The sequence below is a fragment of the Pseudomonas sp. UBA4194 genome, from assembly GCF_002379585.1.
Lineage (GTDB): Bacteria > Pseudomonadota > Gammaproteobacteria > Pseudomonadales > Pseudomonadaceae > Aquipseudomonas.
Map to the genome: position 1 here is coordinate 56,318 of NZ_DFUE01000019.1, position 57,411 is coordinate 113,728.

General features: G+C 58.1%; 51 protein-coding genes and 1 other RNA gene (1 of these 52 running past the window's edge). 32 read left to right on the top strand and 20 right to left on the bottom strand.

Annotation, left to right across the window (positions count from 1 at the left end):
* Nucleotides 1–251: 251 nt before the first annotated feature.
* The 4 genes from B3397_RS05045 to B3397_RS05060 all read right to left on the bottom strand — a co-directional run bounded on the left by B3397_RS05045 (nt 252) and on the right by B3397_RS05060 (nt 4,836).
* Nucleotides 252–2,066 (bottom strand): putative bifunctional diguanylate cyclase/phosphodiesterase, encoded by a 1,815-nt coding sequence (locus B3397_RS05045; RefSeq protein ID WP_296247835.1) that lies wholly within the window; start codon nt 2,064–2,066, stop codon nt 252–254.
* A gap of 57 nt (nt 2,067–2,123) precedes the next feature.
* A complete protein-coding gene (locus tag B3397_RS05050; protein WP_296247837.1) occupies nt 2,124–3,416 on the bottom strand; it encodes a GGDEF domain-containing protein in 1,293 nt (430 codons plus the stop codon).
* Between the two features lie 374 nt (nt 3,417–3,790).
* Nucleotides 3,791–4,360 carry an isochorismatase family protein gene (locus B3397_RS05055; protein WP_296247997.1) on the bottom strand — a complete coding sequence of 190 codons (570 nt, stop codon included), beginning with the start codon at nt 4,358–4,360 and terminating at the stop codon, nt 3,791–3,793.
* A gap of 248 nt (nt 4,361–4,608) precedes the next feature.
* Entirely contained in the window at nt 4,609–4,836 is a 228-nt protein-coding gene (locus B3397_RS05060; protein WP_296247839.1) for a helix-turn-helix domain-containing protein, read from the bottom strand.
* A gap of 692 nt (nt 4,837–5,528) precedes the next feature.
* Between B3397_RS05060 and B3397_RS05065 the strand changes: the two genes are divergently transcribed.
* Nucleotides 5,529–5,753 carry a response regulator gene (locus B3397_RS05065; RefSeq protein WP_296247841.1) on the top strand — a complete coding sequence of 75 codons (225 nt, stop codon included), beginning with the start codon at nt 5,529–5,531 and terminating at the stop codon, nt 5,751–5,753.
* A 14-nt stretch (nt 5,754–5,767) separates the two neighbouring features.
* Here the strand turns inward: B3397_RS05065 and B3397_RS05070 are convergent, their stop codons facing one another.
* A complete protein-coding gene (locus B3397_RS05070; protein ID WP_296247843.1) occupies nt 5,768–6,004 on the bottom strand; it encodes a hypothetical protein in 237 nt (78 codons plus the stop codon).
* A 211-nt stretch (nt 6,005–6,215) separates the two neighbouring features.
* On the opposite strand from B3397_RS05070, the gene B3397_RS05075 reads away from it, so the two are divergent.
* Nucleotides 6,216–6,440, top strand: coding sequence for a helix-turn-helix domain-containing protein (locus B3397_RS05075; RefSeq protein ID WP_296247845.1), 225 nt, complete (start codon nt 6,216–6,218; stop codon nt 6,438–6,440).
* A gap of 75 nt (nt 6,441–6,515) precedes the next feature.
* Here B3397_RS05075 and B3397_RS05080 read toward each other — a convergent pair whose 3' ends face one another.
* Together B3397_RS05080 and B3397_RS05085 are read right to left on the bottom strand one after the other, a co-directional pair.
* Complete coding sequence (locus B3397_RS05080) at nt 6,516–6,719, bottom strand: hypothetical protein (protein WP_296247847.1); 204 nt, start codon at nt 6,717–6,719, stop codon at nt 6,516–6,518.
* Between the two features lie 391 nt (nt 6,720–7,110).
* Nucleotides 7,111–7,962, bottom strand: coding sequence for a hypothetical protein (locus B3397_RS05085; RefSeq protein ID WP_296247849.1), 852 nt, complete (start codon nt 7,960–7,962; stop codon nt 7,111–7,113).
* Nucleotides 7,963–8,500: 538 nt separating this feature from the next.
* On the opposite strand from B3397_RS05085, the gene B3397_RS05090 reads away from it, so the two are divergent.
* The 9 genes from B3397_RS05090 (at nt 8,501) to B3397_RS05130 (ending at nt 22,790) form a co-directional block, all read left to right on the top strand.
* Complete coding sequence (locus B3397_RS05090; protein ID WP_296247851.1) at nt 8,501–8,731, top strand: helix-turn-helix transcriptional regulator; 231 nt, start codon at nt 8,501–8,503, stop codon at nt 8,729–8,731.
* Between the two features lie 480 nt (nt 8,732–9,211).
* Complete coding sequence (locus B3397_RS05095) at nt 9,212–9,910, top strand: inovirus Gp2 family protein (RefSeq protein WP_296247853.1); 699 nt, start codon at nt 9,212–9,214, stop codon at nt 9,908–9,910.
* Nucleotides 9,911–10,009: 99 nt separating this feature from the next.
* Entirely contained in the window at nt 10,010–12,160 is a 2,151-nt protein-coding gene (locus B3397_RS05100) for an NERD domain-containing protein (RefSeq protein WP_296247855.1), read from the top strand.
* 160 nt (nt 12,161–12,320) lie between these two features.
* Complete coding sequence (locus tag B3397_RS05105; protein ID WP_057401866.1) at nt 12,321–12,524, top strand: helix-turn-helix domain-containing protein; 204 nt, start codon at nt 12,321–12,323, stop codon at nt 12,522–12,524.
* Nucleotides 12,521–15,253: a DEAD/DEAH box helicase family protein gene (locus B3397_RS05110; protein WP_296247860.1), complete on the top strand. Its 2,733-nt coding sequence runs from the start codon at nt 12,521–12,523 to the stop codon at nt 15,251–15,253. The genes B3397_RS05105 and B3397_RS05110 overlap by 4 nt, the downstream gene beginning before the upstream one ends.
* A gap of 20 nt (nt 15,254–15,273) precedes the next feature.
* Nucleotides 15,274–17,778 carry a type I restriction-modification system subunit M gene (locus tag B3397_RS05115; RefSeq protein WP_296247862.1) on the top strand — a complete coding sequence of 835 codons (2,505 nt, stop codon included), beginning with the start codon at nt 15,274–15,276 and terminating at the stop codon, nt 17,776–17,778.
* Nucleotides 17,775–19,697 (top strand): restriction endonuclease subunit S, encoded by a 1,923-nt coding sequence (locus B3397_RS05120; RefSeq protein ID WP_296247864.1) that lies wholly within the window; start codon nt 17,775–17,777, stop codon nt 19,695–19,697. The genes B3397_RS05115 and B3397_RS05120 overlap by 4 nt, the downstream gene beginning before the upstream one ends.
* Nucleotides 19,697–21,703 carry an AAA family ATPase gene (locus B3397_RS05125; protein WP_296247866.1) on the top strand — a complete coding sequence of 669 codons (2,007 nt, stop codon included), beginning with the start codon at nt 19,697–19,699 and terminating at the stop codon, nt 21,701–21,703. The genes B3397_RS05120 and B3397_RS05125 overlap by 1 nt, the downstream gene beginning before the upstream one ends.
* Entirely contained in the window at nt 21,693–22,790 is a 1,098-nt protein-coding gene (locus tag B3397_RS05130) for a hypothetical protein (RefSeq protein WP_296247868.1), read from the top strand. The genes B3397_RS05125 and B3397_RS05130 overlap by 11 nt, the downstream gene beginning before the upstream one ends.
* Before the next feature lie 50 nt (nt 22,791–22,840).
* Here the strand turns inward: B3397_RS05130 and B3397_RS05135 are convergent, their stop codons facing one another.
* From B3397_RS05135 to B3397_RS05155, 5 genes are all read right to left on the bottom strand, one after another.
* Complete coding sequence (locus B3397_RS05135; RefSeq protein WP_296247870.1) at nt 22,841–23,029, bottom strand: hypothetical protein; 189 nt, start codon at nt 23,027–23,029, stop codon at nt 22,841–22,843.
* Between the two features lie 43 nt (nt 23,030–23,072).
* Nucleotides 23,073–23,969 (bottom strand): hydrolase or metal-binding protein, encoded by an 897-nt coding sequence (locus tag B3397_RS05140; RefSeq protein WP_296247999.1) that lies wholly within the window; start codon nt 23,967–23,969, stop codon nt 23,073–23,075.
* A 90-nt stretch (nt 23,970–24,059) separates the two neighbouring features.
* Nucleotides 24,060–25,061 carry a YqaJ viral recombinase family protein gene (locus B3397_RS05145; RefSeq protein ID WP_296247872.1) on the bottom strand — a complete coding sequence of 334 codons (1,002 nt, stop codon included), beginning with the start codon at nt 25,059–25,061 and terminating at the stop codon, nt 24,060–24,062.
* Between the two features lie 39 nt (nt 25,062–25,100).
* A complete protein-coding gene (locus B3397_RS05150) occupies nt 25,101–26,108 on the bottom strand; it encodes a DUF932 domain-containing protein (protein WP_296247874.1) in 1,008 nt (335 codons plus the stop codon).
* Between the two features lie 94 nt (nt 26,109–26,202).
* The gene (locus tag B3397_RS05155; RefSeq protein WP_296247876.1) at nt 26,203–26,475 is read right to left on the bottom strand and encodes a hypothetical protein; all 273 of its coding nucleotides are present in this window, start codon (nt 26,473–26,475) and stop codon (nt 26,203–26,205) included.
* 297 nt (nt 26,476–26,772) lie between these two features.
* Here B3397_RS05155 and B3397_RS05160 point away from each other — a divergent pair, with 297 nt between their 5' ends.
* The 3 genes from B3397_RS05160 to B3397_RS05170 all read left to right on the top strand — a co-directional run bounded on the left by B3397_RS05160 (nt 26,773) and on the right by B3397_RS05170 (nt 30,644).
* Nucleotides 26,773–27,720: a HamA C-terminal domain-containing protein gene (locus B3397_RS05160; RefSeq protein WP_296247878.1), complete on the top strand. Its 948-nt coding sequence runs from the start codon at nt 26,773–26,775 to the stop codon at nt 27,718–27,720.
* Nucleotides 27,720–30,320 (top strand): DEAD/DEAH box helicase, encoded by a 2,601-nt coding sequence (locus B3397_RS05165; RefSeq protein ID WP_296247880.1) that lies wholly within the window; start codon nt 27,720–27,722, stop codon nt 30,318–30,320. The genes B3397_RS05160 and B3397_RS05165 overlap by 1 nt, the downstream gene beginning before the upstream one ends.
* Before the next feature lie 102 nt (nt 30,321–30,422).
* Nucleotides 30,423–30,644 carry a DCL family protein gene (locus tag B3397_RS05170; RefSeq protein WP_296248000.1) on the top strand — a complete coding sequence of 74 codons (222 nt, stop codon included), beginning with the start codon at nt 30,423–30,425 and terminating at the stop codon, nt 30,642–30,644.
* Nucleotides 30,645–30,717: 73 nt separating this feature from the next.
* Here B3397_RS05170 and B3397_RS05175 read toward each other — a convergent pair whose 3' ends face one another.
* From B3397_RS05175 to B3397_RS05185, 3 genes are all read right to left on the bottom strand, one after another.
* Entirely contained in the window at nt 30,718–31,974 is a 1,257-nt protein-coding gene (locus B3397_RS05175) for an integrase domain-containing protein (protein WP_296248001.1), read from the bottom strand.
* Nucleotides 31,975–32,158: 184 nt separating this feature from the next.
* Nucleotides 32,159–32,551, bottom strand: a transfer-messenger RNA (tmRNA) gene (ssrA, locus tag B3397_RS05180).
* An 82-nt stretch (nt 32,552–32,633) separates the two neighbouring features.
* Entirely contained in the window at nt 32,634–32,906 is a 273-nt protein-coding gene (locus B3397_RS05185) for a hypothetical protein (RefSeq protein WP_296247882.1), read from the bottom strand.
* A gap of 410 nt (nt 32,907–33,316) precedes the next feature.
* Between B3397_RS05185 and B3397_RS05190 the strand changes: the two genes are divergently transcribed.
* On the top strand, nt 33,317–34,084 hold the full coding sequence (locus tag B3397_RS05190; RefSeq protein WP_296247884.1) for an FCD domain-containing protein: 768 nt from the start codon (nt 33,317–33,319) through the stop codon (nt 34,082–34,084).
* A 3-nt stretch (nt 34,085–34,087) separates the two neighbouring features.
* On the opposite strand, the gene B3397_RS05195 is transcribed toward B3397_RS05190, so the two are convergent.
* Nucleotides 34,088–35,029, bottom strand: coding sequence for a helix-turn-helix domain-containing protein (locus tag B3397_RS05195; protein ID WP_296247886.1), 942 nt, complete (start codon nt 35,027–35,029; stop codon nt 34,088–34,090).
* A 164-nt stretch (nt 35,030–35,193) separates the two neighbouring features.
* Between B3397_RS05195 and B3397_RS05200 the strand changes: the two genes are divergently transcribed.
* The 3 genes from B3397_RS05200 (at nt 35,194) to B3397_RS05210 (ending at nt 38,200) form a co-directional block, all read left to right on the top strand.
* A complete protein-coding gene (locus B3397_RS05200) occupies nt 35,194–36,213 on the top strand; it encodes a nitrilase (protein ID WP_296247887.1) in 1,020 nt (339 codons plus the stop codon).
* A 1-nt stretch (nt 36,214) separates the two neighbouring features.
* Complete coding sequence (locus B3397_RS05205; RefSeq protein ID WP_296247889.1) at nt 36,215–37,246, top strand: phenylacetaldoxime dehydratase family protein; 1,032 nt, start codon at nt 36,215–36,217, stop codon at nt 37,244–37,246.
* Nucleotides 37,247–37,315: 69 nt separating this feature from the next.
* A complete protein-coding gene (locus B3397_RS05210; RefSeq protein WP_296247891.1) occupies nt 37,316–38,200 on the top strand; it encodes a transporter in 885 nt (294 codons plus the stop codon).
* A gap of 104 nt (nt 38,201–38,304) precedes the next feature.
* Here the strand turns inward: B3397_RS05210 and smpB are convergent, their stop codons facing one another.
* A complete protein-coding gene (smpB, locus tag B3397_RS05215; RefSeq protein WP_296247892.1) occupies nt 38,305–38,787 on the bottom strand; it encodes an SsrA-binding protein SmpB in 483 nt (160 codons plus the stop codon).
* Nucleotides 38,788–39,045: 258 nt separating this feature from the next.
* On the opposite strand from smpB, the gene B3397_RS05220 reads away from it, so the two are divergent.
* The gene (locus B3397_RS05220; protein WP_296247894.1) at nt 39,046–39,480 is read left to right on the top strand and encodes a type II toxin-antitoxin system RatA family toxin; all 435 of its coding nucleotides are present in this window, start codon (nt 39,046–39,048) and stop codon (nt 39,478–39,480) included.
* The gene (locus tag B3397_RS05225; RefSeq protein WP_296247896.1) at nt 39,473–39,784 is read left to right on the top strand and encodes an RnfH family protein; all 312 of its coding nucleotides are present in this window, start codon (nt 39,473–39,475) and stop codon (nt 39,782–39,784) included. Before B3397_RS05220 ends, B3397_RS05225 begins: the two co-directional genes overlap by 8 nt.
* A 70-nt stretch (nt 39,785–39,854) precedes the next feature.
* Here the strand turns inward: B3397_RS05225 and B3397_RS05230 are convergent, their stop codons facing one another.
* Nucleotides 39,855–40,376, bottom strand: a complete 522-nt coding sequence (locus tag B3397_RS05230; protein ID WP_296247897.1) for an outer membrane protein assembly factor BamE — start codon at nt 40,374–40,376, stop codon at nt 39,855–39,857.
* Between the two features lie 98 nt (nt 40,377–40,474).
* Here B3397_RS05230 and fur point away from each other — a divergent pair, with 98 nt between their 5' ends.
* Nucleotides 40,475–40,879, top strand: a complete 405-nt coding sequence (gene fur, locus B3397_RS05235; RefSeq protein ID WP_296247898.1) for a ferric iron uptake transcriptional regulator — start codon at nt 40,475–40,477, stop codon at nt 40,877–40,879.
* 308 nt (nt 40,880–41,187) lie between these two features.
* Here fur and recN read toward each other — a convergent pair whose 3' ends face one another.
* Complete coding sequence (recN, locus tag B3397_RS05240; RefSeq protein WP_296247900.1) at nt 41,188–42,861, bottom strand: DNA repair protein RecN; 1,674 nt, start codon at nt 42,859–42,861, stop codon at nt 41,188–41,190.
* Nucleotides 42,862–43,146: 285 nt separating this feature from the next.
* On the opposite strand from recN, the gene grpE reads away from it, so the two are divergent.
* From grpE to B3397_RS05280, 8 genes are all read left to right on the top strand, one after another.
* Nucleotides 43,147–43,713 carry a nucleotide exchange factor GrpE gene (gene grpE, locus B3397_RS05245; protein WP_296247902.1) on the top strand — a complete coding sequence of 189 codons (567 nt, stop codon included), beginning with the start codon at nt 43,147–43,149 and terminating at the stop codon, nt 43,711–43,713.
* A gap of 115 nt (nt 43,714–43,828) precedes the next feature.
* Entirely contained in the window at nt 43,829–45,748 is a 1,920-nt protein-coding gene (gene dnaK / locus B3397_RS05250; RefSeq protein WP_296247904.1) for a molecular chaperone DnaK, read from the top strand.
* A 190-nt stretch (nt 45,749–45,938) separates the two neighbouring features.
* Nucleotides 45,939–47,063: a molecular chaperone DnaJ gene (dnaJ, locus tag B3397_RS05255; RefSeq protein ID WP_296247906.1), complete on the top strand. Its 1,125-nt coding sequence runs from the start codon at nt 45,939–45,941 to the stop codon at nt 47,061–47,063.
* Between the two features lie 17 nt (nt 47,064–47,080).
* Nucleotides 47,081–47,884: a 4-hydroxy-tetrahydrodipicolinate reductase gene (gene dapB / locus B3397_RS05260; protein WP_296247908.1), complete on the top strand. Its 804-nt coding sequence runs from the start codon at nt 47,081–47,083 to the stop codon at nt 47,882–47,884.
* A 310-nt stretch (nt 47,885–48,194) separates the two neighbouring features.
* Nucleotides 48,195–49,331, top strand: a complete 1,137-nt coding sequence (carA, locus tag B3397_RS05265; protein WP_296247910.1) for a glutamine-hydrolyzing carbamoyl-phosphate synthase small subunit — start codon at nt 48,195–48,197, stop codon at nt 49,329–49,331.
* Nucleotides 49,332–49,456: 125 nt separating this feature from the next.
* Complete coding sequence (carB, locus tag B3397_RS05270) at nt 49,457–52,678, top strand: carbamoyl-phosphate synthase large subunit (RefSeq protein WP_296247913.1); 3,222 nt, start codon at nt 49,457–49,459, stop codon at nt 52,676–52,678.
* Nucleotides 52,675–53,151, top strand: a complete 477-nt coding sequence (gene greA, locus B3397_RS05275) for a transcription elongation factor GreA (RefSeq protein ID WP_296247915.1) — start codon at nt 52,675–52,677, stop codon at nt 53,149–53,151. Before carB ends, greA begins: the two co-directional genes overlap by 4 nt.
* 28 nt (nt 53,152–53,179) lie before the next feature.
* A complete protein-coding gene (locus B3397_RS05280) occupies nt 53,180–53,575 on the top strand; it encodes an MFS transporter (protein WP_296248003.1) in 396 nt (131 codons plus the stop codon).
* Nucleotides 53,576–53,586: 11 nt separating this feature from the next.
* Here the strand turns inward: B3397_RS05280 and yhbY are convergent, their stop codons facing one another.
* The gene (yhbY, locus tag B3397_RS05285; protein ID WP_296247916.1) at nt 53,587–53,895 is read right to left on the bottom strand and encodes a ribosome assembly RNA-binding protein YhbY; all 309 of its coding nucleotides are present in this window, start codon (nt 53,893–53,895) and stop codon (nt 53,587–53,589) included.
* Between the two features lie 100 nt (nt 53,896–53,995).
* Between yhbY and rlmE the strand changes: the two genes are divergently transcribed.
* The 3 genes from rlmE to folP all read left to right on the top strand — a co-directional run.
* Complete coding sequence (gene rlmE, locus B3397_RS05290; protein ID WP_296247917.1) at nt 53,996–54,640, top strand: 23S rRNA (uridine(2552)-2'-O)-methyltransferase RlmE; 645 nt, start codon at nt 53,996–53,998, stop codon at nt 54,638–54,640.
* Nucleotides 54,641–54,837: 197 nt separating this feature from the next.
* Nucleotides 54,838–56,742: an ATP-dependent zinc metalloprotease FtsH gene (gene ftsH, locus B3397_RS05295; protein ID WP_296247919.1), complete on the top strand. Its 1,905-nt coding sequence runs from the start codon at nt 54,838–54,840 to the stop codon at nt 56,740–56,742.
* A gap of 36 nt (nt 56,743–56,778) precedes the next feature.
* Nucleotides 56,779–57,411, top strand: partial view of a dihydropteroate synthase gene (gene folP, locus B3397_RS05300; protein WP_296247921.1) — the 5' portion only. It continues 219 nt past the right edge of the window; the window shows 633 of its 852 coding nt (coding positions 1–633); its start codon is at nt 56,779–56,781; its stop codon lies off the right edge, out of view.

Here is a 57,411-nt window from a genome sequence, read left to right on the forward strand (position 1 = left end):
GGAGACCCATGTGGGAGCAGGATCTGACAGGCACAGGAGACCCATGTGGGAGCAGGATCTGACAGGCAAAGGAGACCCATGTGGGAGCAGGGTCTGACAGGCATAGGAGACCCATGTGGTAGCAGGGTCTGACAGGCACAGGAGACCCATGTGGGAGGGGGGTCTGACAGGCACAGGAGACCCATGTGGGAGCAGGGTCTGACAGGCGCAGGAAATCCATGTGGGAGCGGGTTCTACCCGCGATGGGGCCCTCAGCCGCTATGACCCTCACAACCGGCCATACCCACACTGCAGCCCTGCGCACTGTCCAGCCAGGCAATCAGATCCTCACCCACCATCGGCCGCGCAATATAGAACCCCTGCGCCTCATCACACCCCCACTGCCTCACCAACGCCAGGGTCTGGTCATCCTCGATACCCTCGGCCACCACCCGATACCCCAAGCGCTGCGCCAGATCGATCAGCGTGCTCACCAACCGGCGGTCTTTCTCATCGGTGTAGATATTGCTCACCAACGACCGGTCCAGCTTCACCGTGGTCGCCGGCAATTCGCGCAGGTAGGTCCAGTTGCTGTACCCCGTGCCGAAATCATCGATGGCCACCTCCATGTCCAGTTCCCGCATGCGCTGCAGTTGGCGACGGACCTGCGCCGGGTTCTTGATCAACGCGCTCTCGGTGAATTCGATCTCCAGCATCGACGGGCAAACCCCATGGCGTTGCAAACCGGCAATGAGCTTGTCGGTGAAATCAGGGCTCTCCAGATCCGCCGGGCTGACGTTCATCGCCACCTTGAAGCGGTAGCCCCGATCGCGCCACACCTTCGCCTGGACCAAGGTAGCCTCCAGCACCCATAAACTCAGCGGCCGCATCAGCGCGGTTTTCTCCGCCAGCCGCACGAATTCGTCTGGCGCCACCGCGCCCAGTGTCGGGTGTACCCAACGCAGCAAGGCCTCTACCGACGAGCACTGGCCAGTGCCCAGGTTGATGCGCGGTTGAAACACCAGGCTCAACTGATCCGGCGCAGTCACTGCAAACGACAGGGCACTCAACAGCGTAAACGCCCGCTGCTGGTTGGTATCGAAACAACGCTCATACAACGACCAATCCAGTCCACAGGTGCGGGCATGATCGGCGGCGCTCACCACCAGGCGCACCCACTCGCGCCCTTGCAGGCTGTCGGTAAACAGCCGCAGCGCGCCCATCCCCAACTGAGCCTGAACGGGGATATCGTTGTGATGAACAGGGTTCTGGAAGCACTCCCGAATGCCCGCGAACAGCTCCTCCAGACAACACTCGTTGCCGACGATGAAGGCGAACCGGGTGATGCCGATCTTGTACAGCGCGCACTCGGCGCCGATCAGCTGATGCAGGCGTTGGCCCATGCACCCCACCAGCTCCAGCGAAAACGGATAGCCCAGCGCCTTGACGATGTCGTTGAGAAACAGCGGCGTCAGCATGTCGACCACCACCAGGGTGTTCTCACGGCCATGCACCAGTTGCTGGTGAATATCGTGTTCGAGGCGTACGCGGTTCGGCAGTTGGGTCGCCGGGTCGATGAAGGCGCTGGTGCGCAGCTCGTAAAGCCGGCTCACCACCATGTCGGCCAGCCGCGCGAGTTGGGCGGCCGCACGGGCCGACATGGGCGGACGCGGCACCGTGTCGATGACGCACAGGCTACCCAAGGCAAGGCCGTCCCTGGTCACCAAGGGGGCACCGGCGTAATAGCGAATGCCCGGCTCGCCGAGCACCAGCGAGTTCTCCGCAAAGCGCGCATCGAGCAGCGTATCCGGCACCTCGAGCATGCCTTCCGACAAGATGGTGTGCGCACAGAATGACACGTCGCGGGACGTGTCCGACGCCGCGATTCCCACCTTGGCCTGGAACCACTGCTGATTCTCTTCGAGAATCGAGATGATCGAAATCGGCGTCTCGAACAGGTCAGCCGCCAACCCGACGATATGATCCAGCACCTCGTCCGCCACCGAATCGCGATAGCACAGCGACTTCACCCGCTGCGCGCGCTGCTTCTCGTTATCCGGATAAGGGGCCGGGCAGTTGCTGATCATGATCTTTCACTCGATAAAATGACTTTGCCGCAGGCGCGTGTGGGTCAACCCGGCCTTTCAAACACCCGTCCGGGCAGCAGCGTGTTCCAACGGCAAGTGGTCCACCAACACAGTGCTCGCATTGCCTAGGCTAGCAGCCCCCAGCGGCAACACCGCATGCAACCGCCAGCAGTTTCGCCCCTCGGCCTTGGCCTGGTAAAGCGCCTGATCGGCAGCGCCTAGCAACGCATCGGCGGTCACCGTAGGCGCCAGCGCGCTGGCCACTCCGACGCTTATGGTGACACATTCGCCATCACCGAGCTTGGGGTGCGGTATGCGCAAGTTCCACACGGCATCACGCAAGTGCTCCGCCACCCTGGCGTTCCACTGCATATCGCCGCCCACCTTGAGCACCAGCAACTCCTCACCGCCAAAACGGAAAGACACGGCCCCGGCAGCTTCGGCCACCTGCCGCACGGCATCGCTGATGGATTTCAGGCAGCTGTCGCCCTGCATGTGGCCATAGCTGTCATTGAACATCTTGAAGTGGTCAACGTCGATCAAGATGGCGGTCACCCACAGCGGCTCGGCCTGCGCCTGCTCCCAGACCAGGCTGGTGACCTCACCCTGGTAGCGCCGATTGAACAGCTGGGTCAGCGGATCGATTCGCGCCATATCGAACAACTGCGCCTGCAGCAGCTTGCCCTTGAGCAGGAACAGATAGCTCATGCGCGTGCCGCGCTCCAGAAAGTACGACGCCATGAGCAACAGCAGCACGGTGGAGCTGTACAGCAGCGCATTGGCACGCCAGGTCACCGGATCCATGAACCCGGCCAGATGGGTGGTGATCAACAAGATGGCCAGCATCAACAACATCGACACCGTGGCGTGTACGAAAGGCAACTGCTGAATCATGGTGCAATACACCATCAGCAATAGCATCCCCAACTGATAGTGCAGCTGATAGGGGCTGTCGCTGTACATCATCACCACCAGTGGCATCAGCGACGCCATGATGGTGCCCGTGGCGGACAGTATCTCGATATGGCAGCGCGAGCTCAGCCGCCGGGCCAGCAGCAGAAAGCCGATGATCATCGGCGTGATCAAGCACAGCCGCCCCATCGCCACGTAGCCGAAAACGTCATGCAGGGACAGCCAATCGCTGAGGATGAACAGGTTGTACACCACCGCGCCGCTGATGCCGATGGACGTCAGAAACTGCAACCGACGCTGGCGCGTATCAGCCTGGTAGCGCGCCTCCAGCGCACCCTTGAAACGCAACCTGCGCACCCCGGAGGCGACTTCGTGCTCGATGTCGGCAAGGGTAGTGGCATCGGCGACAGTGCTGAGGTTGGCGGAGGTGAAGAGCATGTGACACCACGGATGAAGGAGGCAGTAATCCGACTCAGACAGTCGTGCTGATGACTAAGTGCCATCATCTGCCGGGAATTGCGGGAAAGATAGTGTTGGTCGTCGGAATGCCCGCGCGCACGCCCGCGACGACCCTTTGTGGAGGGCCCACCAGAGCCCCCTGTTGAAGGCCTACCCCAAGGCCCTATGTGGGAGCGGGTTCTACCCGCGATGAGGCCATCCGCAACACCCCACACTCCAAATTCAGCCCAGCCCCCCTGTGGGAGCGGGTTCTACCCGCGATGACGCCAGCCGCAACACCCCCCACTCCAAACTCGCCCCAACCCCCCTGTGGGAGCGGGTTCTACCCGCGATAGCGCCAGCCGCAACACCCCTCACCCCAACCCAAGCGCCTCGACCACATCCCTCGCCAGCACCACCTCAGCATACTCACTCCCCAATATCGCCAACGTCAGATCATGAACCGTCTCGGCATCCCACACAGTCCCATCCGCTGCCGTCACCGGCACCGCCGTCGTCGCATCCGAGGGAAGGATTATGTTGTACCCCAGCGCCTTACCCACCCGAACCGTGGCATCCATGCTGTTATGAATAACCACACCCGTCAGCACAAAGCGCGTCACCTGCATCTGCTTGAGCACGTCATCCAGCTCGGTACCGATGAACGCACAATTCTGCTGCTTGGTAACCACCGGCTCACCGTCCAAAGGCTCGACTTCCTGCTTGATGCCATTCCACGGACCATGGGTGTGATAGGTCGACGTGGGCGTAGGCTCATCGTGCTTTACATGAACCACCGGCCAGTCATTCGAGCGCCACAGTTGCAAAAGCCGCTGGATGGTTTCCAGGTAGCCGGGGTTGCTTTTGCCATTCCAGTTGGGTTGGTCGATAGCGTCCTGGACGTCGAGGATGATGAGGGGAATGGGGTTGGGGTGGTTGCTCATGGCGTGCCGCTTTGTTTGGAAAAGAATAGGTGCAGTGTGCTGGAAGTGAAGCTTTAACAGCAATGGATCACCCGGATAGGTGTCTTTTCCATCGATCTCGTCGACCACTCAGAATTGTTCACCAAGTCAGGGCAAGTCATATCGCCTGAGTCGTCGCAGGGGGACAGGAGGGGTAGCAGGAGCAGGAGGGCCCGGGAGCGTCCTTTCATGGTGTGACGTCCTTGTAAAAACGGCCAAGCCGAACAGGCTCAACCGCGCAACATCTCCCACGGCTCAACCCCCAAGGCCATCGCCAGACGTTCGACGTTGTAGAGCGTTACATTCTTCTCGCATCGTTCGAGCATGCCGATATACGTGCGATGCAGCCCAGCACGCTCCGCCAACGCTTCTTGGGATAGATCCCGCTCAAGGCGCAAACGCCGGAGATTCCCGGCAAATACGGATACGAGGGCGCAGTGTTGGGGCTTGATAGTCATGCTTGCCAATCTGCCGCTCTGCATACTATCGTTCGACATACTATGATTAGCATTCCGGTAGAGAGTGCTACGGGATGTCAGGTATTGCGTGCAGGGAGTAAGGTCATGACAAGGCGTCGTTTGACACACAGTGGAAGGCTGAAAGGGCGAGTCGAATTCAGACGGTCGAAGTCGCGGCGCGATGCCGCGGCGTGGGCAGCCGAGTGTGCCGAGTCCAGGGATCGAATGGTGGAGGGGATGCAGCGGTATCTAATGCAGGTATGGGACCGGCTGCCGACCGATCAGCTTCAGGCGCTGGGGTTCAGCGCTACGGATGAGGGATTGCGTGGTGAAGAGGGGCTGAGTTTTTTGGCTTATATGCTGATGGATTGTGCGAATTTGATGGCGGTGAGTGCTACGCAGCTTCGGCAGAGGCGGTTGTGGGAGGAGCTTGTTTAGGCTTGGATTGGGGTGACGGGGAGCCAGTCACATCAACCTGAATTGCACTGAGCATTGCCAATTCCATTTCGCTATTACCCAACCAAGGGCTGATACACGGGCATGGCATAGGCGTATTGGTCGTTGAAGACAACGCCCAGGTGGGCGCTTTTGCGATGCACTCACTGACGGACCTGGGCTATCGGCCGGTGCTCGCCGTCAATGGTCAGGAAGCGCTCGCGGAACTGGCTCGAGATGCCAGCTGATTCAAAGTAATGTTTTCGGATGTGGTGATGCCGGGGATGACCGGGATCGAACTGGCCCATGAAATCCGGCGGCGGTATGAAGGGTTGCCCGTGGTGCTGACGTCCGGATACAGCCACGTGCTGGCGGAGAAGGGGACCGATGGGTTTGAGCTGCTGCACAAGCCGTATTCGGTGGAGCAGTTGTCGCGGTTGTTGTGTGGGGCGGTGGGGGGGGGCGGAAGGGGCGATGTTTGAGATTTCCAACACAGTCAGTCATCCGCAGCATCTAGCTTGGCGTTCCGAGATTGCACCGCGCGTCTCGTCGCAATGCTGGCGGCTTCCATAAGCAACCAACTGATGGATTGAAGCTCCCGCTCACGGACAGACTCTGCGGTGGTTGTGTCCAGACCCAAGGCGTTCTGGTTGTCCAGTGAGAGATGGCGCCAACGGGCTAAGGCATGGCGACACATCCCTTCAAGTATCTCGGCTTTGGAGATGACATTCATGGTCGCATCCCGGCGCCCGGGAACACTGGAATCTACAAGTATGAGCGAGCGCCTAGATTTCGAAGTCGGCGAGTGGTGGTCCATTACCTTTCCTCTTCTTGGTTGAAGCCAGACTAAGCGGCTTGATCCGAGGATAGCACTTATATCCCGTTTTGGGATAATCCTGAATTGGGTTTACTTAGGGAGCCGAACCGTCAGGCGGCAAGCTCTCATGAAATCCATCCATACCGAACGATATGCCACATTGCTCGCAGCGCTCATCGAGTGCCGGAAAGCCCAAGGGTTGAATCAGACCGAGCTCGCGGAACGGGTCGGGCGGCCCCAGTCGTATATCTCCAAGATCGAGAATGCCGAGAGGCGACTGGATGTGATTGAGTTTGTGGAGTTGTGTGAGGCGATTGGGGTGGAGGCTTCGGAGCTTTTGCGCAAGTTGTGAGGGGGCTCCGGCTTTACAGGGGCTGGGTATGTCCGGATCGGTGACTGGAAGCCCCGCCGAAGCGGGGACTTCTTGCTAGCGTTGCGATTCCATATCTCGCAGTGAGTCTTCCACGAGAGACCGGCTGGTGTCGGTGAGCAGTGCCACGGCTTGGTTTAGGGCGCGGCAGACTTTCTGGTTGGCGTCGCCTGTTTCTGCGGCGAGCACGGCGGCGGTGTCCAGGAGTTGGCTGGCGCGTTGGAGGGCTTGGTAGGTGGTGATGCTGGTTGGGTGGTTCATGGTTGGGGGGTGTCCTTATATGAATAGTGGCAGCGGTTGGACGGGGGGCATGGGCGCCCAGGCCAGGTGCTGGATGACACGTTCGTATGTAGGACAGGCCGTCAAACCTGGTCACCAATGTGGCGTGACGTGGGGAGGATAGGAAGGGAAGACGAGGTGTGTCAAATGGGGAAATGTGTGGCTATGTTTGGTTTCCGCTGAGCTGTGGTGGATAGCTATTACGAGCCGGGGTAGTCTGAAAGGATTAGCTATCTTGTTGAAATATATGTGAAAAGTTCGGTTTGATATTTTATTGGAATACATTTTGGAATACCGAGTGACTGGATTTGAGCTCAGGGGGCCGTGGCGCTCCTTGTGGCTGATCTCGTGGTCTCTGCCGGTGGAGCGGTATTCAAACATCGGCGAGGTATAAGCCAGACTCAGCCTCCATCCTCACCAGGCTCTCAATGATTTGAGCGCGTTTCACGCCACGCGTCTCAGCTAGCGCATCAAGCTGAGCGATCACTGCTTTCGAGAGCATGACGTTGACCTGCTTCTTGTCTGCGGCGCGTTCGTCGAATTGCTTACGGCTCCATCGCTTCTTGATCTCTCGAATCATCGCCGCCCGTTCGTAACGGCCTACATCGGCCTGGTCGAAGAACATCAGCAGCTCTTGGTGGTTGCTGATTGGCGCTTGCCTGGATAGCGGGGACAGATGCTTCTTCTCAAGCCATTCCCAGGCGCAAACACAGCGCCTTTCGCTCTCCTTTTTATCGGCAAACCACTCGAACTCGATGTCCTTCGACTTGTGCCTACGCCAGTCCCGGTGAAGGTCATCGATCTGGGATGCCTTCTCAGCAATATCGACATCCCAAAGGTCGACCATGGCGATGAGGCGATCCCTGCCAGTGAGGTGGACTAGGTCGCGATGCAGGCGCAGGTTAGTCATCTGTTCGATCTCGCGGATCAGCCACCGGTGCTGCCGTTCATCCTCTTCGATCCAGTCCAGCTTTTCGTTTGGAAGTAGGAATCGGTCCTTCTGTCTAGGGATGCGGGACTGGAAGAACCTCTGGCTCCTCAGGGCCCTGGCTATCTCGTCACGCATGGTGAGGCCGTTGCAGGTACTGAGATCAAGCCTGGCTTCTTTGTAGTAGTAGAGGAACAGCCACAACCAGATGTCGTGGCGATGGTTTTGATGAGGCTCTTGGAGTAGCTCGCTCAGCCTGTCCGCATCCTTATTGCGTGTGCGATTGTTGATTTCCATGTCATCTCATCCGGTCTAGGCGGCTATAGGGGCAGAATCTAGGTGATTCTACATTGATTCTATGGATGTTCTAGATCGATTCTAGCTTATTTCTATGAGTATTCTACAGCGATTCTAGAATCATATTTTTTGGTTATCACCAAGTTTCATTGGGGTTTTATTGAGGTTATTGCTGACTACAGAGTCTTTTTTAGCTTCCCCTTGTGCAATAGGAGAGCTCAGGATAGGACGCGGCTACTGGAAGCATGGCTTTGCTATCCATGCTCAGGCGGGCGGAAGTGCATCTGGGGGAAACGGATCTGATGTACAAACTCAAGCCGGATGTTCTCCTGGGCGTGGCGTGAGTCCGGGCGGTTTCTGAGTGAGGTCGGGTAGTCACAAGGTGGGCTAGGGTCTGAGTCAGCGCTCGGGAGCAGAGCGCTGTACGTATGTACGTACACAGCTTGAAGGTGCACCGTAGGAGCGCCTGCGGATCAGTTCTTCAGTGTTTTTTTACCGGCTCTGCCAATCCTCTGAACGAATACGAGGAGCCCCGTTCATGAGGATCATCCGTCTGAAAGAAGTCATCGACTCGACCGGCCTTGCCCGATCGACCATCTACAAATACATCGCGGAAGGAACCTTCCCGAAACCGGTCTCGCTGGGCGACCGTTGCGTCGGCTGGGTCGATAGCGAGGTGCATGACTGGATCCTGGCCAGGATCGAGGAGCGTGACCAGGCTGAGGGAGGCGCTGCGCGCCCAATCGGCCATCTGAGTATGGCCAGCTAGCACTGCCATCTTCGCCATGACCGGCATTGGCCGGTCATGGCGCTTATGCCGCCGTTCAGTCCCTGACTGTTCGGCTCCGCATGGAAAGTCGTGGCAGTGTTGCTCCCGCCGCCCCGATAGCCTCAGTTCCGATATCTGGCTCAGGCCTCTTCGGCTTGATTTATTTCCGAAATCCGAACTCGGAAAAAATTGCCGCCATGGCGGGATGATTGAGGTGGCTTTGCCCAAGCTGGTCGGAGAAGTAAATTGCGGTGCGGGTATTATGCTTTTACTAGTTATTACCACCCGAAGGGTTCACGCCTAACGGAGTAGCAACCTTCACTGACCTACACAGGGAGTTGGGGGCTGAACCACTACCTGAAGGGCTAGCACTACAACGAATGCAGATAGATCAACCAACTGATCAGGCAAGCAAGGTAACGGTTAAAAAGTACACAGCAGGCACCGGTTATGAAACTCAACCAATGAGAGGTCATAACCATGCTCAACGATACCAATACCATCCAACGCTACCCACTCCGTCATCCTGCCAATACAAACCTCCATCTGCACTACGGGGAGACCTTTGAGGGCTTCCGCTTGATGGGCGACAAAGGGCCTTTCATTCGTGAGTACCTGTCTGATCTCAAGCACACTATCGGGCTGGCATTGGCTGAGTATCCGAGGGTCTTGGCCTTTAGAGTGGATCTCCGTTTGCCACTGGGCGTTGAGCTACCCGACTACACCTTTACGAATCAGGTCATCAGCCGGTTCTTCGAATCGTTTACGAAGAAGATCCAGTACCGCCAGGAGCGAGTGGCTGAGCGTGGCTACTCGCGTGGCTGCAAAGTACGGTATGTCTGGTCGAGAGAGATCGGTCAGGGAGGTCGGCAGCATTATCACCTGCTGATCCTGTTGAACCGCGATGCCTACTACACCATTGGGCGGCTGGGTTCAGACCGGGTGAACATGATCAGTCGTATAGAGGAGTCCTGGGCAGGTGCGCTGAGGTTACCGGTCGATCAGGTGAAAGGGCTGGTGCACATCCCGAAGGATGCTGAGTATCGAGTCGATCGTGAGATCCGCCGAGATGGGGTCGATGAGCTGCCCAAGCTGTTCTACCGAGCCAGCTACCTGTGTAAGAAAGCGACCAAGTCCTACGGGGATCGTCAGCGAGGATTCGGCACCAGCCGAGGGTAGTGGCTACCTACTGCGCAATAGCACCATGCCCATGGAATCCTGGCCTGCCAATGGTTTAGGCTACGGCCAGGAATCTAAGGCTGACATGAGCGCTGCGGGATGACGGAAAATGGAGAGCGCTGCCGACGGCATTATCAGTCGGTTGACGAACGCAATCACCCAGCGATCAGCAAGGGCTGCGCTCTTGATGAAAGTCTGCATCATTTCCTCGACCAGCGCCCGGCGGGCAAGAACCAGTCAGCACTTGAGCGTGCGCAAGGCCTGGCAGCGGCATTGTTTTGGTTTGATGCGGATGCGGTTGCTCAATCCGAACTCGCCAGCCTCGCACTCAGCAGGGTGCTGCATTTCGATCATGCAGTCAGCATCGATCTGCTGTTGCACCTCGCTAGCCATAATCCGGAAACCCTTCAGTGGGCGATTCGCTACTCGAAGCTATTTGAGCGAACAGAATCACCGCTCTGGCTTGCGCTGCGTGCGGCGCTCGCCGGGGATGAGTGGCAAGTTTTCTTCGGTGTCTGTGATCGCCTGCTTGATCGGCTCAGGCCTTTTGATGAGCTGATAGCCCTAGCTGAAAAACAGCTTAAGCACTTATCGCTGCTGGAGCTGTTTTCCTACCTCAGTGTTCTGGCCTATGAGGCCTTTGCGGAAGATGTGCCTGCTGATCGCTCCGGTCAGCAGTGGAAGGTTTACAACCGCATTATCTTGAACAAGCTCCGTGATTGCTCGGAAGAGGATTTTCGCCTGAGCGAGTCACTGCTCGGACAATCGCTGAAACGGCATCTGTCACCGATTATCTTTCCCGGATCCAGCAATTCTGACGTGGTGAGATGTCGTCAAAATCTCGAATCTTTAGCCCTTTTGATCGGGGCCACCCAAGAGCGGATCGACTACGAAGATTCCATCGACTGGTTCTGCTTCGATCCGGAATGCCGTTACCAGCTAAAACCGGGTGAGTCGGTGATCTACAGCCAGTCTGAGGCGGAAACAAAACGATGGCAGCGCACCGGGCGTAAGAGCGATCTGCTTTGGCACTACTGGGTGAATCGTGCCGTACAGGCATTCGTCGATTCCGACATGGCTGAACAAAGTATCGGTTCGCCTGAGAATCATGAGCTGAACCAGCTGGCCTATATCAAGGCGGTTCGCAGCAAGCTGCAGTTACAGCAGATCTACGGCTTGGGTGATCGAGTTTCGCTCGGTGATGGCTCGCAGGTTCAGCTACACCACTTGCTGCTGGCTAGCGAGCTGACCTCGGTTTTCTTTCAGAAAGAGTTTATCCAGCCATTCCAGAGTCACTTGCGCGAATCGGGCGTGCTTGCCCAGGCACTAGGGCGATTAGCCATGAATGGCATGCTTTCCGGTGAAAACCGGTTCCCGATGACTTGGTCAGAAGAGCAAGAAAAGATTCGCAGAATCACTGGCTGGACTGTCTGCGAAGAACACCCGAAAGGCAGCGCCGGTTCGGCCAAGGCAATTCTGACGTTCTGGACCAGCGACCTCAAGGCGCTATCACAGCAATTGAAGCAGCAGCCTCGCACGCCTGCGCCGCGCCTGTACGAGCAGCCTTTCTACAAAATCGGCCGTTACAGCTTTCAGTTTCCCTTGGTTGGTGCGAAGCAGAACAACCTGACGGCGGCCATCAATAAACTTCGGCGCGTGAATACCTGTCGGGCCGATATGCAGACAGAAACCCAGCGCGTAGAACTCGCGCTGGCCGAGAGCCTTAGGCAGCGAGGTTTTTCTGTTGAGGTGGGTTATCGGCCACTGGCTACCGAAGTGGACGATGCCGGTGAGGTGGATCTGATCTGCCACCAGGATGGCGTACTACTGCTCTTTGAGCTCAAGTCCGGGTATATCCGCTCGACAACCCATGAGGTTTGGCTGCATCGCACCAACACGTTACGCAAGGCTGCTTGGCAGTTAAGGCGTAAGCAGGTTGCGGTGCTCAGTGCGCTGATGGCTGATCAAGATCTGCGCGCCAGATTGGGCTATCACGGTCTGGAGCCTGAAACAGATATGCATGCCTGGATCGTCGACACGTCCATTGAGCTCGATGGCCAGTCAGTCGATGGCTTCAGGGTGGTGTGCCGTGAAGCGCTTGAGGTCATTTTGCGCGATGAGCAGCATCTGCTCAGGCCGTTAGACCCGCTTGATGAAGATGATCCACGCACATTGTTCCCTGGTGGGTTTACTGCTGACCGATTCGTTGACCTAGCCGAGTCAGGGGAACTGTGGCAAGACATTTGTTAGCGGCAGAGTCCGCCCTGGATTCAATGCCCTGTGGGTCCCGATATTCGTCTTGTAGCACCTGGTAAATTCTCTACTTCTATAACTGCACGTTATCCCTCGTGCTGATAGACTTCAGCCGACTTTAAACGACTATGGCTGCTTAAGCTTGAGCGTAACCATAATGAGCACTGAACCTTGGGTCACTGCCGAACAGGTTTCCCTTCACTTGGGGGTGGCCAAAGACACAGTGTATCGCTGGCGCGAGCGTAAGGCTTTGCCGGCGCACAAAGTTGGTCGTCTATGGAAATTTCAGCTATCTGAGGTCGATGAGTGGGTGCGTGCGGGTGGCGCAGACGAGCACCAAAACTCAGGGAATGAGCAATGACTACTCCGAGCTACAATGAAGCGCACACAAGAGCTCAGGTCATCGACTCTCAGCTTGCTCATGCTGGCTGGTCTCAAAGTCGGCGGACTCTTGTCGAAGAATTTTTACTCAAAACAGCCGAGCCCGCCGGCAACTATGGCAACGAGCAATTTGCTGACTACGTTCTTCTCGGTTCAGATGGCAATCCGATTGCTGTAGTCGAGGCCAAGCGGTCATCGCGTGATGAGCTTGCTGGAAAGCGTCAGGCCGCTGACTACGCAGACGCAATCAAGGCCAAATTCGGTAACGACCCCTTCATTTTTCTCACCAACGGCAAAGAGATTCAATTCTGGGATCGTGAGCGCTATGCGCCCCGAAAAATCTCGGGGTTCTACACGCGAGACGACTTAGAGCGACTGCGCCATCAGCGGCAGTTTGCTCAGCCGCTGGGCGGTGTCACCATCAGCGCTGCGATCGCAGGTCGCGACTATCAGAACGAAGCTATTCGGCGTGTCACTGAGGGGGTAGATGCGGCCAAGCGCAAATTCTTGCTGGTGATGGCTACAGGCACAGGTAAGACTCGGACGACCATCGCCCTTGTTGATACTTTGCTGCGATCAAAGCGCGTGCAACGAGTTCTATTCCTGGCCGATCGCAGGGAATTAGTGCGCCAAGCTATGTCGGAGTTCAAGTCCCACTTACCCAACGAGAGTTTGGCTCGCATCGAGTCCGGCGAAACCTCCGGTGCACGCATTCAGTTCTCGACTTACCCCAGCATGATGCAGGTTTATTCGCGCCTGTCGGTGGGTTATTACGATCTGATCGTGGCCGATGAAAGTCACCGTTCTATCTACCAACGATATAAGGCGGTCTTCGATCACTTCGACGCAATCCAGCTCGGGCTGACAGCGACCCCCACTGACTACATCGATCACAACACCTTCGAGCTGTTTGATTGTGGTGACGGCGCGCCCAGCTACTACTACAGCTACGAGCAAGCGATTGCCGACCAGAACCTGGTGAACTACCGCGTGCTGGATGCACAAACCAACTTTCAACTTCAGGGCATCCAGGGCGACGCACTACCCGAGCCCTTGAAGCAGATGGCCCGCGATCAGGGCGTAGATATCGATGAGCTCAACTTCGATGGCAGTGACATCGAAAAGGGAATCATCAACCAGGGCACCAACGATGCCATGGTGCGAGAATTTATGGATAAGAGCCGCAAAGATGTGCGCGGTCTACCACACAAGTCCATCATCTTCGCCGTCAGCCACGCCCATGCAAAACGGCTCTACGAGGGATTTAACCGTCTGTATCCTGAGCTGCAGCGCCAAGGCATGGCTGAAATTATCGATAGCCATATGGAGCGCGCTGACGCGACGCTGGATGATTTCAAGTACCGCACCATGCCGCGTGTGGCTATTTCGGTTGACATGCTCGACACCGGCGTAGACGTCCCCGCTATCCAAAACTTGGTCTTCGCGAAGCCTGTGTTTAGCAAGGTTAAGTTCTGGCAGATGATCGGGCGCGGCACGCGGCTGCATACCGACAAGGCCACCGGTGAGACCAAGAAAGATTTCTTGATCATCGATCACTGGAAAAACTTCGCGTACTTCAAGCTTAAACCCGACGGCGAGGTCGACCATCCCAGCGAACCGCTACCGGTTCGCCTATTTCGACTGCAGCTTGAAAAGTGGCAGCTCCTGGAAGCACAGCAGCAAGACACACAAGCCACCATTGCCGATTTGCAGGCGATGCTGCAGGCATTGCCCCGTCACAGCATCAATGTACGTCCGCACTGGGACGAACTCGACGCGCTGACAGCGCAATGGCCAAAGCCCAGTCAAGGCGCAATTGAACACCTGTCGCAAGCCATCGCTCCTCTGATGCGACTAGCCCCACTGGCTGGCCTAGATGAACTTCAATTTCGCATCTGGTGCGAGCGTCTCTCAGTGGCTTGGCTTAAAGGTGATGCGAGCGAACAGGCCAAAGTGCGTGAGCGCATTCACGAGGCGATTGAAAGTCTGGCCGAAAACATCCCTCAGGTGCAGCGTGTAGCCGAACAACGAGCCTGGGTTCAATCGGCCGGCTTCTGGCAACACTTGGATATGGCGCGTTTGATCACACTACAAACCGTATTCGCCCCGCTGATGCGCTACCGCACCACCACACCCAGCCGCACGGTTGAAATCAACCTGCCGGACAGCATTACCCAGCGCAGTTGGATCATCTACGGACCCACAGGCGAAGGTGCTTTTGCCGAAAGTTATCGCGAGCAGGTAGAGGCGCTGGTGCGCCGACTGGCTGACCAGCTTCCTGAGTTGGCCAAGCTAAAGCAAGGTGAGCATTTGGGCGATGACGAGTTGGAACGAATCAACAACACGCTGAACCAGGCTGATCTATTCGTCACCGAAGACACCTTGCGTAAAGCCTTTGAAGCCCCCGCCGCATCGTTGCCCGACTTCCTGCGGCACATACTTTGCGAAGGCGCGCACCTGCCTAACCGTGAGCAGCGCATCAATGCCGCGTTCGATGCGTTCATTGCCGCACACGGCTATTTGCGCGCCAACCAACTCAACTTCCTGCGGGCCGTAAAGGCTGCCGTGCTACGCCACGGGCGCATTACCCGCGCTGCACTCAGCGAGCCGCCGCTGTCGCGCGTGGGCCGAGTGGAAACGTTGTTTCCGCCGCAGGACATCGACGAACTCATCAACCTCACCAACCAGTTGTTGGATGAGGCAGCCTGAACAGTTAAGGACACCACTGAATGCTTGCCCCTCATATTAAGAAAAAGGTCGACGAACTCTGGAATCGCTTCTGGGCTGCTGGCATCACGAACCCGTTAGTCGCTGTTGAGCAAATCACCTATCTGATTTTCTTGCGGCGTCTGGAAACCATTGACTCGGATCGAGTCAACGCAGCTCAGAAGGCGGGTAAGCCTTATGTGTCTATCTACGAAAAGCGGGACAGTGACCCGCTTGAGTGGCAGCCAGAGAGATGTAAGTGGAGCTACATCAGGGAAGAAAAAACCGATGTAAAAAACCTGATCGATAACGTATTTCCTTGGCTGCGATCAATCGAAAGTCGGCTCAGCGGTGAAGTCGGCAGCGATGAGCTCAATAGTCTGCACAACCGCATGGCCGACGCCTACTTTCAGCTCGACCCGAATAAAGGCAAGGTGCTGTCAGACGCTATTGACGCTATTGATCAACTTTTCGCCCGCGCCGGTGAAGGTTCTGCTGCCCAAGACATCATGGGCGACACCTTCGAATACCTGCTCAGCGAAGTGGCCACCGCAGGCAAGAATGGCCAGTTCCGTACCCCCCGTCATCTGATCCGCTTCATGGTTGAGTTGCTTGACCCCGAACCCGGCCAGCGCGTCATCGACCCGGCCGCCGGCACGGGTGGTTTCCTCTTCAGCACCCAGCAGCACCTAATGCGCAAATACTCGGCGCAAGAAAACCTGGTGCTGGAATGGGACGGCACCCCGCATCGGACTGACGGGGTTGCCGCCACACCTGAGCAATACGCGGCCATACACAATGGAGCTAACTTCGTCGGCCTGGACAACGACCGCACGATGGCGCGTATCGGCTGGATGAACTTGGTACTGCACAACGTGACCAACCCGCATCTGCTGCAAGGTGATGCGCTCAGCAAGCGCAAGGGAAAAGGGCAACTCGAGCAAGTGCTTGAATCGGAAACCTACGATTTCGTGCTGGCCAATCCTCCCTTCACCGGCACTGTAGATAGTGGCGACCTGGATCCCGACACAGTTCTGTTTCCGCGTGTTGGGGGTGGTGGCAAGAAAAAAGATGAGTCGATTACCAACAAGAGCGAACTGTTGTTTTTGTGGCTAATGCTGGATTTGCTGAGGGTCGGCGGCCGCTGTGCTGTGATCATTCCCGAGGGGGTAATGTTCGGCAACACGGACGCGCACGTGCGCCTGCGCCGTGAGCTGCTCATCGAGCATATAGTGGAAGGTGTAATTTCCTTGCCTGGCGGCGTGTTTCAACCCTACACAGGCGTAAAAACTTCCATCCTTATTTTCCGCAAGGAAACCCGGCGCAACGACAAGCAAACCTTGACCGGTGCCGTCGCTCCGCGCACTGAACACGTCTGGTTCTATGAGATCGAGGAGGATGGTTACTCAAAAGATGCCAGACGTAACCCGCGCCCAGGTCAGCAGAACGACTTGTGGGATGCGCTGGAAAAGTTCAAAGCGTGGATTGCCCATGGCCGGGTGGGCGCGCAACGTAACGAGAAGACTTTGCTACAGCCGAGTTATTGGCCCGAACGCTGGCGCCAGGCCCAGCTGAATCGGCAAGAAAATGGTTCAGAGGTTCAGACGCCTGCTGGAAAAGCTTTCTCCACACTGTCAGACAAAAGCATGTGGGAGGGGGATGTTTGGGGCATCCACGAATTGTTCCGAGAACTGCCCAAACCCCCTAAGAAGGCCGAAGAGCAAGTTCGAGCGGCTACAAGCGTTGTTTTGTTGGGCTTAGCGATTCAGGCGTTGACTCCTGCCGCTCAAAAAGTTTGGGACGCTACGCTCAGCGCGCGGCTAGCCGAAAAAATCACCGATGCTGAATTGTTGGATGTCTGGAAGAAGGCCGCCAAACCAGTAGAAGCGGAGTTCAAGAAATTGGCCCGTGAAAAGGAAGCCTTCTTCGAAAAAGAGGATTCCCCAGCCTTACCAATCTGGAAGGACTTGCTGAAAACGGCGCTCGCTGAAGCCCAAGGCGACGCCTATGTATTGGGTCTACTGCGAGACAATCAACCGCCCAAGGTCATGACGACACACGACATTGGTCAGCGGCTTACTGAAGCGGCCTGCGAAGTCGCCAAGCTCGACGGCTTCGATGTCACCCTGCGCAGTCTGGCTATTGACCAAGCCAGCGACCTCAAGGGGGCTAAGCACTGGGTGGTGCCGGTGCGCGACTGGGCGCGCAACGACGAATGGCAAAATGAGGATGGTCAGCTCATCGGCTCACACGATGCCGATGGGTTGGTGCGCCCGGCCTATGTGCAAGCCAAGCTGGCCGACGGGCTCTACGACGACAAAGGCACGATTAAGGATGGTCTGCTTGACCCCGACTGCATTGAGGCCCGCGACTGGAATCTTTCGGCTGGGCAGTACAAGCCTTTTGACTTCACCCAGCTCAAAAGTGACAAGAGCGTAGCCGAGTTGATAGGCACGCTCAAAAACACCGAGCAGGACATCATCAAGGGTTTGGATAAGTTGCTGGCGATGGTGGAGGGAAGGGAATGAGCTTGCCGGAGAGTTGGGTTGAAGCGCGGCTTGGCGACGTACTTTCACGCGTCGATACCAAAGTTGATCCCCAGATATCTCAAACAAACAGTCACTTCTATATCGGCCTTGAGCATATTGAATCTCACACCGGTAGATTGCTCCGTGACGCTGAGGAAGTCACCGAAGGCAGCGACATCCTCAGCATTAAAACGGCCTTCAATGCAGGTGACATTTTGTATGGAAAGTTGCGCCCAAATTTGAACAAGGTTCATTTGACGACTCAAGAGGGCATCTGCAGCACCGACATCTGGGCACTGAGAACCGATGAGGTCCTTCAGCCCAATTTCGCACTGCGCTATTTGCGGTCGCCGGCGGTATATGTACGCGCCACACAACTAGCCGCTGGCGCGAATCTTCCTAGACTTTCGGCGGATGCGTTTGATCGCCTTCCAGTCCCGCTCCCCACACTCCCCGAACAACAGCGCATCGTAGATGTGCTGGGGCAGGCAGAGGCTGTGGAAAAGGCTAAGAAATCTGTTAGTGATCAAGTTGATCACCTCATTCGGACCGCCTATTGGGAGCACTTTGGTGCATGGTTCACAGCCGATGGCTTGGTTGACCCCGTTCGAATTGGCGACTACGTGGCTAACTCCCAGTACGGAGTATCTGAAGCCATGGGTGAGACTGGAACGCACGCGGTGTTGCGTATGAATAGCATCACCACCAGTGGCTGGTTAGACCTGACTGACCTGAAATATGCGAGTCTGTCGAAAAAAGACATTAGCTCTACCGAGTTGCGGGATGGAGACCTGCTGTTCAATCGTACGAACTCTAAGGAACTGGTCGGTAAATGTGCGCTTTGGCGCCCTGTAACCGGCACATACAGCTTTGCTTCTTACCTCGTACGCTTTCGCTTGAAGCCAGAAATGCTGCCGGAATACCTCTGGGCGACGTTAAATAGTGCCTACGGGAAATATCGTCTTTTGAATTCAGCCAAACAGGCTGTCAGCATGGCAAACGTTAGCCCAACAGGCTTGGGGCGAATAACCGTGCCGCTTCCACCACTGCTGCTTCAAGAGGCGTTCGCTAAGTTCGTGCGTGAAATTGAGCTACTGCGAGCACAGATGCTTAGCAAGTTGGAGTTGTATTCTGAATTGCAGGAGATCATTACTCAGAGAGCCTTGATTGGAGAGTTGACTGCCGAATGGCGAGCACTTCATACGGACGAAATCGTCGAGGCTGGCAAGGTTCGTGATGCGCTACTACGCAAACACGGAGCAAAGGTTTCCCAGAGTAGCGCCGCCAAACCCAGCTTAACTAAACAAGCAGATCTCATTGTGCCCCCTGCGCGCCATAGACTCCTTGCCGACCTCAGTGAGTTTCAGCGCCAGGTGCTGACGGCATTCATCGAGTATTGCCAGCAAAGCGGGCAGCCCTTATTCGTGGAAGATCCTGAAGCGTTTTCCCGCTTCTGCGACGACTCAATCATTGCTGAGCGCCTGCAAGCCTTTGGCCAATTCCACGGCAATCGCATTCGCCGCTCCTTGAGCCAACTAGCAGCGCTAGGGCTGGTCGCCAAAATAACTTTACCCAAGCAAGACCCGGACAGTGGAAAGTGCGATTACCTCAAGGCATTTCGTCCCCTGCGCCCTGAAGAATTCACGCGTATGGTCGATGTGCAGACACTGCGGAAAGCGTCGTTGGCCGACGCTGATCAGCAACACTATTACTTTGAAGTCCAGCTGGATTATGAGACCTCTGAGCATGCTGGTGCGACCGGGATGTTCCAGGTTATGACGGTCGTAGACGAGGAAGACAAGGATTTCATCCACCTAGTGGATCAGGGCCAACATTACGCCTCGCTAGATGATCTCAAAGAGGACATCGCCCGTAGTCTCAAGGTAGAGGTGTGGCAAGTCGATCTGGAGGTCGTGTAATGCGCCTGCGATACCTGCACCTGCAGAACTACCCGCCGATTTCAGATATTAAAGTGTGTTTCGCCAGCGGATCACCGCTTGCGCGTGAATGCGCCATCCGTTTTGTAGTGGGTGTAAACGGCAGCGGAAAATCGAATCTTCTCCGTGCTGTGGCCGAGGTGTTCCTGGCTCTAGCCGATCTGCGGGTGCCGGCATTTCCGGTCAGTCTGATTTACGAATTGGGCGTGCGCGGTTCCACAAATCACCGTACCTTGCTGCTGCACTGCCCGGGCAACCGTCAGCAAGCCAGTTTATGGCTGCACGAGCGCTTTGCCTTTGACGATAAGAACGAACAAGAGGTGTTCGATACCTGCATCGAACACCTGAACCTCATGGGTATGCCGGCGGTCCCTGGTTTCTCGGCGCTCATTGAGCCTGGCACCTGGCCGCTGCGCGACAGCTCACCGCCACAGATCGCATTGCCGTCGGCCGTGTTGGCCTACACCAGCGGCGACCTGCGTCCGTGGCGCTCCGTGTGGAACCGTAACCAGAGCGCTGATGGTTTTCTGGAAGGCGACGACAGCACGCAAAGCGACGAGCGCCCGGCAGGCTGGACCGCTGCTCAGGAAAGCGCCTTGCAAGCGGTACGGCAAAACGATACTGATAGTCCTCGGCAGGCCATGGGCCCAGACACTACTGTGTCTGACCTTTTCCGCCGTCCCGTACTATTGGACGCCACGCTTTTGAAGTGTGCGCTGCTGGCGGTGACGTTGCCCCAAGCGTTTGATGAAGCGACAAACTGTCCATCGCGGTCGGACGTTGATGCCACGATGGCCAAACTGCGCAGCCGTGACGACAACAAGAACTCGGTGCAAGAGCTGCTGAAGCTTGGCGGTTGGCATCATCTAGTTTCGGTCGCGTTCCGCTCGCGCCTGCAACCGGCTCAATGGGATCAGAAGCTTTGCGAAACTGCTCACGATTGGTGGCTTTGCGCAAGTGAGGTGATTGCCGAGCCTCACCCTGTGGAGTTGAGTCGCACTGTGTGGTTTGACTTAAAAGGGTCATTCGACGGTCAGGGGCAATCATTCTTATCGTCCGCCCGTGATGAACTGGAAAATTGCCGTAGCCAAGGCGAAGCCTTGTGGGTCTTGCTAGGCGGATCTAGGGATGCCAGCAGCTTTGACCTATTCACCCGCCTTTTGGAGCTGAGCCAGAAGGGACTATTTGACGACGTACTGCTGCGGTTGCGTCGACATGCCATACCAGTCGATGCGCCCGGTTCTGCCAAACGTGACATTGGCGTAATGCGCTACGAAGAGCTGTCAGACGGGGAGCAGATGTTTATGAGCAGAATGGCTCTGCTGCATTTGTTGAGCGGACGTCAGGACTCCCTATTGCTGCTGGATGAACCCGAAACCCACTTCAATGATCTGTGGAAACGAGACGTGGTCTCAGTGGTTGATGATGCCTTGGCACACACATCTGCCGACGTCCTGATTGCGACCCATGCCGCCTTGATGCTTACCGATGCGCTCAAAGATGAATTGCTCGTATTAGAGCGGACAACTACCGAGGACGATTCTGGCCCCAGCGAGTCCGGTCTTCGTAAATTGGATGCCCAAACATATACATTTGGTGCAACCGGAGATCACCCGTTACGGGATATTTTTGGAGCGCAGGATACGGTAGGCAGGAGAGCAAGCCGCTTGCTCGAAGTACTCATTGCGACTGCGCATTTTGGCTCTGAAGTCGAACAGTGCTGGCGCAACAATGGAGTATGGGATGATGACCTCATAAGTCGCATCCTACAGTTGGCGCAGCAAACTGAGAGCGGTCTTACCCGTAGCTACGTGATCTATTGTCTGGAAAGCTTTGAACGCTTTGCTTTGTATTTCGATGTAGTGAAGCCTCTAACCATGAAGGCGCTGCTCGAGGCATTCATTCGCCAGACGGGCCCTGGTTATTTCCAGGTTGAGCTTAAACGAGCATGGCGTCGCTCACTGGAAGGAGGCTTTCATGCTTCATGAAAGGCGCTTACCCACCGACTTATCGCAAAATTTAGGACGGGTGTATTCAGCCAAATTACGCTTGCTTGATTGGTTGCTGCGCACGCCTCCTCTGGGGTTAGATGACAACACTCTTTTGGTAAAGCAGTTTGGACCGGGGCTCGGTAAGTGGTTTTGGGCCAGGATTGGTAGCCCCAAAAAACGCACGATATTTGGACGCGCAGTCATGATGCTGGCCACTCAGGCACAGTCGGACCCTGCTCAAGCCGCTTCGGTAGCCGACGCAATTACCCACGATGTACAGTTCCACACTCAGTGGAATCTCACCGGGACAGAGCTCCGCTTCCCGCGCCTATTTCCGGAGTGGTTAGATGGCATCAAGGGTATAGCTATTCCGTTCTATGACTGGTTAGCCAGTAGTGGTTTCGACCCAGCGCCGTTCGCGCTGACGAATGGCCGGATTGATCGGGCTACTCTGATGAGAGCGTTCCGCTCACAGTCTCCAGATGTCTGTGGCTACTGCGATGGGCCGTTGGGCGAGTTGGGTAGCAAGCATGAAGCCAATGATTGCGACCACTTCTTCCCAAAGTCTCAATGGCCTCACTTAGCTATTCACCCTGCTAATCTTTTCTCTGCATGCAAGGGGTGTAACTCAACTTGGAAACTTGCTAGGGCTCCTATGGGGGAGGCAGATGCTTCAGGTTTGAATGGCACTTATCACCCGATGTTAAGGCCAGGTGCACCATCGGTTGTGGTGACTGCAGTTATATCTCCAACCAATTCTCGCCAAGTAAAAATAAATATTACAGATCCGATTGTCCCTCGCCGAGCCGAAATGCTTGTAGCGACACTGGATTTGGACAGTCGATGGACAAATTCAGTTAATGGCGTTTTGGACAGGGGGATCTCTGTGCTTGTCGCAAAGTCAGCGCGAGACAAAAGCTATGGTTGGCAGCCGGACGCTGATTCGGTTCGATTACTGATTGAGGACGACATCGTATGGAAGCGAGAGCAGCTAGGCAAAGAAGAACGCTGCCTACGTCATACTGCGGTTTTGGAGTGTATGCGTGGCGATCTTCTTCATGAGGTAATCGCTGATCTGGCTTAATGAGCTTTGCACGCCTGGCATGGATCACTATTGTGAGGCGGAGTTTTTCGTTAGGCTCTCTTGGTCAGTATTTTGCGTTGCAGTTTGAGCAAATAGTTCAGGAGCCAGCATGCCGACCCCACGGCGATCATCAAGGGCGGGAAGCGCAGCATCAGCACAATGCTCACGACCAACGCCCCGGCTGCCGCCAGCGCGCCAATGAATACAAATAGATGCAGCAGAAATCGTATTAGCATCATCTTGGTTCTCTAAAAACCTGCCTGAAGCCAGGCAGGTGATAGGTCAGTGAGTTTGAGCGGCAAGCACTTCCAGCTTGCCGGCTAGTGAGCTGGTGCTGGGTGGTGGTGCTTCGCTATGCGTGTTGCTAGATGTCGCGTCTGGGTTAGAAAAGAACTCTTCAATCACAGCGCTGCTGTCTTCTTCGCTGTCTTCAAAAGCACCATTACCAAAGCCGCGACGAGCCGCCTCATCCAGCGCGGTTTGATGAAAGCCTGCGGTTTGCCGTTGCTCATCCAGCTCATTGGCAGCGCGTAGCGCTTCACTCATGTCGATGCCGCCACGTACCGTGAGGTCGACGTAAAAGATCGGTGTGCCATGGCTCTGGCGTGTCGATTTGCCACGTAAACGAAGCTCAAGCGGTAGGCATGCCAAGCGGTTGCCCGAAATAGCCTGGAAGTAATGCAGGCGAGCGGCCAAGGTGCGGATGCTGTTGAAGCCGGTGGTACGAAACACAAAGCTACCCATCGGGTCGTCATCACCGATCAACACGTTTAGCCGACCATAAGGCTTGCAGGCACCACCCTTTGCCAGCGGACAGGCATCCGGCGAGGGGCAAGGAAGTGATTGCATACCGTCCTGAGTGACGCGTTTGCAGGTCTCGCCATTGCCCACGCACAGCGGCCGCCCAGATTGGCGGTCGAACAGCGTGTAGTCGGCGCGGAAATTCAGCTCTGGTTCATTGAACAGCAGCCGTACCGGAATGCTGCGCAGCTTGTCTTCTTGGCTTTTACGCAGCTCGTCATTGAGCGGGTGCAGCAGCCAGCCGTCGTTGCCTTGTACCTGCGAGGTGATGGTGAATTGATCATCTTTTTCTGGCAGGCGTTTGCCGTTTTTCTCGATGACTTTCCCGATTGAAATCCGTCCTAGAACCGGTGGGGTGATAGCTAGGCCTCTGAGCATGGTGATTCTCCTGCAAGCGAAAAAAGGCCAGCCACGCAGCGCTAACTGCATGGGCTCGCCAAGGGGGGGAGTGGTTGAGCGAGGTGGTAGTTAGCCGATCAGGAAGCGCCGGCTGCCTTGCTTGAGCTTGGCGTAGCGAACCTGCAGGTAGGGCTTATCCTTCAGCATGGTTTCAACATCGAGCACGCTGCTGTCTTTGGATTTCTTCCAGCTGATAAAACCGTGGCTGAACTCCGCGCGGGTGGCATCGCCCATGGCCTGTTGCAGCATCTGCTTGAGCTGGGCTTCGCGGGTTTCCTTCTCGCTGATGGATTGGCGAACAGCCTTGAGCTCAAGATAGACTGCAGCCAAACCCGCACGGCCACTGAAATTGACGGTCTGGCCGTTGTCTTCCGGATAGAGGCATCGGAGCGCCATTTCAGCAGATGCAGAGCCATCAGCAGGCGGTGGCGTGTCGGTCTCGACGTAGTGCCAGAACTTTCGTTCCAGCTCAATGAGGCGAGCAATCATCTGCTCGTCCCTTTCGATGCGGTGGATCTCCAGCATTTGGCCGCCCAGCAATACCGCCACATCTGCCGCCTGCTTGCCAGTGACCGCGAGCTGATGCATTACCTGCAGTTGCACATACTCGGGCACGCCTTCTTTCCAGAGGCGTGCGCCGTTTATGCCGGCTGTCTTGCATTCAAGGATCTGCACATCGTCAGCGCCGATCACCTCCCGGTCGATGTTGGCCAGCATCCAAGGCAGCTCAGGATCAGGGTGCTGCAGCACGGCGTTGATGCGCCGCACCTTGTTCTTCGTGCGCTTGCTGTAATGCCAGGCTACGACGGGCTCCAGCACATTGCCCCAGTACATCGGGCTTTCTTCGTCGTGCGGGTCGGCCTTGAGTAACGTGGTATCGCGACCGGTTTTCTCCATCCATAGTTCGAGCTGCGATTTATAGGGATTTAGGCCAACGGCCGCGCCAGCATCAGAACTGCCAATGCCCTGCTTGCGTACCGCCAACCAATCTTCACGCGGTAGTTCCTTGGTACTGATCAAGCGCAGCGCCGGGCGCGGCTTGCTGGTGCTGCTCAACGGAGTAGCTGTCATAGCGATCACCTTGCGGAGATAGAAACGCCCGATCAGCAACTAGGCTGATCGGGCGTTATGGGGTGGGTAAGTAAGCGGTGAGGCGACCAGTTGAAGAGCGGTGTCCAGTGCGCGCTGTTTGATCTGCGCACCCTGGCCGAACCAGGCCGAGTCCATGCGGTACTCGGTGCTGCGAGCACGGCGTTCGTGATCGACAAACTCGGTCACAGAGTTGAGCAGGCCCCAGGCGGTGCCGCGTGCCGAGTCGAGCTGACTGCCACGACCGCGGCCCTCATACAGCTCCTGGACTTTGCGCAGTGCTCGTTCGTTGGGCAGCACCTCGGGAAGAGAACCGGTCGGATTGGTCTCGCACAGTACGTTCATAAAGAAGCCCAGCGCTTCATGCCACTGCACTTTGCGTTCGGCCAGCGCACGCATGCGATACATAAAGTCGTCCCATTGCGAGACGGCGATACCAAGCTGTTTCTTCACCACAGTTGAATCGAAGCGGGTGTTGTGCGGCACTTTGATTGCTCGACTGGTGCCGTCCAGGGCGATGGTTAGGGTGTTGTTGCACACCACCCGAACAGTAGTGGGCGTTGCCGTCGTGGCCAGGGTGCCGTCGCAGGATGTGGCCAGCAGCAGATAGCCGTTTACCTGGTCATTACCCTTTATTGCAGCGCCTTGACCGGTACGTGCTAGCGCCCAGAACTTGCGTCCGCCTTTAAGCACGCCAGCGGTTTCCAGCTCGTAGCCAGAGACCTCGGTGAGATCCCGGTAGAACTCCAGCACCTCGCGCGGTTGTACGGTGTGATAGCGATTGGAGACCACCGACAGCGGTGCCTTGGTGTCCGAACGGAACAACACTTTCTGCTCAGGGAACGAGTGGATGGCGCATAGGTGGCCGACGGCATCTGATTTGAAATGTACAAGCGACTCTTGGATCTGCCAGTTCATGCCGGCTTCGCGTTGCCAGACTTCGATGGGTTGTTTTTGCGTGAGCTGATTGCCCAAGCCATGCCACGGGGTAGCGCCAGCGTAGGCCATTGTTTCGATGAGATGAGCCATGGTTGAGATTCCTTGGGTGCAGGCCGGCATAAAGTGCCGCGCACAGCGCAGCACGGTCCGGACGATAGGGATTGAGAGAAGTGTTACGGACAGGTCAGGCCGGTAAGTTGAAACGGTGGCCGCAGATCAGGCAGAGGTTGTGGGCCAGGACGTGGCGATCGAGCGTATCCCCCAACTGCGCGCCGAGCGCACAACCACCAGCTCCGCCGGCCAGGCCACCGAGGATGGCACCCGATACCAAGCCGACGGTGATGCCAGCAGGGCCGGCGAGGGCGCCAATAAGAGCTCCGGCCTGACTGCCGGCCAGTGCAGCGTTTACTCCGCGCGCAGCACCGCCGACGGTGCCGATGGCTGCGCAGACTTTCATGGCGTGATGGAAAGAAGCGACTTTAGGTGAGTTACAGCGAGGGCAGTGCAATGACATGGGACGAACCTTCTTGGTTGGGATGGCATTGCGGTTATGTATGATTGAGATTTATTTGAAGCGAATGGTGGTGATGATCAGTTGCTTCCGACCGGAAGCTGACAGCAGTGATCGGTCCAAAGGACACGAGTGAACCTCTAAAGAGGTTTGACCTATTCACTACAGCGGTGAAGGAGGGTACATTCTCATGGCGTCATGCCATCTCAACGCTGATGGTAGACCTTATGGAATGGAGGCCGTTTGTCGATCATCACCCCTGCCGATTTCGAATCGGCTCTGACGGGGAACCCGGAAGCACTTGAGGTTCACCTGACACTCGTTGAGCGGGACGTACCGATTGACGGACATTTAGTGAAAATTCACTGCCACTGTCTGTCGGTAGACGCAAACGGCCGTGTTCAACCGCACCGACTGGCAGAGTTTATGCGGAACGCCGTCGTTGACTATGCAATTCCTCGCTCGAAACTTGCCGATGCAAAGGCGCGCGATAACAAATTCAACAGCACCGAGGCCGTCGCCGAGTTAATCGAGAGGGCCAAGCGCTCGTTTACAGATTTGGCGCAAACCGGTGAGGGTGGAGAGATGCTGTTGTTCCTGCTGGCAGAGCGCTTCCTCAAGCTGCCACAGATTCTTTGCAAGATGGATCTCAAGACGGACACACGTATGCACTATCACGGGGCGGATGGAGTGTATGCGGGCGTTACACCAGAAGGCACTTTGAAGCTCTATTGGGGCGAGTCAAAAGTTTACGCTGATGCGAGCGCTGCGATTCGTGACTGTCTCAAATCGCTCTCTCCTTTTCTGATTGAACCTGAACACGAGGAGGCAGGGCGAGAGCGCGATTTGATGCTACTCAGCGACAAGGCCGACCTTAGTGATCCCGCACTCACCGATGCACTCAAGAAGTATTTTGACAAGTCGTCAGTCATGTCTAAGCGGGTTCAATACTGCGGCGTGGCACTTGTAGGTTTCGACGCGCCGTTCTACCCGAAAGACGATGCGAAAGCTGTTGCTGAGGAGATTGTCGAGGCTTCCCGCATAGCACTTAGCAATTGGGGCAATCGTATTGGCGATCGGCTCAAATCGGAGAAGCTCGAACAGATGGAAATCGAGTTGTTCTGTGTCCCACTGCCGTCGGCCGATGGTTTCCGTGCCGCGTTCCTCAAGGCAATGGGGATTAAGCAATAATGAGCCTCCTCGACCTACAGTCGTGGCTTCTTCAAGAAGGCGTTCGCGGCGATCTCGATGCGATCACTCGACTAACGGTACGCAACGAACTTGATCACCTGGCACCAGATAACGCGGTTGAATCTGGCGAGTCTATTGACTGGCCCAGATTGTTGCTCGCCGGCAGTATTCTCGCGCGCTCTGATCGAAGGGTGGATCAAGAGGCCGCGCTCAGAGTCGCTACCGCTGCAGTTTCTTTGACGGATGATCAAGCACTCAAAGACGCTGGTGCTGTTCTTATGGGCAAGCTTTCCAACTTCAGGGCAATTACATTAGCCACCGACCGCAATATGGTAGCGGCGGACCTCAATGGAAGGCTTGGTATCGCATTGCGTCTTGAGGCTCAGCGACGTGAGATGGACCGTTCTATCCTGTTGCAGTCGAGCGGATCTTGGTTACAAGTAAACGATTTTCAGCAGCGCTTCTGGATTAGTGCGGCCGGGAATAGCTGGCTATCGGCATCCGCGCCTACTGCATCCGGCAAGACGTTTCTTGTGCTCCAGTGGCTGATCGACCAAGTCATAGCGGGAGAGAGTCGAGTGGCAGTCTACCTTGCCCCGACCCGCGCGCTGGTCTCCGAGATAGAGAGCAACCTCAATAGCCTCCTGGGTAATACCGGACTGATTGAGGTATCGTCTCTCCCCCTCCCCGATAAATATAAAACTTCTCAAGCGGGTGGCCCGCGAGTAATTTTTGTTTTTACACAAGAACGGTTGCATCTTCTCGCCAATGTGCTCCGCGATGTGCTATCGGTCGACCTACTTATTGTTGATGAGGCGCACAAAATAGGTGACAACCAACGTGGTGTTATTCTGCAGGATGCAATAGAGCGGGTCACTCGCGCTAACCCAAAACTGAAAGCTGTTTTTATCAGCCCTGCAACCCAAAATCCCGAAGAATTACTCACGGACGCACCAGATGGTGTCCATACCATCGCCGTCGATAGTGACTCTACTACGGTTCTTCAGAACCTGATTGTAGCGACTCAGTTGCCACGACAGTCGAAGCTTTGGGCGCTTACTCTTCGGCAGCAGAGATCAGAACTTCCTATAGGAATTCTCCAGCTCGCGAGCACGCCAGCTGGAATCAAGAAGCGGCTCGCATTCATCGCAGCAGCTGTCGGTGAAAGAGGTGGAACACTCGTCTACGCGAATGGAGCTGGAGAGGCGGAAGAGGTTGCTGATTTGATCAGTCAGCTTGTGCCCAGGCTTGAGTCCATTGATCCAGAGCTTTTAGAGCTTTCAGAGCTCGCTCGTAAGGGAGTGCACCAAGACTTCCGGCTAGCACCGCTCGTTGAGTACGGAGTGGCGTTCCATTACGGAAATATGCCTTCATTGTTGCGGCTGGAGATTGAGCGGTTGTTCCGGTTAGGCAAGATACGTTTCCTAGTTTGCACGTCCACCCTGATCGAGGGTGTGAACTTATCCTGTCGTACGATTGTGCTCCGAGGACCCCGAAAAGGTAAAGGTCACCCGATGGAGCCTCACGACTTCTGGAACTTGGCCGGCCGTGCTGGTCGATGGGGTGATGAGTTCCAAGGCAACATTATTTGCATTGATCCAGAGGACAAGAAAGCTTGGCCCAGTGGTGTGCCTGGTCGGGCGCGTTATCCTATCAAGCGAGAAAGCGACGCAGTTCTGGACCTTGGTGATGGCATCGCTGAGTACCTAGCCAATCGTGGGCGATCTGACCTGTCCAGTCTCGACGACAAGGATAAGTTCGAGCAGGTTGGGGCCTATCTGCTCACTACCTTTATGCGGTTCGGTTCCATATTTAAGGCTAGCCTCGCTAAGCGCCACGACGCCGAGTCGATAGCGAAGCTTGACCAAGCCCTCGGGGCATTAGCAGAACAAATCGAAATCAGCGTCGACTTAGCCGCTCGCCACCCCGGCGTAAACGCAATTGGTCTTCAGCACCTTCTTAACGCTTTTCGAACCTATCCAGGCAACGTCGAAAACCTGCTTCCAGCTGAGGTCGCAAGTTACGACAGCTATGACCGATTCGTCACTATTATGGAGAGAGTCAACGAGCACTTGTTTCTGGCTTTCAGTCCCGGAACGCGGACCAGGCTATATGCGTTAATCGTCGTCAAGTGGCTTAAGGGTTACTCGCTGGCCAGGATCATCCGCGACAGTATTGACTGGCACCAAAAAGCTGGTAAGTCTTTCAGTCTTCCGCAGTTGATCCGCAGCACGATGGAGTTGGTTGAGCAAATCGCACGGTTCAGAGCCCCCAAGTATCTTTCCGCATACATGGATGTTCTCCACCTTCATCTCCGTGAAATTGGCCGCGAGGATTTGATCGACGATAGTTTGGATATAGGGGTGCAATTGGAATTCGGCGTTTCGTCGACAACACTTCTTTCGCTCATGGAGCTTGGTCTCTCACGTATGAGCTCTGTTGCTTTGTACGAGAGAATTGCCCGCGACGACCTCAGCAGAACGGAGTGCGTAGCGTGGATTTCTGAGCGTATAAGTCAATTTCATGCTATGGATATCCCAGCCATCATTATCCGTGAGGTACGTGACCGTCTTACGTTACTTGGTGAAGCAAACAACTAGTATCTCAAGGAAACTGGAGGATTAGACATGCCTGCGAAACCTATCAGCCTGGCCCACATCCACTTCGCTAAAAGGGGGGACGCTGTCATCTACTTAACTGACATGCTTCACCGATACGACCTGGGTGACCGAGTCAGTGCCGAAGACTCCGTGATTCTGAGAGCTGCGTTGGAGAATCACCAGAATGCCACTGATAAGATTGGGTGCGGCGTCAGCCATTTTAGCGTTCGTAGTGCTGATTTTGGCACTAGGTGCTTCTGGGTGAATCGCACTGATGGAACGACCGAAAAGTTTTCCATTTCTGCGTCTATCCGTGGGAGCTAAACGGAATACAGATTTTTTCTTCCGTAGAACGTAGATGTAGCTCTAACGCTATAAGCTCCAGAAATAGTTTCGATCAGCGTATCGGGACAACTTTTTTGTCCAAATCGTCCTTGATGGCGGACACTGAGAGATTGCCCGTAGCAGCCTCTTGAATGTGTTCGCTCCACCAAGCCATCATAGGGCGTCTACGTTCAATGTAGTCGGCTCGATTGTAGGCACTCCGTACTTCGTCTTTGTCTACGTGCGCAAGCGCGACCTCTATCAATTCAGGGTCCCATGCGTGTTCATTGAGAATAGTGCTCGCCATCGAGCGCATGCCATGACTTACTAAGCGCCCCTCGAAACCCATGCGTTTGAGTGCCATGTTGGCGGTCTGGCTGTTGCAGTGGTTGCGCGGGTTTCGGTCTGCAGGGAAGACGTACTCCCGGTGTCCGCTATAGGGCTTAATCGCTTCTAAGAGCGCCAGAGCTTGCTCCGTGAGCGGAATGATGTGTATCCGACGTTTCTTCATGCGCTCCGCCGGTATAGTCCAGATCTTCTTTGCGAAGTCGATATCAGCCCAGCGGGAAGTGGCAGCCTCGGCTGGCCGGGTCATAGTGTGAAGTTGCCACTCAATTAGGCAGCGCGTAGTTCTTTTTATGCTGGCATTGGCAATTGCCACCATGAGCTCTTTCAGCTCATCGGGCGCAAGGGCCGCCATGTTTTTCTTTTTGGGCTTTTTGAATACGGAGCGGATTCCACTGAGCGGATTCGCATGAATCAATCCCGAATTGACACCATAGGTCATGATCTCATTGAGGCGTTGGGTTAAACGTTTAACGGTTTCGAGACTGCCCTTCGTCTCGAGGGGGCGAAGCAAATTTATGACTTTAGGGGCCGTAATAGCAGAGATTGGGGTGGTGGCCAGATCAGGGAAGATATGGAGCGTGAGAGAGCGCCAAATATCCTCGGCGTACGCTGGCGTGACTGAATCCTTTTTGAGCTCGAACCACGCTGTCGAGATATTTTCGAAAGTGTGTTCTGTGGCTGCTTTTTTCGCGTGCCGCTCGGCGTCGCGTTTCTCTTTAGGGTCCAGCCCCTGGGCGACGAGCTCTCTCGCTTCCACGGTTCTCTTGCGTGCTTGAGCCAGGCTTACCTCAGGAAAGGTGCCCAATCCCATATTTATCCGCTTTTTCGTCACGGGTTGGATATAGTTGAAATTCCATAGCTTCGAGCCATTGATTCTCACTCGCATCTGAAGGCCGTTGCCATCGGTCAGTATGTAGTCTTTTTCCTTTGGCTTCGCGGCTTTGACTTTTACGTCCGAAAGGCGTGTGGCTTGGGCTCCCATGGTGTATTCCAGTGCTGTTTGTGTATTCCAAAAAATAGCAGGTGAGGGCTTGGAATACCACTTGGAATACACGAAATCGTAGATGGTCACGGATGCTGGTGGACGCTCGTGGACTCTAAATCCCTGTATTTACTGGATTTCAGGCACAAAAAAAGACGTCCGTGGACGTCTTTAGATGGTTGTTTGGTGGAGCCGGGGGGATTTGAACCCCCGTCCGCCAGTACTCCGCTGTCGGTACTACATGCTTAGCCGTGTCTACTGAGTTAATCCGCAGCCGCCCGACTGGCAGGGTGCATTGGACGAGCTGTGTAAGTTTTAGTCGCTTTGCCCACAGCGTGCTACACGACGATCCTGTTCTGCGTGACGGTCACTTTGGGTTTACAGGCATCCCCTCATGACCGCTGGCACCGAAGTAGCCAGGAGAGCGGCTCAGCTACCGTTAGGCAGCGAGAGCTTGGCCCTCGTAGGTTTCGTCATTGGCAACTATAGAAAGTTGCAACAGTGGATTTACGACTTCTGTTACCAAGTCGGCATGCACCTAAAGTTTCGCAACCGGCGTCGAATCCTAATCGGCCCCAGCCCCTGCTGATTAGGCAGGGGAGGCGTAGTCTACGCCATCTTGTCGCTTATGGCCAACCCGAAGGTTGGCCAAGGGCGAATCAACCTTTGCTTTTGTTCGCGTCCATCAGAATCTGCAGCGCATCGGTGGAGCGTGCGATGCATTTTTTCTCGTCGTTCGCGGCTTTGGCAGCGGTGGCTTCCTTGTAGGCGTCATCGAACTGGCTCTTGGCCGGGTCGCCCAGGGTCATGGAAGTGGTTTTCGCATCTTCGATTTTCTGGATGTTGACATCGCAGAGGTCTTCAGCGGCGAACACCGGCGAAGCGACAAGGGCAGAGGCTACGATCAGACCAGACAGATAAGTACGCTTCATTGTGAATCTCCTTACTCAAGGTGGACTCGGCGCTCGTTCGGTAGGAGTGGCGTCCGCAGTCAGAAATCGCCCGATTGTCGCCGGGCTTACTGAATGGACTTCGCCTGTTTGCAGGGGTTCTATTGAAAACGTCTACAAATGTAAAAAACTTCAGTGAGCACCAAAAGGGGGCGATATCGCCCCCGTAGCCGTCGTGATCGCGCACGATGCACGATGGTGGCACTTGAACTCTGTGTACCTGCTTCCCGGTGAGAGCAAGGGGGTTATCGAATTTGCAAGATTGGTATTACCAATTTACGATCACCTCGAATCAGGGGCACCTTCCCTGGGCGTTTCAATTTATTAGGCCACTGTTAAGGCCGAGTGTCTGTGCGCAAAGGATCGTAGAAGCCTGCGCGGTGGAGAGGTTTATGAGCATCAATCAAGTGCGCCCGCGGCGTTTGTCCGACGAGATCGTCGAACGTCTGGAGGGCATGATTCTGGAGGGCACGCTGCATCCTGCTGAGCGCCTGCCGGCGGAGCGGGTGTTGGCGGAGCAGTTCGGGGTGTCGCGTCCGTCCCTGCGTGAGGCGATCCAGAAGCTGGTGGCCAAGGGCATGCTGGTGAGCCGGCAGGGCGGTGGCAATTTCGTGTGCGAGAACCTGGGTTCGAGCTTCAGCGATCCGCTGTTGCAGTTGCTCGAGGGCAATCCGGATGGCCAGCGTGACCTGCTGGAATTTCGCCACACCTTGGAGGCGTCCTGTGCTTTCTATGCGGCGCAGCGGGCAACGGCGGTGGATCGGCAGCGGCTGGGGGAAGCTTTCGAGGCGTTGTTGGCGTGCTACGAACAGGTGGGGGTGGCTAGCCGGGAAGAGGAGGGTGTGGCCGATGCCAATTTCCATCTGGCGATTGCCGAGGCCAGCCACAATGCGGTGTTGCTGCACACCATTCGTGCATTGTTCGGCATGTTGCGGCGCAGCATGGTGGTGAATATCGGCGGCCTGTACGCGCAGCGCACGGAGACCCGCGACATGCTCATCGCTCAGCACCGTGAGTTGTATCAAGCCATCGTCGAAGGGCGGGCCGAGGATGCGCGGCAGTCATCGAGCCGGCACATTACCTATGTGCAGGAAGTGCTGGAGGAAGCGCGGCAGGAGGTGCAGCGCACGGAGCGGGCGCAGCGGCGCAATCATCTGTGAATATCAGCCGCGCCGATACTCCCGCGCGGCTTCGCCGTACTGGGCGCGAAACACGCGGCTGAAGTGGGCCATGTCGCTGAAGCCCCAGCGGTAGGCAATCTCGCTGATCTGCCGTCGGGCCAGGGCGGGCTCGCGCAAGTCGCGGGCGCAGGCGGTCAGGCGGCTGGCCAGCAGGTAGCGGCCGAAGGAGGTCTGCTCTTGCTGGAACAGGCTGTTGATGTAGCGCGGGCTGATGCCGAAACGCGCGCTGATGTCGGCCAGCGACAGTTCTGCATTGCCCAGGTGCGCATGGACGTGATCCTTGATGCGGAACAGCAAGGCGGTGCGGCGCGAGCCTTGGCTCAGCTGGCCTTTGCTGCGTTCGGCCAGGGCCATGGCCAGCAGGTCCATGCCGTGTTCACCCAGGCGCAGCTGGTGCAGGTCATCGAGTTGATTGTCCAGGCTCGACAAGCCCTGCAGGAAGTCGAACACCAGGCGTTCCAGTGGGTTGTTTCGTGACATCCGTAGCGCGGTCAGGTACTCCAGGTTACCTACACGGCGCTGCAGGCTGGCTCTGGGAATTTGCACCACGGTCTGGCGAAATGCGCCATCGAAGTGCAGGCGGTAGGGGCGGCGCGTGTCGTAAATGGCGAAATCGCCCGCCGCCAGGCTCGCTTCGCGGCCTTCCTGCAGCACCAGTGAACGACCTTCCCGCGCGAGGCTGAGCAACACATATTCTTCGTTGCTGAAGCCGATGCGGCGTGCATCGCGGACCACGGTCTGCTGCTGCGCGCAGACATCCACCACCGACAATTCACCCAGCTGACGGGCCTGCAAGCGACCCTGGAATGCCTCGGGTGTGGCGAGCTGGCACTCCAGCGGCACGAAGGTGTTGCACACCACTTCCTGCCAGTAGGCGGAGCGTTCCCTGGGCGCAATGGTGTCGGTATTGAATTGAATGCTCATGGCAATCGACCTTCATCGGAACCTGTACGGCGATTTACATGCAAGTCCTGCTCCGGTCGGGCGCGCAGTGCGCGGGCAGTCAACTTTCAGTTCCGCCTCGTCCTAATGGGGCGAGAGGTCTGGCGAATAGGCTCTGCACTACCGAGACAGCCGAGACCTTCGCCATGCAAAACCCGATCAAAGTCGCCTGCGTACAAGCCGCTCCTGTGTTCCTCGACCTGCATGCCACGGTCGACAAGACCATTGCCCTGATGCGTCAGGCCGCGGCCGAGGGCGCGCAGTTGATTGCCTTTCCCGAGACCTGGATTCCGGGGTATCCCTGGTTCCTGTGGCTCGACGCGCCGGCTGCGTGCATGCCGCTGGTGCATCGCTATCACTTGAACTCGCTGGTGCTCGACAGCGCCGAAGCGCGGCGCATCAGCGACGCTGCCCGGGAGTGCGCGATCCATGTAGTGCTGGGCTACAGCGAGCGCAGCCATGCCAGCCTGTACATCGGCCAATGGCTGATCGATGACCAGGGCCAGACTATCGGCGTGCGCCGCAAGCTCAAGGCCACCCATGTCGAGCGCACGCTGTTCGGCGAGAGCGATGGCTCGTCGCTGCGCACCTTCGACACGGCGCTGGGGACGGTGGGCGCGCTGTGCTGCTGGGAGCATTTGCAGCCGCTGTCCAAGTACGCGCTGTATGCCCAGCACGAGCAGATCCATGTGGCGGCCTGGCCGAGTTTCAGCCTCTACCGTCAGGCCACCAGCGCCTTGGGTCCGGAAGTGAATATCGCCGCTTCGCGGGTGTATGCGGCGGAGGGCCAGTGCTTTGTGCTGGCGCCGTGTGCGCTGGTGTCGCCGCAGATGCATGAGCTGCTGTGCGACACCGAGGCCAAGCGCCAACTGCTGGAGCCGGGCGGCGGCCATGCGCGGATCTTCGGCCCCGACGGCGGCGAACTGGCCACGCCCCTGGCCGAGGATGAAGAGGGGTTGCTGTATGCGACCCTGGACCCCAGCGCACTGATTTTCGCCAAGGCGGCGGCAGATCCGGCCGGGCATTATTCGCGTCCGGATGTCACGCGGCTGATGCTCAACCGTTCTGCCAATCCCTGTGTGGTTGATTTCAGCACACCGTTGCCGGCCGCTGTCGAGCCGTCCAGCGATGCGGGCGAAGCGGCCGTTATCGGCGAGGAGCTGTGACATGGATTCCGCGATTCCGGAACACCTGCGTCAGGCGCGGCGCTGCCCGCGCTCAACGCCCGAAGGCTATCAACCGCCATTCCCGGCCTGGTCGTCGCGCTTCAGCCCGCTGACCGGCCAGGTGGTGATGGCGTATTTCGGTGTGCAGGCACAGTTCGCTTTGGCATTGAGCGATCTGGCGCCGATAACCGAGCGTTTTGCTCATACGGGTGGCCCGTTGTTCTGGGACGCCGCCGAGTGCACTGACGCCCAGGGCTTTCACAATTGCATGGCGATTGCCTACTGGGCCGACGTGCAGGCCTTCGAAACCTGGCAGCAGCGCTCCGGCTTCGCCACCTGGTGGCAGGCAGCGGAGCGTGAACAGGGGCCGCTGGGTTGGTTCATGGAAGTGGTGTGTCCGACGGCGGATCGTTTCGAAACGTTGTTTTCCGCGCCCGATTCACCCGAAGGCATTGGTCATCTGGCGACGCATCTGAGCGAGCCGATCGAGGAGCATGGCTACTGGGGCAGTGCCCGCGATCGGCTGCCGCTGGCGCAGGTCGATGCGCTGAACGCCGGGCCTGTGGTCGACGCGTCAGCCGCCAGCGGTGTGCGCCGACGGCTGCAAGGGCGCGACAACCTCTGTTTGATTCGTTCAGGCCAGGACTGGAGTGCCACCCGCGATCGGGAACGCGGTTTGTACCTGGATGACGTTCGCCCGGTGCTGGAAACCGGCATGCGCTTCTTGCGTGATGAGGGTGGCGAGATTGGCTGCTTGAGCTGTCGCTTCATGCAGGTGTTGGACGCCGCTACCGGCGAGCCCTTGGAGAAGACCTTCGGTCTGGCCTGGTTCGATGACCTGGCCAATCTGGAGCGCTGGGCCAAGACCCATCCCACCCATGTGGCGATCTTCGGTGGCTTCATGAACTACGTGCAGACCCTGAATTTCCGGGTGCAGCTGCGGCTGTATCACGAGGTGTCGGTGATACCCGCCAGCGCGCAGTTTTTCCAGTACGTGAACTGTCATCCCGGCAGCGGCCTGCTGTCGCGATAGCCCGTGTAACCCATCCATCGGTGGCGCTGGCCGGCCCAGCGCCGGCCTCATCATGCCTGGAGTTTCGCCATGTCCCGTGTTGCCTGCGTACCCCGTTGCCTCGCTCTGCTTGCCTTGACCTGCGGCGCACCCGCCACTCACGCCCTGGAAATCACCGCGGGCGACTATGAACCCTTGCCGCTGGGCGCCAGTGCCCTGCTGGTGTATTTCCAGCATGCCGACAGCAGTGATTTCTATCAGAACGGCAACAAGGTGTCGGATCGCTTCAAGCTCAGAACCGACGTCAGTCTGTTGCGCTACATCCATTCCTTCGGCTTGGCCGAGAATGTGGTGGTAGAGCCGCAGTTCATTCTGCCCTATGGGCACCTGCATGCCAGCGGTGACGCCAGTGCCCTGGGCCAGACCACGGGCGTCGGCGACCTGATCGTTGGGGCGCCGGTGAAGTGGACGTTGAACACCGCGAACAAGGACATCTTCTCGCTGGCGCCTTATCTGTACCTGCCCACTGGCAGCTATGATCGCGATGATGCGCTGAACCTGGGCGAGAACCGCTGGCGGGTGCTGCTGCAAGCGGCCTATATCCATCACTTCAACGCGCAGTGGTCACTGGATACCGCTGCCGATGTGTCGTGGGTCAGCCGCAATCACGATTACACCAGTGCCGGCGTGACGCTCAAGCAACAGGCGCGTTATGAATACCAGGCGTACGCGCGCTACAACCTGTCGCCGATCACTCATTTCGCGGTCGGGGGAGGGCGTGTCGAAGGGGGTAGAAGTGCGGTGGATAACGTCAGTCTGGATGACCGCGCCGACACCACGTACGTACGGCTCATGGCAACGCACATGTTCGCGCCGTCGTGGCAGGCACAAGTGGAAGTAGGCCGCGATGTCGAAGTAGAGCAAGGCTTCAAGGAAAAAGCCCGCCTCAACCTCCGCCTAGCCAAACTCTTCTAACGCCGACCCAAAACCTAATGTAGCAGCGGCGTAAGCCGCGTCCCCCGCACCCCAGCTCCTGGCCAATCAGCCAAACCAGGCTGACGCGGCTTACGCCGCTGCTACTAGTCTTCTTTGCCTTTGTTGCGCACGGCGCGTTGCAGCTCGCGGTTGGAGTCGCGTTCGCGCTCGGTGTCGCGCTTGTCGTACTCCTTCTTGCCCTTGCCCAGAGCGATCTCGCACTTGATCAAGTGCTTGCTCCAGTACAACGACAGCGCCACGCAGGCGTAGCCTTTCTGCTGCACCTGCGCGAACAGCTTTTCCAGCTCGCGGCGGTTGAGCAGCAATTTACGGGTGCGCGTAGGGTCGGCGATGACGTGCGTGCTGGCCGTGGTCAGGGGGGTGAAATGGCTACCCATCAGCCAGGCTTCACCGTCCTTGAGCAGGACATAGCTGTCGACCAACTGCGCCTTGCCGGCGCGCAGGCTCTTTACTTCCCAACCGGCCAGGACCAAGCCAGCCTCGAACCGATGTTCGATGAAGTAATCGTGTCGCGCTTTCTTGTTCTGCGCGATGGTCCCTGTAGGGTGTTTCTTTTGTTTAGCCATAGGGCGCGCATTATAGGCAGTCGTCGCGCTCTCGGCTACGGTATTGCTACGTGCTTGAGACGTTCCTGTGAATACCGGACAATGCGCGATCTTTTTGGATAGCCTGGGCTTGCTCGTTGTCGACTGCTAAGCCTCGCAATTTCGTTGGTGCCCCTTGCTTGTGGAGGGAGGGCCTCTTTTATTTTCAAGGCGCCGTTGGCGTCATGCGGTCGCTGTATCTCGGTGCACCGGCCGCCCAGCTTTGGAAGTGACGCTCGCATGACTACCCATATTCAACGGTCGGCTCTGCTGCCTTATCCCGCTCAAGCCCTGTATGACTTGGTCAACGATGTGTCGCGCTACCCTGAATTTCTGCCGTGGTGTTCCTCCACAACCGTGATCGAGGAAACCCCGGAGCTGATGCGTGCCAGCCTGGAAGTGGCCAAGGGTGGCCTGAGCCAGCGCTTCGTCACACGAAACACTCTGGTGCCCGGCCAGTCCATCGAGATGAATCTGGAAGAAGGCCCGTTCAACCAGTTCCACGGTGTGTGGGTCTTCAAGCCGCTGGGCGAGAAGGCCTGCAAGATCAGTCTCGACCTGTCGTTCGACTATGCCGGTTCCATCGTCCGCGCCACCTTGGGCCCGCTGTTCAATCAGGCCGCCAATACACTGGTCGATGCGTTCTGCCAGCGCGCCAAGCAATTGCATGGCTGAGCCGATGCTGGACGTGGAAGTGGCCTATGCAGCTGCTGATGATCAGCTATTGATGGCCCTGCAGGTGCCGCTGGGTACTACCGCAATGCAGGCGGTAAAGCTGTCGGGCATCGCTGAACGGTTTCCTGATGTCGATTTCCCGCAGTGCGCCATGGGGATTTTCTCCCAAGTGCTGGCGGCACCTGCGCAATACGTTTTGGCTCAAGGTGACCGGGTCGAGGTGTACCGCCCACTGCTCGCCGACCCGAAAGAGGTGCGGCGATTGCGCGCAGCCAAGGCGGCTCGGGATCGCAAGGTTTCTTGAGGCGGCGGGGTGTTCCCAACCCGCAGACGAAAAAAAGCCCGGCATGCCGGGCTTTTTTCTGTTCGCCGATTTACTGGGGCGAAGTGTCCAGCGGCTGAGGTGCTGGCACGGGGACGGTCTTGACGCCGTCGACGTCGCGCTGAATTTCTTCGAGCATCGAGCCAGGCTTTGGCGGCTCATCAGGCTGCTGCTGCTCGCCCTGCGGCGGGGTCACGCTCGGCGTGCCGTCGTTGCCCAGGATCGATTGATCCTTGCTCACGCCGGGCATGAAATCACCGGACAGGCTGACCAGTTGATCGTTGCCGTTGAAGAAAATGCTCATGCGTTCCTGCTGGCGTTCACCGCCGCCTGGCTGCAGGCTGTACAGGTAATCCCAGCGGTTGGCATGAAACGTGTCGACCAGCAGGGGGTTGCCCATGATAAACCTTACTTGCCGACGGGTCATTCCGGGCCTTAACTGGTCTATCATGTCCTGCGTGACGACATTGCCCTGCTGGATGTCGATTTTGTAAACCCCGGGGAATGAACAACCGGCGAGTGCGAGCAGTCCCACGAAGGTGAGGCTGGTTAGCAAGTGCTTGGTGTTTTGCATCGGTGGGCGACTTCCACTATCTTGGCTGGGACAACGTAAACCCCGATCATACCCGCATTAAGAGAAGCTGCGAAGCAGCATCGTCGAGAAAGCTGACCATGGTTGAAAATAGCGAACTACGTAAAGCCGGCCTCAAGGTGACCCTGCCACGGGTCAAGATTCTGCAAATGCTGGATTCAGCCGAGCAGCGTCACATGAGTGCCGAGGACGTCTACAAGGCGCTGATGGAAGCTGGCGAAGATGTGGGCCTGGCCACGGTTTACCGTGTTCTGACTCAGTTCGAAGCAGCAGGTCTGGTAGTGCGCCACAACTTCGACGGCGGCCATGCCGTCTTCGAACTGGCCGATGGCGGCCACCACGACCACATGGTGGACGTGGACTCGGGTGAGGTCATTGAATTCACCGATGAAGCCATCGAGAAGCGCCAGAAGGAAATTGTGACCGAGCATGGCTTGGAGCTGGTCGATCACAACCTGGTGCTGTACGTGCGCCGGCCGAAGTAATCGCAGGATGCGCAAAAAGGCGACCTTTGGGTCGCTTTTTTTGTGGGTGACTGTTCGGGCTTTTGGGGGGGCTGGAAGGGCCCCATCGCGGGCAGAGCCCGCTCCCACAGGAAGCTCAGTCTTCCGGTTGGTTGGGGGCATGGTAGGGGGCTGTGCGGGCCTCATCGCGGGCAGAGCCCGCTCCCACACAGAGCCCGCTCCCACAAGGGGGGCGGTGTGGGGTGGGATTGGTTGGAGGGCGGGGATTCCTTGTGGGAGCGGGCTCTGCCCGCGATGGGGCCCGCAAGTTCACCGCACAGCATCGACCATCACCCCTTGGCCGTCACCACCATCTTCTTCGCGTGCGCCAACGACTCCTTGGTCAGGTCGATACCCCCCAGCATCCGCGCCACCTCTTCCACGCGCTCACCCTTGCCCAGGTTCGACACCGCAGTACGCGTCTCATCGCTGCCGCGCACTTTGTGCACGAACAAATGGTGGTGCCCTTGGGCTGCTACCTGAGGCAGGTGAGTCACGGTCAGCACTTGGCCGCGCTCGCCCAGCCGGCGCAGCAGCTGTCCGACGATTTCCGCCGTCGGCCCGCCGATCCCCACGTCCACTTCGTCGAACACCAGCGTCGGCACTCGCGAGGTCTGGGCGGTGATCACCTGGATGGCCAGACTGATCCGGGACAGCTCACCACCCGAGGCCACCTTGGCCAAAGGTTTCATGGGCTGGCCCGGGTTGGCGCTCACCAACAGCTCGACCTGCTCCAACCCATTGGGATGCAGATCTTCGTGGGCGTTGGGCCGCAGCTCGATGGTAAAGCGCCCACCCGGCATGCCCAGGCGCTGGATTTCCACCTCTACGGCACTGGCCAGTTGCGCGGCGGCGTGGGTGCGCAGGCCAGTCAACTCCTGCGCCTTCTCTTGATAATGACGGGCGTAGGCGGCAATCTCTTCGCCCAGCCTTTCGATGGATTCATCGCTGGCGTTCAGGCCTTCCAGCTCTTCCAGCAAGCGGTGCTGCAGCGCCACTACTTCGGTGGGGTGCACGCGATGCTTGCGCGCCAGGGTGTAGATGGTGTCCAGGCGTTCTTCTATATGTTGCAGGCGGGCCGGGTCGGCCTCGAAGTTATCGAGGAAGCGATTCAGTTCGCCTACCGCTTCTTCCACCTGTATCTGAGCGGTGGACAACATCGAAGCGGCCTCACCCAGCGCATGGGGTGCATTGCTCACCGCCCCCAGGCGATTGAGGCTCGCCGTCAGCGCGCTCAGCACATTGCCCGAGTCGTTTTCACTGCAATGGTCGATGACTTGCCGGCAGATGCCGAACAACGCTTCGGCGTTGGTGAGGTTCTTGTGTTCCTGCTCCAGCTGTTCGAGTTCGTTTTCACCCAGGCCGAGGTTCTCCAGCTCTTCGAGCTGGTAGCTCAGCAACTGGTGGCGAGCCCGCTGTTCATCGCCGGAATTGGACAGGCGTTCGAACTCCTGACGGGTCTGGCGCCACTTCTGCGCGGCCAAGTGCACCTGGCGTGCCAGGTCGGTGGCACCGGCATATTCATCGAGCAGGCGCCGGTGGGTGTCGGTCTTGAGCAGCGACTGATGTTCATGCTGGCTGTGGATATCGATCAGCAGTTCACCCAGCGACTTGAGGTCACCCAGGGGGCAGGGCGTGCCGTTGATATAGCCGCGTGAGCCGCCCTTGGCGGTGATTACCCGGCGCAGGATGCACGGCCCTTCGCTGTCCAGGTCGCGCTCGGCCAGCCAGGTGCCGGCTTCGGGGATGTCAGCCAGGTCGAAGGTTGCCAGGATATCCGCCTTGTCCGCACCTGGGCGCACCACGCCACTGTCGGCTCGGTCGCCCAGCGCCAGGCCCAGAGCGTCGAGCATGATCGACTTGCCCGCACCGGTTTCACCGGTGATCACGCTCATCCCACGCTCGAGCTCGAGGTCCAGATGTTCGACGATGGCATAGTTGTGTACGGACAGGTGCACCAGCATAAGACCGCCCCCAAGGCATGAATGTCTGGTTATTTATACAGTGTTTTATCCAGTGCTGACAATCTCACCCGTTAGCTCGATTCACCATGAAAACCCAAACCCTTATACCTGTAGCAGCGGATTCATCCGCGTCCCGCCTCGACGCGGCCCTCCTCGGAGCGCCGTAGAAACCTGACGCGGATGAATCCGCTGCTACGGGGCCTCTTGAAGCTGGGAATTGCGACCCCATATACCGGGACAGAAGCGCGAGTCGACCTCGCGGACGTTATCGAAAGGAGAGCAACAATGGCTGACGAACAGAATCTGGACGATCAGAATCTAGACGCGAAACCAGCTGCCGACGCCGGCGCTGAAGACCTCACCGCACGTGTGCAGGTGCTCGAAGAGCAGTTGGCCGCCGCCCAGGATCAGTCCCTGCGCGTTGCTGCCGACCTGCAGAACGTTCGCCGCCGTGCCGAGCAGGATGTAGAAAAGGCGCACAAGTTCGCCCTGGAAAAATTTGCGGGCGACCTGCTGCCGATCATCGACAGCCTGGAGCGCGGCATCGAGCTGTCGAACCCGGACGACGAAAGCATTCGCCCCATGCGCGAAGGCATCGAGCTGACCCTGAAGATGTTCCAGGACACGCTCAAGCGCTACAACCTCGAAGCGTTGGACCCGCACGGCGAGCCGTTCAACGCCGAGCACCATCAGGCCATGGCCATGCAGGAAAGCGCGGACGTCGAACCCAACAGCGTGCTGAAAGTGTTCCAGAAGGGCTATCAGCTCAATGGCCGCCTGTTGCGCCCGGCCATGGTCGTGGTCAGCAAGGCTCCGGCACCGGTTTCGCCTTCGATTGACGAACAGGCTTGAAATCGGCCGCCAGGCCCCCATTTAAGAGTCAAGCGTTTCAGTGCTACCGCAGTCAGCCACCACTGCTGCGGCAACCAAATCCAAATTTTCGGGCCATAGCGCCAGGAGAAGAAACATGGGCAAGATTATCGGTATCGACCTGGGGACCACCAACTCCTGCGTCTCCATTCTGGAAAACGGCAAGGCCAAGGTTATCGAGAACGCCGAAGGCGCTCGTACCACCCCGTCGATCATTGCATACGCCAACGACGGTGAAATTCTGGTCGGCCAGTCCGCCAAGCGTCAGGCAGTCACCAACCCGCACAACACCCTGTACGCGGTGAAGCGTTTGATCGGCCGTCGCTTCGAAGAAGACGTCGTGCAGAAAGACATCCAGATGGTCCCTTACAAGATCGTCAAGGCTGACAACAACGACGCCTGGGTCGAAGTCAACGGCCAAAAAATGGCACCGCCACAGATCTCGGCTGAAATCTTGAAAAAGATGAAGAAAACCGCCGAAGACTACTTGGGCGAAGCCGTGACCGAAGCGGTCATCACCGTACCGGCCTACTTCAACGACAGCCAGCGTCAGGCCACCAAGGACGCCGGCCGTATTGCCGGTCTGGACGTCAAGCGCATCATCAACGAACCTACCGCGGCCGCACTGGCCTACGGCATGGACAAAGCCAAGGGCGACCACACTGTCATCGTTTATGACCTGGGTGGCGGTACCTTCGACGTGTCCGTGATCGAAATCGCCGAAGTAGACGGCGAGCACCAGTTCGAGGTGTTGGCCACCAACGGCGACACCTTCCTGGGTGGTGAAGACTTCGACATCCGCTTGATCGACTACCTCGTAGACGAATTCAAGAAAGAAAGCGGCATGAACCTCAAGGGCGACCCGCTGGCCATGCAGCGCCTGAAAGAAGCAGCCGAGAAAGCCAAGATCGAACTGTCCTCGAGCCAGTCGACCGACGTCAACCTGCCGTACATCACTGCAGACGCGACCGGTCCGAAGCACCTGAACGTGAAGATCTCCCGCGCCAAGCTGGAATCGCTGGTCGAAGACCTGGTTCAACGCACCATCGAGCCCTGCCGCATCGCCATGAAAGACGCCGGTATCGACGTCGGCGCGATCAACGACGTGATCCTGGTCGGCGGTCAGACCCGTATGCCGCTGGTGCAGAAGCTGGTAACCGATTTCTTCGGCAAAGAAGCTCGCAAAGACGTCAACCCTGACGAAGCCGTTGCCATGGGTGCTGCCATCCAGGGCGCCGTTCTGGCCGGTGACGTCAAAGACGTTCTGCTGCTCGACGTCAGCCCGCTGACCCTGGGTATCGAAACCATGGGCGGCGTGATGACCGCGCTGATCGAGAAGAACACCACGATTCCTACCAAGAAATCGCAGGTATTCTCGACCGCCGATGACAACCAGGGCGCTGTGACCATTCACGTGCTGCAAGGTGAGCGTAAGCAAGCCGGTCAGAACAAGTCCCTGGGCAAGTTCGACCTGGCCGAGATTCCACCGGCGCCACGCGGTGTGCCACAGATCGAAGTGACCTTCGACATCGACGCCAACGGCATCCTGCACGTCGGCGCGAAAGACAAGGCTACTGGCAAGACCCAGTCCATCGTGATCAAGGCCAACTCGGGTCTGTCTGAAGAAGAAATTCAACAGATGGTTCGCGACGCCGAAGTCAACGCTGAAGAAGACCGCAAGTTCGAAGAGCTGGCCGCTGCCCGTAACCAGGGTGATGCACTGGTGCACTCGACTCGCAAGATGGTCGCCGATGCGGGTGACAAGGTCTCCGCCGAAGAGAAAACCGCTATCGAAGCTGCTGTAGTAGCGCTGGAAACTGCGGTCAAGGGCGACGACAAGGCTGCTATCGACGCCAAGGTCGAAGAGCTGTCCAAAGTCTCCGCGCCAGTGGCTCAGAAAATGTACGCCGACCAGGCCGAAAAACCTGAAGGCGCAGCGGCCCAGCCAGCGGAAGAAGCCGGTAAGCACGACGACGTCGTCGATGCCGAGTTCGAAGAAGTGAAAGACAACAAGTAAGCACTGCTTGTTGGTCGGCCGGTTGACTGTGCTTGCACAGTGACTGGTAGGATGTCGCCGCGCGGGGGCTTGCTCCCGCGTTGGCGTGTCTGGAATACACGAATTTTAACAACATGCGACAGCGATCGGATGTTGGCGGCGCGGTCAGCGGCGCCCCTGCGTGCTGGCTCCCAAAAGAGTACAAAGACTTATGGCAAAGCGTGACTATTACGAGGTTCTGGGGGTGGAGCGTGGCTCCAGCGAGGCCGATCTGAAAAAGGCCTATCGCCGCCTCGCGATGAAACACCACCCGGACCGCAACCCGGACAACAAAGAGTCGGAAGAAGCATTCAAAGAGGCCAATGAGGCCTATGAAGTGTTGTCCGACGCCAGCAAGCGTGCGGCCTACGACCAGTACGGTCATGCCGGCGTCGACCCCAGCATGGGCGGCGGCGGTGCAGGCTTCGGCGGGCAGAACTTCTCCGATATCTTCGGTGACGTGTTCAGCGACTTCTTCGGCGGCGGCCGCGGTGGTGGTCGTGGCGGTGCACAGCGGGGCAGCGACTTGCGTTACACCCTGGAGCTGAACCTGGAAGAGGCCGTGCGCGGCACCACGGTCAGCATCCGCGTGCCCACCCTGGTCAACTGCAAGCCGTGCGACGGCAGTGGTGCCAAGAAAGGCTCTTCGCCGATCACCTGCCCCACCTGTGGCGGTATCGGTCAGGTCCGCATGCAGCAAGGCTTCTTCTCGGTGCAGCAAACCTGCCCGCGTTGCCACGGCCAGGGCAAGATCATCTCCGACCCTTGCGACTCCTGCCATGGCGAAGGCCGTGTCGAAGAGTACAAGACCCTGTCGGTGAAAGTGCCGGCCGGTGTCGACACCGGTGATCGCATTCGTCTGTCGGGCGAAGGCGAGGCGGGCGCTCAGGGTGGCCCGACGGGCGATCTGTACGTGGTCATCAATGTGCGTGAGCACGCGATTTTCCAGCGTGACGGCAAGCATCTGTTCTGCGAAGTGCCGATCAGCTACACCGACGCGGCCCTGGGCGGCGAGCTGGAAGTGCCGACCCTGGACGGTCGGGTCAAGCTGAAGATCCCGGAAGGCACCCAGACCGGCAAGCAATTCCGTCTGCGTGGCAAGGGCGTTGCCCCGGTCCGTGGCGGCGGCGCTGGCGACCTGATGTGCCGCGTCGCGGTGGAAACGCCGGTCAACCTCAATCGTCGGCAGCGTGAGTTGCTGGAAGAGTTCCGTACCTCGCTGGAAGGCGACGACTCCCATTCGCCGAAGGCCAATGGCTGGTTCGAAGGTGTGAAGCGTTTCTTCGGTGACCTGTAAGGCATAAGGATTCGAGCATGCGACGTATAGCTGTGATGGGCGCCGCCGGGCGCATGGGCAAGACCTTGATCGAAGCGGTACAGCAGGCACCGGGTGCCGGCTTGACTGCGGCGGTCGACCGTCCCGACAGCACCCTGGTGGGTGCCGACGCCGGCGAGCTCGCTGCACTGGGCCGCATCGGTGTGCCGTTGTCCGGTGACATCGCCAAGGTGGCCGACGAGTTCGACGTGCTGATCGACTTCACTCACCCTACGGTGACCCTGAAGAACCTGGCGTTCTGCCGCAAGGCGGGCAAGGCCATGGTGATCGGCACCACCGGCTTCAGTGTCGAGGAAAAGGCGCTGCTGGCTGAAGCCGGCAAGGACATCCCAATCGTCTTTGCTGCCAACTTCAGCGTCGGCGTTAATCTGTGCCTCAAGCTGCTCGACACCGCTGCTCGGGTATTGGGTGACGAGGTCGACATCGAGATCATGGAGGCTCATCACCGGCACAAGGTCGATGCCCCTTCGGGTACGGCGGTGCGCATGGGTGAAGTGGTCGCCAATGCCCTGGGGCGTGACCTCAAGGAAGTGGCCGTATACGGTCGCGAAGGCCAGACCGGCGCCCGTGATCGCCAGACCATCGGCTTCGCCACCGTGCGTGCCGGTGACGTGGTGGGGGATCACACGGTGTTGTTCGCCGCCGACGGCGAGCGCGTCGAGATCACCCACAAGGCGTCCAGCCGCATGACCTTTGCCAAGGGGGCCGTACGTGCGGCGCTGTGGCTCGACGGTCGTGCGCCGGGGTTCTACGATATGCAGGATGTACTGGATCTGCATTGAGGCTGATGACTGCTTCGCGGCTCGGCGCCGCTCCTGCAGGGTAACCTCGGAAACCTTGTGGGAGCGGGCTCTGCCCGCGACCAGGCCCTCGATACCGCCGCAAAACCCCGCCCCCTGTCGCATCACGCGAACTCCGCAGCGCATTTGCGGTAGACCAAAACACCTCTTTTCTGTAAGCTACAGCTTTAGTGTGTCCACTAAAAGCGCGCAGATAATTCGATGAAAAGAAGCGGGGTGACGTATCCATACGGCATTCCGCTTTTTTACAACCTGCGATCGCCCTTTCAGGCTTTATTTACGGGAGGTCTTCTTGACTAAGCCAGCCATACTCGCCCTTGCCGATGGCAGCATCTTTCGCGGCGAAGCCATTGGAGCCGACGGTCAAACCGTTGGTGAGGTGGTGTTCAACACCGCAATGACCGGCTATCAGGAAATCCTTACCGATCCTTCCTATGCCCAGCAGATCGTTACCCTGACTTACCCGCACATCGGCAACACCGGCACCACCCCCGAAGACGCCGAGTCCAACCGCGTCTGGTCGGCCGGCCTGGTGATTCGCGACCTGCCGTTGGTGGCCAGCAACTGGCGCAACACCCAGCCGCTGGACGAGTACCTCAAAGCCAACAACGTCGTCGCCATCGCCGGCATCGACACTCGCCGCCTGACCCGTATCCTGCGTGAGAAAGGCGCCCAGAACGGCTGCATCATGGCGGGCGACGACATCAGCGAAGAAGCGGCCATCGCCGCTGCGCGCGCCTTCCCGGGTCTCAAGGGCATGGACCTGGCCAAGGAAGTCAGCACCAAGGACACCTACCAGTGGCGCTCCAGCGTCTGGGACCTGAAAACCGACAGCCATCCCGAAGTCGCCAACAGCGAACTGCCATACCACGTCGTGGCCTACGACTACGGCGTCAAGGTCAACATCCTGCGCATGCTGGTCGAGCGCGGCTGCCACCTGACCGTGGTGCCGGCGCAAACCCCGGCCGCCGACGTGCTGGCGCTCAACCCCGACGGCGTGTTCCTGTCCAACGGCCCTGGCGATCCAGAGCCTTGTGACTACGCTATCCAGGCGATCAAGGAAGTGCTGCAGACCGAGATTCCGGTGTTCGGCATCTGCCTGGGTCACCAACTGCTGGCCCTGGCCGCCGGTGCCAAGACCGTCAAGATGGGTCACGGCCACCATGGCGCCAACCACCCGGTGCAGGACACCGACACCGGTGTGGTCATGATCACCAGCCAGAACCATGGCTTTGCGGTCGACGAAGCCACGCTGCCGAGCAATGTACGCGCGATCCACAAATCGCTGTTCGATGGCACCCTTCAGGGCATCGAGCTGACCGACAAGGCCGCGTTCAGCTTCCAGGGTCACCCTGAAGCCAGTCCGGGCCCGAATGACGTCGCGCCGCTGTTCGATCGCTTTATCGAGTCCATGGCCAAGCGCCGCTGATCGACGTCGAACCCGTGTGAAACGCGCGCCTGGGCCGGCCCCGTCATCGACGGACCGGCCGCCCAGGCGCCGCCCCATAAAGTCCAGGCGGCACGCCGACTGAACTGCGGAATTGAGTGAGAACCATGCCAAAACGTACAGACATTAAAAGCATCCTGATTCTCGGTGCCGGCCCGATCGTCATCGGCCAGGCCTGCGAGTTCGACTACTCCGGCGCCCAGGCCTGCAAGGCCCTGCGCGAAGAGGGTTACCGGGTCATCCTGGTCAACTCCAACCCGGCCACCATCATGACCGACCCGGCCATGGCCGACGCCACCTACATCGAGCCGATCAAGTGGCAAACCGTTGCCAAGATCATCGAGAAAGAGCGTCCCGACGCCGTGCTGCCGACCATGGGTGGCCAGACTGCCCTGAACTGCGCCCTGGACCTGGAGCGCGAAGGCGTGCTGGCCAAGTTCGGCGTGGAAATGATCGGCGCCAATGCCGACACCATCGACAAGGCCGAAGACCGCTCGCGCTTCGACAAGGCCATGAAGTCTATCGGCCTGGCGTGCCCACGATCGGGCATCGCCCACAGCATGGAAGAGGCCAACGCGGTGCTGGAGAAGCTCGGCTTCCCGTGCATCATCCGCCCTTCGTTCACCATGGGTGGCACTGGCGGCGGCATTGCCTACAACCGTGAAGAATTCGAAGAAATCTGCGCCCGCGGTCTGGACTTGTCGCCGACCAAGGAACTGCTGATCGACGAATCGCTGATCGGCTGGAAAGAGTACGAGATGGAAGTGGTCCGCGACAAAAAGGACAACTGCATCATCGTCTGCTCCATCGAAAACTTCGACCCGATGGGCGTGCACACCGGCGACTCCATCACCGTCGCACCGGCACAGACCCTGACCGACAAGGAATATCAGATCCTGCGTAACGCCTCCCTGGCGGTGCTGCGCGAGATCGGCGTTGAAACCGGCGGTTCCAACGTGCAATTCGGTATCTGCCCGAACACCGGCCGCATGGTCGTGATCGAAATGAACCCGCGCGTATCGCGCTCCTCGGCGCTGGCCTCCAAGGCCACCGGCTTCCCGATCGCCAAGGTCGCCGCCAAGCTGGCCGTGGGTTACACCCTCGACGAGTTGCAGAACGACATCACCGGTGGCAAGACCCCGGCGTCCTTCGAGCCATCGATCGACTACGTCGTCACCAAGCTGCCACGCTTCGCCTTCGAGAAATTCCCGAAAGCCGACGCGCGCCTGACCACCCAGATGAAATCCGTGGGTGAAGTCATGGCCATCGGCCGGACCTTCCAGGAATCCCTGCAGAAAGCCTTGCGCGGCCTGGAAGTGGGCGTTTGCGGCCTGGACCCGAAAGTCGACCTGGCCAGCCCCGAGGCCAACAGCATCCTCAAGCGCGAGCTGACCGTGCCGGGTGCCGAGCGTATCTGGTACGTCGCCGATGCGATGCGCGCCGGCATGAGCGTGGACGCGATCTTCGACCTGACCATGATCGACCGCTGGTTCCTGGTGCAGATGGAAGACCTGATCAAGGAAGAAGAGAAGGTCAAGACCCTGGGTCTGGCCGATATCGACAAGGCCTTGATGTTCCGTCTCAAGCGCAAGGGCTTCTCTGACCAGCGCCTGGCCAAGCTGTTGGGTATCACCGACAAGAACCTGCGCCGTCACCGCCACAAGCTGGAGGTGTTCCCGGTGTACAAGCGCGTCGACACCTGCGCCGCCGAGTTCGCCACCGACACCGCCTACCTGTACTCCACGTACGAGGAAGAGTGCGAAGCCAACCCGTCGACTCGCGACAAGATCATGATCCTGGGCGGTGGCCCGAACCGCATCGGCCAAGGTATCGAGTTCGACTACTGCTGTGTGCACGCGGCCCTGGCCCTGCGCGAAGACGGCTACGAGACCATCATGGTCAACTGCAACCCGGAAACCGTCTCCACCGACTACGACACCTCCGACCGCCTGTACTTCGAGCCGCTGACCCTCGAAGACGTGCTGGAAGTGGTACGTGTCGAGAAGCCAAAGGGTGTGATCGTCCAGTACGGCGGCCAGACCCCGTTGAAACTCGCCCGCGCCCTGGAAGAAGCCGGTGTGCCGATCATCGGTACCAGCCCTGATTCCATCGACCGCGCCGAAGACCGCGAGCGTTTCCAGCAGATGGTTCAGCGCCTGAACCTGCTGCAGCCGCCAAACGCCACCGTGCGCAGCGAAGAAGAAGCCATCCGCGCCGCAGGCGACATCGGCTACCCCCTGGTAGTGCGTCCTTCGTACGTGCTGGGCGGTCGTGCCATGGAGATCGTCTACGAGCTGGACGAACTCAAGCGCTACCTGCGTGAAGCCGTACAGGTGTCCAACGACAGCCCGGTACTGCTCGACCACTTCCTCAACTGCGCCATCGAGATGGACGTGGATGCGGTCTGTGACGGCACCGATGTAGTGATCGGCGCCATCATGCAGCACATCGAACAGGCCGGCGTTCACTCCGGTGACTCGGCATGCTCGCTGCCACCGTACTCGCTGCCTGCCCACGTGCAGGACGAAGTGCGCGAGCAGGTCAAGAAAATGGCCCTGGAACTGGGCGTTATCGGCCTGATGAACGTCCAGTTGGCCCTGCAGGGCGACAAGATCTACGTGATCGAAGTCAACCCACGCGCCTCGCGGACGGTGCCGTTCGTGTCCAAGTGCATCGGCACTTCCCTGGCCATGGTCGCGGCGCGGGTGATGGCCGGTAAAACCCTGAAGGAAATCGGCTTCACCAAGGAAATCATTCCGAACTTCTACAGCGTCAAGGAAGCGGTGTTCCCGTTCGCCAAGTTCCCGGGCGTCGACCCGATCCTGGGCCCAGAGATGAAGTCCACCGGTGAAGTCATGGGTGTCGGTGACACCTTCGGTGAAGCCTTCGCCAAGGCCCAGATGGGCGCCAGCGAAGTGCTGCCTACGGGCGGTACCGCGTTCATCAGCGTGCGTGACGACGACAAGCCACTGGTGGCCGGCGTTGCACGCGACCTGATTGCGCTGGGCTTCGAAGTCGTCGCTACAGCCGGTACCGCGCGCGAAATCGAGGCCGCCGGCCTCAAGGTACGCCGTGTGAACAAAGTGACCGAAGGTCGCCCGCACGTGGTCGACATGATCAAGAACGACGAAGTCACCTTGATCATCAACACCACCGAAGGCCGTCAGTCGATTGCCGACTCTTACTCGATCCGCCGCAACGCCTTGCAGCACAAGATCTACTGCACCACCACCATTGCCGCTGGCGAAGCGATCTGTGAAGCGTTGAAGTTCGGTCCGGAAAAGACCGTGCGCCGCTTGCAGGATCTCCACGCAGGACTCAATGCATGATCAAATATCCCATGACTGTCCAGGGCGCTCGCGCCCTGGAAGAAGAGCTTACCCATCTGACCAAGGTCGTCCGTCCCAAGCTGAGCCAGGACATCGGCACGGCCCGCGAACTGGGTGACCTAAAAGAAAACGCCGAATACCATGCCGCGCGTGAACAGCAGGGCATGGTCGAGGCTCGGATTCGTGACATCGAAGGTCGCATGCAGAATGCGGTGATCATCGACGTCACCACCATTCCTCACACCGGCAAGGTGATTTTCGGCACGACCGTGGAAATCGCCAACGTGGAGACCGACGAGCGCGTCAAGTACAAGATCGTCGGTGAGGATGAAGCCGATATCAAGGCGGGCAAGCTGTCCCATGGCTCGCCCATCGCCCGCGCCCTGATCGCCAAGGAAGAAGGCGATGTGGTCACGGTGAAGACGCCTGGTGGCGTTATCGAGTACGAGATTGTCGAAGTCGCCCACATTTGAACGGCCGCACTCGCGTCATGCGGGCGCGGTGATCTGGCAGCTGACCCAGGTGCTCTGGGTTGGCGGCCTGTGGATGCTGCACTTCGGCTTGCTGCCGGCGCTGGTGAAGGTCGGCATTGCGCCGTTGCTGGTCGAGGATATCGCCCGTCAGGTCGGCACATTGCTGGTGGCATTCGCGAGTTTCTGCGCGTTGCTGCAGGCCATGGTGCTGATTCGGGCCGAAGGCGTTCGCGGCGTGTTGCGCGATTTGCGTGGCCAGCTACTGTGTGTGGTACTGGTGGTGTGCGCGATGTACTTCGCCATAGCGCTGGTACTGACGGAGGCGATGCGCTGGCAGCTGTTCTGCTACCTGATTCTGGGTGTCACCGGCCTGGTGCTGGTGGTCCAGCCGATTCCATCGAGAGCGCGCCGGGCGCGCCCTTGATGGCGGGTTCATCAGTGAAAGCGATGAACGTTGGACAACTGCTTGTTCACTTGCGGGTTCTTGCGGTAAACCAGCGCCATCTTGCCGATGACCTGTACCAGGTCGGCACGGCCGGCCTTGCACAGTGCGGCAATGGCTTGCAGGCGTTGTTCGCGATCGAGGATGTTGAGTTTGATCTTGATCAGCTCGTGATCGCTCAAGGCGCGTTCGAATTCTGCTAAAACACCTTCAGTCAAACCGTTGTCGGCAACCATCAAAACCGGTTTCAGATGGTGGCCAATGGATTTGTACTGTTTCTTCTGCTCCTGAGTGAGCGGCATAATCTGACCCTTCGTCTGATCTTGTAAAAAGCGGCGGCCAGTTTACCCGAGCGCCCTCGGCTCCGCCCAGTTAATCACGACCCGTTATTCGAGGTGCCCTGTGGCCCGTTCCAAGACAAGCCTTAATTGGCTGAAAGAACACTTCAATGATCCCTACGTCAAAATGGCGCAAAAAGACGGGTATCGTTCACGTGCCAGCTACAAACTGCTGGAAATCCAGGAGCGCGATCGCCTGATTCGTCCTGGCATGAGTGTAATTGACCTGGGTGCCGCCCCCGGTGGATGGTCCCAGGTGACCAGTCGTCTGATTGGTGGCCAAGGCCGGCTGATCGCTTCCGATATCCTGGAAATGGACAGCATCCCGGATGTCACCTTCATTCAAGGCGATTTTACCGAAGACGCCGTGCTGGCGCAGATTCTGGAAGCGGTCGGTAATTCGCAGGTAGACCTTGTGATTTCCGATATGGCCCCCAATATGAGTGGACTGGCCGCAGTCGATATGCCCCGTGCGATGTTCCTCTGTGAACTGGCACTGGACCTGGCCAGTCGGGTATTGCGCCCAGGTGGCGACTTCCTGATCAAGGTGTTTCAGGGCGAAGGTTTTGACGTGTATCACAAGACCGTTCGGCAGATGTTCGACAAGGTGCAGATGCGTAAACCTTCGTCGTCGCGGGACCGTTCTCGCGAACAGTACCTGCTGGGTCGAGGTTTCAAGGGTGTCGAGCAGCAAGACAGCGGCTTTTGAAGCAGGCGATAGCTTTTTTCAAATGGTGTAGCCTGCTGAGCATAATCGACTATTGCGCAGTCAAAGTTTCACAAAGGGTTACAGACGGCACCTGCAGTCCAGTAGGTTATGTAGTAAGTTTGGCCGGTGAAAATCATGCGAAGCATGCCTGCGCGGGTTGCGGGTAGCAGGCTTCAGAGGGTAGCGAATTGAACGATATGGCAAAGAATCTGATCCTGTGGTTGATCATCGCCGCCGTCCTGGTGACGGTCATGAACAACTTCTCAAGCCCCAACGAGCCGCAGACCCTCAACTATTCCGACTTCATCCAACAGGTGAAGGACGGCAAGGTAGAGCGCGTTGCGGTCGACGGCTATGTCATCACCGGCAAGCGCAATGATGGCGACTCCTTCAAGACCATTCGCCCGGCGATCCAGGACAACGGCCTGATCGGCGACCTGGTGGACAACAAGGTCGTGGTCGAAGGCAAGCAGCCTGAACAGCAGAGCATCTGGACCCAGCTCCTGGTGGCCAGCTTCCCGATCCTGGTGATCATCGCGGTGTTCATGTTCTTCATGCGCCAGATGCAAGGCGGCGCAGGCGGCAAGGGCGGCCCGATGAGCTTCGGCAAGAGCAAGGCGCGCCTGCTCTCCGAAGATCAGGTCAAGACCACCCTGGCTGACGTTGCCGGTTGCGACGAAGCCAAGGAAGAGGTAGGCGAGCTGGTAGAGTTCCTGCGCGATCCGGGCAAGTTCCAGCGCCTGGGCGGCCGCATTCCTCGCGGTGTGCTGATGGTCGGTCCTCCTGGTACCGGTAAAACCCTGCTTGCCAAGGCCATCGCCGGCGAAGCCAAGGTGCCGTTCTTCACCATCTCCGGTTCCGACTTCGTCGAAATGTTCGTGGGTGTCGGTGCAAGCCGCGTCCGTGACATGTTCGAACAAGCCAAGAAACACGCTCCATGCATCATCTTCATCGACGAGATCGACGCCGTCGGCCGCCATCGTGGCGCTGGCATGGGTGGCGGTCATGATGAACGTGAACAGACCCTCAACCAGTTGCTGGTAGAGATGGATGGCTTCGAAATGAACGATGGCATCATCGTTATCGCCGCCACCAACCGTCCTGACGTACTCGACCCTGCGCTGCTGCGTCCAGGCCGCTTCGACCGTCAGGTTGTCGTGGGTCTGCCAGACATTCGCGGTCGCGAGCAGATTCTCAAGGTTCACATGAAGAAGGCGCCTCTGGGTGACGACGTCAACCCGGGTGTGATCGCTCGTGGTACCCCAGGCTTCTCCGGTGCCGACCTGGCCAACCTGGTCAACGAAGCGTCGCTGTTCGCTGCCCGTAACGGCAAGCGTCTGGTGGAGATGAAAGAGTTCGAACTGGCCAAGGACAAGATCATGATGGGCGCCGAGCGCAAATCCATGGTCATGTCGGAAAAAGAAAAGCAGAACACCGCCTACCACGAGGCTGGTCATGCCATCGTTGGTCGTGTGGTGCCGGAGCACGACCCGGTCTACAAGGTCTCCATCATCCCGCGTGGCCGCGCACTGGGTGTGACCATGTTCCTGCCGGAAGAAGATCGCTACAGCCTGTCCAAACGAGCGTTGATCAGCCAGATCTGCTCGCTGTACGGCGGCCGTATCGCCGAAGAGATGACCCTGGGTTTTGACGGTGTCACCACCGGCGCGTCCAACGACATCATGCGGGCCAGCCAGATCGCGCGGAACATGGTCACCAAATGGGGCCTGTCCGAGAAGCTCGGTCCGCTGCTGTACGCCGAAGATGAAGACCAGGGCTACCTGGGCCGTGGCGGCGGCAGCGCAGCGGCGGTTTCCGGTGAGACGGCGAAGGTCATCGACTCGGAAGTGCGCAGCATCATCGACCAGTGCTACGGCACCGCGCGGCAGATCCTCACCGACAACCGCGAGAAACTCGATGCCATGGCCGATGCGTTGATGAAGTACGAAACCATCGATGCCGATCAGATCGACGACATCATGGCTGGCCGTACGCCTCGCGAGCCTCGCGACTGGTCCGGCGGTTCGGGTCCTACCGGTACCCCGGTGTCTCCGGAGCCGCGTCCGGAAACCCCAATCGGCGGTCCCGCTGCCCAGCTGTAAAGCGTCAATTCGTACCGTTCGACACTAAGGTTCGACATGAACTCTGTGCAATACCCCACCCGGTTGCCTTGCGGCAACCGGGTTCTTGATTTGGCCCAGACCCACGTCATGGGCATCCTCAACATCACCCCCGATTCCTTCTCTGACGGCGGCCGCTTCAACCAGCGCGACCTCGCCCTTCGTCATGCCGAAGCGATGGTCAAGGCTGGCGCCACCTTGATCGATATCGGCGGCGAGTCAACCCGGCCGGGCGCGCGTCCCGTGTCTCCGCTCGAGGAGCTGGAGCGGGTTGCGCCACTGGTTGAAGCAGTCAGCCGCGAGCTGGATGTGATCATCTCGGTCGATACCTCTACCCCAGCAGTCATGCGCGAAAGTGCTCGCCTGGGCGCGGGGTTGATCAACGACGTGCGCTCCCTGCGTCGCGACGGTGCACTGGACGCGGCTGCAGCGACCGGGCTGCCGGTGTGCCTGATGCATATGCTGGGTGAGCCGACGGACATGCAGGATCACCCCCACTACGATGACCTGGTGGGGGAGGTCTCCAGCTTTCTCGACGAGCGCATGCAAGCGTGTGCTGCCGTAGGTATTCCCGCCGAGCGTATACTGCTCGACCCGGGCTTTGGTTTTGCCAAGTCCCACGCCCATAACCTGAGTCTGTTCAAGCATATG

Excerpts from the sequence above, each read along its gene's own strand:
- B3397_RS05045 (WP_296247835.1), bottom strand. The coding sequence starts at position 2,066 with ATGATCAGCAACTGCCCGGCCCCTTATCCGGATAACGAGAAGCAGCGC.
- B3397_RS05050 (WP_296247837.1), bottom strand. The coding sequence starts at position 3,416 with ATGCTCTTCACCTCCGCCAACCTCAGCACTGTCGCCGATGCCACTACC.
- B3397_RS05055 (WP_296247997.1), bottom strand. The coding sequence starts at position 4,360 with ATGAGCAACCACCCCAACCCCATTCCCCTCATCATCCTCGACGTCCAG.
- B3397_RS05060 (WP_296247839.1), bottom strand. The coding sequence starts at position 4,836 with ATGACTATCAAGCCCCAACACTGCGCCCTCGTATCCGTATTTGCCGGG.
- B3397_RS05065 (WP_296247841.1), top strand. The coding sequence starts at position 5,529 with ATGTTTTCGGATGTGGTGATGCCGGGGATGACCGGGATCGAACTGGCC.
- B3397_RS05070 (WP_296247843.1), bottom strand. The coding sequence starts at position 6,004 with ATGAATGTCATCTCCAAAGCCGAGATACTTGAAGGGATGTGTCGCCAT.
- B3397_RS05075 (WP_296247845.1), top strand. The coding sequence starts at position 6,216 with ATGAAATCCATCCATACCGAACGATATGCCACATTGCTCGCAGCGCTC.
- B3397_RS05080 (WP_296247847.1), bottom strand. The coding sequence starts at position 6,719 with ATGAACCACCCAACCAGCATCACCACCTACCAAGCCCTCCAACGCGCC.
- B3397_RS05085 (WP_296247849.1), bottom strand. The coding sequence starts at position 7,962 with ATGGAAATCAACAATCGCACACGCAATAAGGATGCGGACAGGCTGAGC.
- B3397_RS05090 (WP_296247851.1), top strand. The coding sequence starts at position 8,501 with ATGAGGATCATCCGTCTGAAAGAAGTCATCGACTCGACCGGCCTTGCC.
- B3397_RS05095 (WP_296247853.1), top strand. The coding sequence starts at position 9,212 with ATGCTCAACGATACCAATACCATCCAACGCTACCCACTCCGTCATCCT.
- B3397_RS05100 (WP_296247855.1), top strand. The coding sequence starts at position 10,010 with ATGACGGAAAATGGAGAGCGCTGCCGACGGCATTATCAGTCGGTTGAC.
- B3397_RS05105 (WP_057401866.1), top strand. The coding sequence starts at position 12,321 with ATGAGCACTGAACCTTGGGTCACTGCCGAACAGGTTTCCCTTCACTTG.
- B3397_RS05110 (WP_296247860.1), top strand. The coding sequence starts at position 12,521 with ATGACTACTCCGAGCTACAATGAAGCGCACACAAGAGCTCAGGTCATC.
- B3397_RS05115 (WP_296247862.1), top strand. The coding sequence starts at position 15,274 with ATGCTTGCCCCTCATATTAAGAAAAAGGTCGACGAACTCTGGAATCGC.
- B3397_RS05120 (WP_296247864.1), top strand. The coding sequence starts at position 17,775 with ATGAGCTTGCCGGAGAGTTGGGTTGAAGCGCGGCTTGGCGACGTACTT.
- B3397_RS05125 (WP_296247866.1), top strand. The coding sequence starts at position 19,697 with ATGCGCCTGCGATACCTGCACCTGCAGAACTACCCGCCGATTTCAGAT.
- B3397_RS05130 (WP_296247868.1), top strand. The coding sequence starts at position 21,693 with ATGCTTCATGAAAGGCGCTTACCCACCGACTTATCGCAAAATTTAGGA.
- B3397_RS05135 (WP_296247870.1), bottom strand. The coding sequence starts at position 23,029 with ATGATGCTAATACGATTTCTGCTGCATCTATTTGTATTCATTGGCGCG.
- B3397_RS05140 (WP_296247999.1), bottom strand. The coding sequence starts at position 23,969 with ATGCTCAGAGGCCTAGCTATCACCCCACCGGTTCTAGGACGGATTTCA.
- B3397_RS05145 (WP_296247872.1), bottom strand. The coding sequence starts at position 25,061 with ATGACAGCTACTCCGTTGAGCAGCACCAGCAAGCCGCGCCCGGCGCTG.
- B3397_RS05150 (WP_296247874.1), bottom strand. The coding sequence starts at position 26,108 with ATGGCTCATCTCATCGAAACAATGGCCTACGCTGGCGCTACCCCGTGG.
- B3397_RS05155 (WP_296247876.1), bottom strand. The coding sequence starts at position 26,475 with ATGAAAGTCTGCGCAGCCATCGGCACCGTCGGCGGTGCTGCGCGCGGA.
- B3397_RS05165 (WP_296247880.1), top strand. The coding sequence starts at position 27,720 with ATGAGCCTCCTCGACCTACAGTCGTGGCTTCTTCAAGAAGGCGTTCGC.
- B3397_RS05170 (WP_296248000.1), top strand. The coding sequence starts at position 30,423 with ATGCTTCACCGATACGACCTGGGTGACCGAGTCAGTGCCGAAGACTCC.
- B3397_RS05175 (WP_296248001.1), bottom strand. The coding sequence starts at position 31,974 with ATGGGAGCCCAAGCCACACGCCTTTCGGACGTAAAAGTCAAAGCCGCG.
- B3397_RS05185 (WP_296247882.1), bottom strand. The coding sequence starts at position 32,906 with ATGAAGCGTACTTATCTGTCTGGTCTGATCGTAGCCTCTGCCCTTGTC.
- B3397_RS05190 (WP_296247884.1), top strand. The coding sequence starts at position 33,317 with ATGAGCATCAATCAAGTGCGCCCGCGGCGTTTGTCCGACGAGATCGTC.
- B3397_RS05195 (WP_296247886.1), bottom strand. The coding sequence starts at position 35,029 with ATGAGCATTCAATTCAATACCGACACCATTGCGCCCAGGGAACGCTCC.
- B3397_RS05200 (WP_296247887.1), top strand. The coding sequence starts at position 35,194 with ATGCAAAACCCGATCAAAGTCGCCTGCGTACAAGCCGCTCCTGTGTTC.
- B3397_RS05205 (WP_296247889.1), top strand. The coding sequence starts at position 36,215 with ATGGATTCCGCGATTCCGGAACACCTGCGTCAGGCGCGGCGCTGCCCG.
- B3397_RS05210 (WP_296247891.1), top strand. The coding sequence starts at position 37,316 with ATGTCCCGTGTTGCCTGCGTACCCCGTTGCCTCGCTCTGCTTGCCTTG.
- smpB (WP_296247892.1), bottom strand. The coding sequence starts at position 38,787 with ATGGCTAAACAAAAGAAACACCCTACAGGGACCATCGCGCAGAACAAG.
- B3397_RS05220 (WP_296247894.1), top strand. The coding sequence starts at position 39,046 with ATGACTACCCATATTCAACGGTCGGCTCTGCTGCCTTATCCCGCTCAA.
- B3397_RS05225 (WP_296247896.1), top strand. The coding sequence starts at position 39,473 with ATGGCTGAGCCGATGCTGGACGTGGAAGTGGCCTATGCAGCTGCTGAT.
- B3397_RS05230 (WP_296247897.1), bottom strand. The coding sequence starts at position 40,376 with ATGCAAAACACCAAGCACTTGCTAACCAGCCTCACCTTCGTGGGACTG.
- fur (WP_296247898.1), top strand. The coding sequence starts at position 40,475 with ATGGTTGAAAATAGCGAACTACGTAAAGCCGGCCTCAAGGTGACCCTG.
- recN (WP_296247900.1), bottom strand. The coding sequence starts at position 42,861 with ATGCTGGTGCACCTGTCCGTACACAACTATGCCATCGTCGAACATCTG.
- grpE (WP_296247902.1), top strand. The coding sequence starts at position 43,147 with ATGGCTGACGAACAGAATCTGGACGATCAGAATCTAGACGCGAAACCA.
- dnaK (WP_296247904.1), top strand. The coding sequence starts at position 43,829 with ATGGGCAAGATTATCGGTATCGACCTGGGGACCACCAACTCCTGCGTC.
- dnaJ (WP_296247906.1), top strand. The coding sequence starts at position 45,939 with ATGGCAAAGCGTGACTATTACGAGGTTCTGGGGGTGGAGCGTGGCTCC.
- dapB (WP_296247908.1), top strand. The coding sequence starts at position 47,081 with ATGCGACGTATAGCTGTGATGGGCGCCGCCGGGCGCATGGGCAAGACC.
- carB (WP_296247913.1), top strand. The coding sequence starts at position 49,457 with ATGCCAAAACGTACAGACATTAAAAGCATCCTGATTCTCGGTGCCGGC.
- greA (WP_296247915.1), top strand. The coding sequence starts at position 52,675 with ATGATCAAATATCCCATGACTGTCCAGGGCGCTCGCGCCCTGGAAGAA.
- yhbY (WP_296247916.1), bottom strand. The coding sequence starts at position 53,895 with ATGCCGCTCACTCAGGAGCAGAAGAAACAGTACAAATCCATTGGCCAC.
- ftsH (WP_296247919.1), top strand. The coding sequence starts at position 54,838 with ATGGCAAAGAATCTGATCCTGTGGTTGATCATCGCCGCCGTCCTGGTG.